Annotated in this window: 42 protein-coding genes (2 of these 42 cut by a window edge); 20 read left to right on the plus strand and 22 right to left on the minus strand. The window is 72.4% G+C overall.

Going from position 1 to position 57,671, the window contains the following annotated elements:
• The 6 genes in view from AMK18_RS29790 to AMK18_RS29815 are tightly spaced (at most 51 nt apart) and all read right to left on the minus strand, a layout consistent with a single transcriptional unit that may run on beyond the window.
• Positions 1-750, minus strand: partial view of a dipeptide ABC transporter ATP-binding protein gene (locus tag AMK18_RS29790; RefSeq protein WP_073865206.1) — the beginning only. 864 nt of this gene lie to the left of the window's left edge; the window shows 750 of its 1,614 coding nt (coding positions 1-750); its start codon is at positions 748-750; its stop codon lies off the left edge, out of view.
• Positions 747-1,619, minus strand: coding sequence for an ABC transporter permease (locus AMK18_RS29795; protein ID WP_073865208.1), 873 nt, complete (start codon positions 1,617-1,619; stop codon positions 747-749). Before AMK18_RS29795 ends, AMK18_RS29790 begins: the two co-directional genes overlap by 4 nt.
• Positions 1,616-2,581 carry an ABC transporter permease gene (locus tag AMK18_RS29800; protein WP_073865209.1) on the minus strand — a complete coding sequence of 322 codons (966 nt, stop codon included), beginning with the start codon at positions 2,579-2,581 and terminating at the stop codon, positions 1,616-1,618. The genes AMK18_RS29795 and AMK18_RS29800 overlap by 4 nt, the downstream gene beginning before the upstream one ends.
• A complete protein-coding gene (locus tag AMK18_RS29805) occupies positions 2,578-4,215 on the minus strand; it encodes an ABC transporter substrate-binding protein (RefSeq protein ID WP_073865211.1) in 1,638 nt (545 codons plus the stop codon). The genes AMK18_RS29800 and AMK18_RS29805 overlap by 4 nt, the downstream gene beginning before the upstream one ends.
• 41 nt (positions 4,216-4,256) lie before the next feature.
• Positions 4,257-5,294, minus strand: coding sequence for an LLM class flavin-dependent oxidoreductase (locus AMK18_RS29810; RefSeq protein ID WP_073865213.1), 1,038 nt, complete (start codon positions 5,292-5,294; stop codon positions 4,257-4,259).
• Between the two features lie 51 nt (positions 5,295-5,345).
• Positions 5,346-6,818, minus strand: a complete 1,473-nt coding sequence (locus tag AMK18_RS29815) for a DHA2 family efflux MFS transporter permease subunit (RefSeq protein WP_073865215.1) — start codon at positions 6,816-6,818, stop codon at positions 5,346-5,348.
• 79 nt (positions 6,819-6,897) lie between these two features.
• On the opposite strand from AMK18_RS29815, the gene AMK18_RS29820 reads away from it, so the two are divergent.
• Positions 6,898-7,608 carry a TetR/AcrR family transcriptional regulator gene (locus tag AMK18_RS29820; protein WP_018106197.1) on the plus strand — a complete coding sequence of 237 codons (711 nt, stop codon included), beginning with the start codon at positions 6,898-6,900 and terminating at the stop codon, positions 7,606-7,608.
• On the opposite strand, the gene AMK18_RS29825 is transcribed toward AMK18_RS29820, so the two are convergent.
• The 3 genes from AMK18_RS29825 to AMK18_RS29835 form a co-directional block, all read right to left on the minus strand.
• On the minus strand, positions 7,598-8,395 hold the full coding sequence (locus AMK18_RS29825; protein ID WP_073865217.1) for a thioesterase II family protein: 798 nt from the start codon (positions 8,393-8,395) through the stop codon (positions 7,598-7,600). The two genes, AMK18_RS29820 and AMK18_RS29825, sit on opposite strands and share 11 nt — an antisense overlap.
• A gap of 68 nt (positions 8,396-8,463) precedes the next feature.
• On the minus strand, positions 8,464-9,786 hold the full coding sequence (locus tag AMK18_RS29830; protein WP_073865266.1) for a geranylgeranyl reductase family protein: 1,323 nt from the start codon (positions 9,784-9,786) through the stop codon (positions 8,464-8,466).
• Positions 9,787-9,930: 144 nt separating this feature from the next.
• Positions 9,931-10,416, minus strand: coding sequence for a potassium channel family protein (locus AMK18_RS29835; protein ID WP_073865218.1), 486 nt, complete (start codon positions 10,414-10,416; stop codon positions 9,931-9,933).
• Between the two features lie 301 nt (positions 10,417-10,717).
• Between AMK18_RS29835 and AMK18_RS29840 the strand changes: the two genes are divergently transcribed.
• Complete coding sequence (locus tag AMK18_RS29840) at positions 10,718-13,360, plus strand: SpoIIE family protein phosphatase (RefSeq protein WP_073865219.1); 2,643 nt, start codon at positions 10,718-10,720, stop codon at positions 13,358-13,360.
• Positions 13,361-13,451: 91 nt separating this feature from the next.
• On the opposite strand, the gene AMK18_RS29845 is transcribed toward AMK18_RS29840, so the two are convergent.
• Entirely contained in the window at positions 13,452-15,635 is a 2,184-nt protein-coding gene (locus AMK18_RS29845) for a discoidin domain-containing protein (RefSeq protein ID WP_073865221.1), read from the minus strand.
• A gap of 474 nt (positions 15,636-16,109) precedes the next feature.
• Between AMK18_RS29845 and AMK18_RS29850 the strand changes: the two genes are divergently transcribed.
• Positions 16,110-17,543 (plus strand): helix-turn-helix domain-containing protein, encoded by a 1,434-nt coding sequence (locus AMK18_RS29850; protein WP_241836669.1) that lies wholly within the window; start codon positions 16,110-16,112, stop codon positions 17,541-17,543.
• Positions 17,544-17,608: 65 nt separating this feature from the next.
• On the opposite strand, the gene AMK18_RS29855 is transcribed toward AMK18_RS29850, so the two are convergent.
• Positions 17,609-21,091, minus strand: coding sequence for a M28 family peptidase (locus AMK18_RS29855; protein ID WP_073865225.1), 3,483 nt, complete (start codon positions 21,089-21,091; stop codon positions 17,609-17,611).
• A 332-nt stretch (positions 21,092-21,423) separates the two neighbouring features.
• On the opposite strand from AMK18_RS29855, the gene AMK18_RS29860 reads away from it, so the two are divergent.
• Positions 21,424-22,344 (plus strand): aldo/keto reductase, encoded by a 921-nt coding sequence (locus AMK18_RS29860; RefSeq protein ID WP_073865226.1) that lies wholly within the window; start codon positions 21,424-21,426, stop codon positions 22,342-22,344.
• Complete coding sequence (locus AMK18_RS29865; protein ID WP_073865227.1) at positions 22,341-23,333, plus strand: aldo/keto reductase; 993 nt, start codon at positions 22,341-22,343, stop codon at positions 23,331-23,333. Before AMK18_RS29860 ends, AMK18_RS29865 begins: the two co-directional genes overlap by 4 nt.
• Here AMK18_RS29865 and AMK18_RS29870 read toward each other — a convergent pair whose 3' ends face one another.
• From AMK18_RS29870 to AMK18_RS29885, 4 genes are all read right to left on the minus strand, one after another.
• Positions 23,334-24,416 carry a serine/threonine-protein kinase gene (locus tag AMK18_RS29870; RefSeq protein ID WP_073865228.1) on the minus strand — a complete coding sequence of 361 codons (1,083 nt, stop codon included), beginning with the start codon at positions 24,414-24,416 and terminating at the stop codon, positions 23,334-23,336.
• 203 nt (positions 24,417-24,619) lie between these two features.
• Positions 24,620-25,093, minus strand: a complete 474-nt coding sequence (locus AMK18_RS29875) for an Lrp/AsnC family transcriptional regulator (RefSeq protein ID WP_018106209.1) — start codon at positions 25,091-25,093, stop codon at positions 24,620-24,622.
• Positions 25,094-25,233: 140 nt separating this feature from the next.
• Positions 25,234-25,824 (minus strand): lytic polysaccharide monooxygenase auxiliary activity family 9 protein, encoded by a 591-nt coding sequence (locus tag AMK18_RS29880; RefSeq protein WP_018106210.1) that lies wholly within the window; start codon positions 25,822-25,824, stop codon positions 25,234-25,236.
• Between the two features lie 163 nt (positions 25,825-25,987).
• Positions 25,988-27,331, minus strand: a complete 1,344-nt coding sequence (locus AMK18_RS29885; protein ID WP_073865229.1) for a M64 family metallopeptidase — start codon at positions 27,329-27,331, stop codon at positions 25,988-25,990.
• 191 nt (positions 27,332-27,522) lie between these two features.
• Between AMK18_RS29885 and AMK18_RS29890 the strand changes: the two genes are divergently transcribed.
• The 3 genes from AMK18_RS29890 to AMK18_RS29900 all read left to right on the plus strand — a co-directional run bounded on the left by AMK18_RS29890 (position 27,523) and on the right by AMK18_RS29900 (position 31,817).
• Complete coding sequence (locus tag AMK18_RS29890) at positions 27,523-28,941, plus strand: helix-turn-helix domain-containing protein (RefSeq protein WP_079199356.1); 1,419 nt, start codon at positions 27,523-27,525, stop codon at positions 28,939-28,941.
• A gap of 219 nt (positions 28,942-29,160) precedes the next feature.
• On the plus strand, positions 29,161-30,654 hold the full coding sequence (locus AMK18_RS29895; protein ID WP_073865230.1) for an FUSC family protein: 1,494 nt from the start codon (positions 29,161-29,163) through the stop codon (positions 30,652-30,654).
• A gap of 116 nt (positions 30,655-30,770) precedes the next feature.
• The gene (locus AMK18_RS29900) at positions 30,771-31,817 is read left to right on the plus strand and encodes a lactonase family protein (protein ID WP_018106214.1); all 1,047 of its coding nucleotides are present in this window, start codon (positions 30,771-30,773) and stop codon (positions 31,815-31,817) included.
• Between the two features lie 63 nt (positions 31,818-31,880).
• Here the strand turns inward: AMK18_RS29900 and AMK18_RS29905 are convergent, their stop codons facing one another.
• Together AMK18_RS29905 and AMK18_RS29910 are read right to left on the minus strand one after the other, a co-directional pair.
• The gene (locus AMK18_RS29905; protein ID WP_198957109.1) at positions 31,881-32,804 is read right to left on the minus strand and encodes a sirohydrochlorin chelatase; all 924 of its coding nucleotides are present in this window, start codon (positions 32,802-32,804) and stop codon (positions 31,881-31,883) included.
• Positions 32,805-32,942: 138 nt separating this feature from the next.
• Positions 32,943-33,953, minus strand: a complete 1,011-nt coding sequence (locus AMK18_RS29910; protein ID WP_073865232.1) for an N-acetylglucosamine kinase — start codon at positions 33,951-33,953, stop codon at positions 32,943-32,945.
• An 85-nt stretch (positions 33,954-34,038) separates the two neighbouring features.
• On the opposite strand from AMK18_RS29910, the gene AMK18_RS29915 reads away from it, so the two are divergent.
• On the plus strand, positions 34,039-34,716 hold the full coding sequence (locus AMK18_RS29915) for a uracil-DNA glycosylase (RefSeq protein WP_073865233.1): 678 nt from the start codon (positions 34,039-34,041) through the stop codon (positions 34,714-34,716).
• A 4-nt stretch (positions 34,717-34,720) separates the two neighbouring features.
• Here AMK18_RS29915 and AMK18_RS29920 read toward each other — a convergent pair whose 3' ends face one another.
• A complete protein-coding gene (locus AMK18_RS29920; protein ID WP_073865234.1) occupies positions 34,721-35,809 on the minus strand; it encodes a WD40/YVTN/BNR-like repeat-containing protein in 1,089 nt (362 codons plus the stop codon).
• 114 nt (positions 35,810-35,923) lie between these two features.
• On the minus strand, positions 35,924-36,982 hold the full coding sequence (locus AMK18_RS29925; RefSeq protein WP_073865235.1) for a LacI family DNA-binding transcriptional regulator: 1,059 nt from the start codon (positions 36,980-36,982) through the stop codon (positions 35,924-35,926).
• A gap of 214 nt (positions 36,983-37,196) precedes the next feature.
• Between AMK18_RS29925 and AMK18_RS29930 the strand changes: the two genes are divergently transcribed.
• The 10 genes from AMK18_RS29930 (at position 37,197) to AMK18_RS29975 (ending at position 52,662) form a co-directional block, all read left to right on the plus strand.
• A complete protein-coding gene (locus AMK18_RS29930; protein ID WP_073865236.1) occupies positions 37,197-38,444 on the plus strand; it encodes an extracellular solute-binding protein in 1,248 nt (415 codons plus the stop codon).
• Between the two features lie 2 nt (positions 38,445-38,446).
• Positions 38,447-39,376 carry a carbohydrate ABC transporter permease gene (locus AMK18_RS29935; protein ID WP_018106221.1) on the plus strand — a complete coding sequence of 310 codons (930 nt, stop codon included), beginning with the start codon at positions 38,447-38,449 and terminating at the stop codon, positions 39,374-39,376.
• A 4-nt stretch (positions 39,377-39,380) separates the two neighbouring features.
• Positions 39,381-40,274, plus strand: a complete 894-nt coding sequence (locus AMK18_RS29940) for a carbohydrate ABC transporter permease (protein WP_073865237.1) — start codon at positions 39,381-39,383, stop codon at positions 40,272-40,274.
• Between the two features lie 52 nt (positions 40,275-40,326).
• Positions 40,327-42,741, plus strand: a complete 2,415-nt coding sequence (locus AMK18_RS29945) for a glycoside hydrolase family 3 N-terminal domain-containing protein (RefSeq protein WP_073865238.1) — start codon at positions 40,327-40,329, stop codon at positions 42,739-42,741.
• Between the two features lie 138 nt (positions 42,742-42,879).
• On the plus strand, positions 42,880-43,965 hold the full coding sequence (locus AMK18_RS29950; RefSeq protein ID WP_073865239.1) for an endo-1,4-beta-xylanase: 1,086 nt from the start codon (positions 42,880-42,882) through the stop codon (positions 43,963-43,965).
• A gap of 20 nt (positions 43,966-43,985) precedes the next feature.
• Positions 43,986-47,177: a glycosyl hydrolase 115 family protein gene (locus tag AMK18_RS29955; protein WP_073865240.1), complete on the plus strand. Its 3,192-nt coding sequence runs from the start codon at positions 43,986-43,988 to the stop codon at positions 47,175-47,177.
• A gap of 39 nt (positions 47,178-47,216) precedes the next feature.
• Entirely contained in the window at positions 47,217-47,597 is a 381-nt protein-coding gene (locus AMK18_RS29960; protein WP_018106226.1) for a hypothetical protein, read from the plus strand.
• Positions 47,598-47,660: 63 nt separating this feature from the next.
• Positions 47,661-47,939 carry a DUF1876 domain-containing protein gene (locus tag AMK18_RS29965; RefSeq protein ID WP_018106227.1) on the plus strand — a complete coding sequence of 93 codons (279 nt, stop codon included), beginning with the start codon at positions 47,661-47,663 and terminating at the stop codon, positions 47,937-47,939.
• Between the two features lie 118 nt (positions 47,940-48,057).
• The gene (locus AMK18_RS29970; protein WP_073865241.1) at positions 48,058-49,155 is read left to right on the plus strand and encodes an NADH:flavin oxidoreductase/NADH oxidase; all 1,098 of its coding nucleotides are present in this window, start codon (positions 48,058-48,060) and stop codon (positions 49,153-49,155) included.
• 231 nt (positions 49,156-49,386) lie between these two features.
• Positions 49,387-52,662, plus strand: coding sequence for a LamG-like jellyroll fold domain-containing protein (locus AMK18_RS29975; protein ID WP_018106229.1), 3,276 nt, complete (start codon positions 49,387-49,389; stop codon positions 52,660-52,662).
• 109 nt (positions 52,663-52,771) lie between these two features.
• Here AMK18_RS29975 and AMK18_RS29980 read toward each other — a convergent pair whose 3' ends face one another.
• Positions 52,772-53,776 (minus strand): LacI family DNA-binding transcriptional regulator, encoded by a 1,005-nt coding sequence (locus AMK18_RS29980; RefSeq protein WP_073865242.1) that lies wholly within the window; start codon positions 53,774-53,776, stop codon positions 52,772-52,774.
• Positions 53,777-53,932: 156 nt separating this feature from the next.
• Here AMK18_RS29980 and AMK18_RS29985 point away from each other — a divergent pair, with 156 nt between their 5' ends.
• Positions 53,933-54,772 carry a phytanoyl-CoA dioxygenase family protein gene (locus AMK18_RS29985; protein WP_018106231.1) on the plus strand — a complete coding sequence of 280 codons (840 nt, stop codon included), beginning with the start codon at positions 53,933-53,935 and terminating at the stop codon, positions 54,770-54,772.
• A 51-nt stretch (positions 54,773-54,823) separates the two neighbouring features.
• Here AMK18_RS29985 and AMK18_RS29990 read toward each other — a convergent pair whose 3' ends face one another.
• Both AMK18_RS29990 and AMK18_RS29995 read right to left on the minus strand, forming a co-directional pair.
• On the minus strand, positions 54,824-57,094 hold the full coding sequence (locus AMK18_RS29990) for an AbfB domain-containing protein (protein ID WP_107422371.1): 2,271 nt from the start codon (positions 57,092-57,094) through the stop codon (positions 54,824-54,826).
• Between the two features lie 147 nt (positions 57,095-57,241).
• On the minus strand, positions 57,242-57,671 hold the 3' portion of the coding sequence (locus AMK18_RS29995; protein WP_073865243.1) for a beta-L-arabinofuranosidase domain-containing protein. It continues 2,015 nt past the right edge of the window; only the last 430 of its 2,445 coding nucleotides appear in the window; the start codon falls outside the window, past its right edge — the gene reads right to left on this strand; the stop codon is at positions 57,242-57,244.

The following is a 57,671-nucleotide window of genomic DNA, read 5'->3' on the forward strand; positions in this document are numbered from 1 at the left end:
GTGTTCCGGCACCTCCAGAACCCTGTCGGCGGGCCCGGACTCCACGATCCGGCCGTCCTTCATCACGGCCACCTCGTCCGCCAGCGCCTCGACGACCGCCAGGTCGTGGCTGATGAGGAGCAGCCCGGTGCCGTCCTCCTTCAGCTCGCCCAGGAGCCCCAGGACGCGCGACTGGACCGAGGCGTCCAGGGCGGTCGTCGGCTCGTCCGCGATCAGCACACCGGGCTCGGCGGCGATGGCCGAGGCGATCAGTGCCCGCTGCCGCAGCCCGCCGGACAGCTGGTGGACGTAGGCCCGTGCCCGTTCCGCTGGGTCGGGCACCCCGACCCGCTCCAGCAGGGCGAGGACTCGCGCCCCGGCCTCCTTGCGCGGGACGACGCGGTGGGCGAGCAGCGGCTCCGCGATCTCCTTGCCGACGGGCCGCAGCGGGTCCAGCGCCACCAGCGCGTCCTGCGCGACGAGGCCGACGCGCCGGCCCCGTACCGCACGCCACTCGCGCGGCCCGAAATCCCGCGCCTCGCGGCCCGCGACGCGCAGCCGGTCCGCCGTGACCCGGGCGGTCGGGCCCGCGAGGCCGAGCAGGGCGCGGGCGAGCGTGCTCTTCCCGGAGCCCGACTCGCCGACGACCGCCAGGCACCGCCCGGCGGCCAGCGAGAAGGCGGCGTCGCGCACCGCGTGCACCTCGCCGGGTCCGGTGCCGAAGCGCACGTTCAGCCCGGCGACATCGAACAAGGGAATCGTGGTGGTCATGAGGCGGCCCGTCCTTCCGCTCGTGCCTGCGCGTGGCGGCCCACGACGGTGACCGCGAGGACCGTGGAGACCAGCAGGAGGCCCGGGAAGAGCGCGATCCACCACGCCTGGTCCAGGAACCCCTGGCCCTCCGTGAGCATCGCCCCCCACTCGGGCGTCGGCGGCTGCGCGCCCAAACCCAGATAACTCAGCGCCGCCCCCGTCGAGATGGACGCCCCGAGCGTCACCGTCGCCAGTACCAGCAACGGCCCCAGCGTGTTCGGCAGCACATGGCGGAGCACGATCAGCGGACGCGGCACCCCCAGCGCCACGGCGGACTCGACATACCCGGACCGCCGCACCACCAGTGCCTGCGCCCGCACCACCCGGGCGAACCCGGGCGCCGTCCCCACCGCCACGGCGACCGTGGTGCCCAGCACCCCCTTGCCCGCGATGAGCACCACCATCAGGGCCGGCAGCAGTCCGGGCAGCGCCAGCAGCGCGTCGGCGGCCCGCATCAGCACCGCGTCGCCGAACCGGCCGGACAGCGCGGCGGCCAGCCCCCAGATCACGGCGAGCCCGACCCCGGCACCCGTCGCCGCCGCCCCGATGGCCAGCGAGTAGCGGGTGCCGTGCACCACCCGGGCGAAGACGTCCCGCCCCAGCTGATCCGTACCGAACCAGTGCGCCGCGCCCGGCGCCTGGAGCGCGTGGACCGGGTCGGTGTCGGCCGGGCTGCCGTGGGCCAGGAGCCCCGGAGCCAGCGCGGCAAGCAGGATCAGCCCCAGCAGCACGGCGGCGGCGAGCACCCCCGGCCGCACCCCGCCAGCACGGCCCCTGCGGACCGCCGCGACCGGTGCCCCGGCCCGTACGGCCTGTTCGACGCTCATGCGGCAGTCACCCCCGTACGCCTGCGCAGCCGGGGGTCCACGACCACGTACAGCAGCTCCACCACCGCGCCGACCAGCACGAACACCACGGCCGACAGCGCGACCACGCCCTGCACCACCGGCAGGTCGCGGTCGCTCACCGCCTGGAGGGTGATCCGGCCGAGGCCCGGGCGCGCGAACACGTTCTCCACCACCACCGCGCCGCCCAGCAGCGTCCCGGTGAACCAGCCCGCGAGGGTCAGCGCAGGAAGCGCGGCGTGGCGCAGTGCGTGGCGCGAGCGCACGGTGTGCTCGGCGAGCCCCCGCGAGCGCGCGGTCAGGCTGAACGGCTGCTCCAGCGCCCCGAGCAACCCCTCCCGCATCACCTGCGTGAGCACCGCCGCGATCGGCAGCGCCAGCGTGAGCACCGGCAGGACCAGCGAGCGGGCGTCGCCGCTGTCGGAGACCGGCAGCCACTCCAACCGGAACGAGAACACCGTCAGCAGCATGATTCCGAGCCAGAACGACGGCGTGGACACCACCAGCAGCTCCACCGCCGACGACACCCGGCGGGGCCAGCGGGAACGCCCCGACGTCAGCACGGTCACCGACGCCGCCAGCACCACCGCGACCAGCGAGGACCACAGCGCGAGCTGGGTGGTCGGCCCGATCTGACCGGCCAGCAGCGAGGAGACCGGCTGCTGCACCTGGTACGAGTCGCCCAGCTCGCCGGTGGCCAGCCGTCGGAGATACGCGCCGTACTGGACGAGCGGGGACCGGTCGAGGCCGTAGTGGTGGCGGATCTCCTCGCGCTGCTCCGCGCCGACCAGGGCATGGGATCCGACGATCGCGCCGACCGGATCGCCGGGGACGAGGTGCAGCGCCAGGAAGGCGCAGGTGGCGGCCCCCCAGACGACGAGGACCGCCGCCCCGGCCCGGGCCGTGACGGCCCGGACCACGGCGGACGCGTGCGGGCGTCTCATCGGCCGGCCTCGACCCAGGCGGCGTAGAACTCCGGCCACGCCGACAGGGACAGCCGCAGCCCGTGCACCTTCTTGCTCACCCCGACGGACGCCTTCTGCACATACGCGGGGACCACCGCCGCGTGGTCGGTCGTCCACTTCTGCACCTTGGCGTAGTACGCGGCGCGCTCGTCCGGCGAGGTCGCGGCCTGTGCCTTCTTCAGCCAGGCGTCGACCTGAGGGTCGGTGACCCTGGCGAAGTTGTGCCCGCCGCCCTCGGACGACTCGGTGGAGAGGAAGAAGCTGCTCAGGATGTCGCCGTCCCCGCGCGCCCAGGACGTCTCGACCACGTCGTAACGCCCCTCGTCCAGCTGCGCGGAGACCGCCGTCGCGTCGGTGGAGGCGGCGAGCCTCAGGTCGATGCCCGCCTTCTTCAGGTCGCCCTGCACGGCCTGCGAGAACACCGACGCCTGGCCGTAGACCGGGGCGGTCACGGTCAGCCGCTCGCCGTTCTTCGTCCGGTAGCCCTCCGCGTCGCGCCCCGTCCAGCCCGCCCGGTCCAGGAGCCGGCCGGCGAGCGCCCGGTCGTAGGGCCAGCTGTTCACCAGCGCGGGGTCGTAGCTGTGCGGAGTCGCGGGGGAGAGGGTGCTCCAGGCGCGGGTGCCGGTGCCCTGGAACACCGACTCCACCAGGGCGTCCAGATCGATGGACCGCTGGAACGCCTTGCGTATCCGCTCGTCCGAGAAGAGCGGGCTCTTCGTGTTCAGGTAGAAGGTGTCGACCGCGCCCGGGACGTCCTTCGTCACGACGTCCAGCCGGGCGTCGCGGCGTACGGCCGCTATGCGGTTCGCGGGCAGCGCGGCCGCCGCGTCGACCTGACCGGACGTCAGGGCGCCCACCCGGGTGGCGTCCTCGGTGAGGAAGCGGATGGTGAACGCGTCCAGCCGGGCGGGCCCGCTGTGACCGGCGTCCTTCGGGGCCCACGCGTAGGCGGCGTTCCTGGTGTAGCCGCGCTGCTGGCCCCGGGTGTAGGCACCGGCCTCGAAGGGCCCGGAGCCGACCGAGCCGGTGCCCGCGCAGAGCTTGTCGGCGCCCGCCTTCAGCGAGGCGGGCGAGGCGATGCCCAGATAGGTGGTGCTCGCCGCCTGGAGGAAGGGCGCGTACGGACGGCTGAAGCGGACCTCGACCTCGTACTTCCCCTTCACGGCGGTGCCCTCGTACGGGCCGAGCAGCCCGGCCGCGTACTGCGACTGGGTCGCCTTGGCGGTGATGTGGTCGAAGTTGGCCTTCACCGCCGCCGCGTCGAGATGCTTCCCGTCGTGGAAGGTGACGTCGTCGCGCAGTTCGAAGGTGTACGTCCGGCCCCCCTCGGAGGTCTTCCAGGACTTCGCCAGCCACGGCTCCAGCTTCCCGTCCGGGGTCTGGTGGACGAGCGAGTCGAAGACCGGGCGCTGGACGAAGGCGGTCACGTCCTGCGCGCTGGTGTGCGGGTCCCAGCAGTCCGGTTCCTGCTGCGCCGCGTAGGTGAGGCTGCCGCCGCTGCGGGGTTGCGCGGGACCGGCGGACGAGGCACCGCCGTCCGTGCTGCACGCGGTGACGGCGGCGAGGAGCAGGACGGGCAGCAGAGCGGATCGGCGATGGCGCGGCTGGTGCATGAGGGCTCCGGGGTACGAGGGGAGAGGGGGCCGGGCGTGGGTCACGGAGCGGTCCGGAACCGGGCCGGTTCGGGCCGGACGTCCCGCGCCGCCTCCGCCAGCAGTTCGAACGAGCGCAGCCGGTCCGTCTGGTCCGGCACAACGGTCAGGGCCATCAGCTCATCGGCCCCCGTGCGCGCCACCAGGTCCGCCAGCCCGGCGCGCACGGTGTCCGGCGCCCCGATCAGCTGATGCCCCGCCAGCTCGTCCAGGAACTGTGCCTCCGCCTCGGTGTACGCGTGCCCGGCGGCGGTCCGGGCCGAGGGGAACGCGTCGAAGCGGCGCACCGTACGCATCCGTGTCTTGCCGAGCAGATAGGGCGCCGCGACCTCGCGCGCGGCCCGGTCCGTCCCGGCGACGGTGACCAGCGCGGAGATCAGGGTGCGCGGCCGGTCCAGGTACGGCGAGGGCCGGAAGGACCGCCGGTAGTGGTCCAGGGCGTCCGCGGTCGCGTGCGGGTTGATCTGGTGCGCGAAGGCGTACGGCAGGCCCAGCGACCCGGCGAGTCCGGCGCCGCGCGTGCTGGACCCGAGCAGCCAGAGCTCCGGCCTGCCGTCGGCGGCGGGCACGGCGGTGATGGGCGACGCCGGGTCGCCGGGCGCGAAGTAGCCGTTCAGCTCGGCGACCTGACGGGCGAAGCCGTCCCCGTCCTCCGGTGCGCGGCGCAGGGCGCGGGCGGTGTGCGGGTCGGTGCCGGGCGCCCGGCCGAGGCCCAGGTCGACGCGGCCCGGGTGCAGCGCCTCCAGGGTGCCGAACTGCTCGGCGACGACGAGCGGCGCGTGGTTGGGCAGCAGGACGCCGCCGGAGCCGACGCGCAGCGTGGTCGTGGCGGCGGCCAGGCGTCCGGCGAGTATGCCGGGCGCGGAGGTGGCGAGGCCGGGGGTGCTGTGGTGTTCGGCCACCCAGTAGCGCAGGTAGCCGAGTTCCTCGATGCGCGGGGCCAGGGCGACGGTGTCGCGGAGCGCCCGGGTCGCGGAGCCGCCCTCGAAGACGGGCACCACGTCGAGCACGGACAGGGGGAAGCCGCGGGGACGGCTCATGGAGACCTCCGGGAGGGGGCGGACGAGCGGGTGAGGGGCGGTGCGTACGGCTCAGGTGCGGCCGGTGACCGGCTCCGGGCCCGCGGACGTCTTCTTCGGCGCCCCGGCGGCGGCCGGTCCGGCCCCGGGCTTCCCGGGCAGCAGCAGACCCGCGGCGAAGACCACGACGGCCGCGGCGACCGGCCACCAGAAGGCGTCGGAGAAGGAGTCGGCGGTGGGGGCGGCGTGGGAGCCGCCGCCCTGGAGGATCAGCGCGACGACGGCGATGCCGAGCGAGGCGCCGATCTGGTTGAGGATGAAGACCGCGCCCGTGGCACCGGCGACCGACTCGCCCGGCACCGTCTTGTAGACCGAGCCCATGGTCGGCGCGCCGACCAGGCCCATGCCGAAACCGGCGGCGAACTGCGCGGCGGTCAGGGCGGCCTGGGACGTACCGGAGCCCGAACCGGTGAAGACCAGGGCGCCGACGCCGATCAGCAGCGCACCGGCCGGGACCAGCCGCCGGGCGCCCACCTTGTCCGCGAGGTTGCCCGCGACCGGCATGCCGATCAGGGTGCCGAGGCCCAGCGGGGCGAGCAGCAGCCCGGACTCCAGGACGGTGTGGCCGCGCACCTGCTGGTAGTACAGCGGCAGCAGGAACAGCAGCGAGAACAGACCGCCGCCGAGCAGGAACATCGTGGTCACACTCGCGCTGAACCCCCTGCTGCCGAACAGCCGGAGGTCCAGCAGCGGCGTCACCGAGGTGCGCAGCGCGTGCACGGCGTACCCGGCGAACAGGGCGACGCCCACCGCGAGTCCGACGATCACCTGCGTACCGTCGAAGCCGTCGCCGCCCGCCCGGGACAGCGCGAACACGATCGCGGCGAAACCGGGGGAGAGCAGGGCCACGCCCAGCGCGTCGAACGGCACGGGGTCGCCGCTCGGCGGCGGGTCGGCCGGGAGCACCCGGACGGCCAGCACGATCGCGGCCAGCGCGAAGGGGATGTTGACCAGGAACATCCACTGCCAGGAGAAGTTGTCCAGCAGCAGCCCGCCGACCACGGGGCCGATCACCGGGCCCAGCGTGATCGGCACGGAGACCAGGCCCATGACCCGGCCGATCCTCGCCGGTCCCGCGGCGCCCGCCACCACGGTCATCATGATCGGATCGACCATGCCGCCGCCGAACCCCTGCACGACGCGGAAGGCGATCAGGCTCTCCGCGTTCCGGGCGAAGGCGCAGAGCGTCGAGCCGATCAGGAACACCGAGAGGCCGAGCAGCCACATCCGCTTGGCGCCGAACCGCGTCACCGCCCAGCCGGCCAGCGGGATCGCCAGCGCCACCGCGAGCAGATAGCCGGTGGTGACCCACTCGATGGTGGCCAGCGTCGCGTGGAACTCGCCGCCCAGGGTGCTGATCCCGACATTGACGATCGTCGCGTCCAGATACGACATCATCCCGCCGAGCACCATGACGCCGACCAGCGTCAGCAGCGCTCCATCGAGCCGGGCGGGCCCGCTCCCCACCGGCTTCGTTACAGACACAGCAACTCCTTTGAACTGACTCAGCCAGAAAATTTAACTGGGTAGTTAAATCAGGTGGCTGGCACCGTAGCATGGGCGCATGAGCGTTGGCGAGAAGGAAGAGAAGGACGGGCGCCCGGCGGACCGCGGGCGCCTCGACAAGCGCCGGGCGATCGTGGAGGCGGCCCTGCGGGTCTTCGCGCAGGTCGGATACGCCCAGGCGAGCCTGGACGTGATCGCCGCCGAGGCCGGGGTCTCCAAGCCGACGATCTACAACCACCTGGGCTCGAAGGAGAAGCTCTTCCGGTACGTCCTGACGGAGACGGCGGCCCGGTCCAACGCCAAGACCCTGGACGTCCTCACCGACTTCCCCACCGACCCGGACCGGCTGCGCCCCGCGCTGGAGGACCTGGCCACCAAGCTGGTCGACTGCTACTGCGACGAGCAGTCCGAGGCCGTACGCAGGCTGCTGTACGCGGAGGCCGTGCGCTTCCCGGACCTCTTCGACGCGGTACGGGCCAGCGGGCCCAACCAGTTCACCGAGGCGCTCGCGGGCCGCCTCGCCCGGCTGGCCAACGCCGGGCACCTGCGGATCGGGGACCCGGTCAGGGCGGCCAACCAGTTCATCGCGCTGGTCTACGACGAGCTGCCGGGGATGAGCGCGCTGGGCACCCGCCCGCTGGACCCGGCGGAGGTCGCCGAGGTCGTCACCGCGGGCGTCGACACCTTCCTGCGCGCCTTCGGCACCCACAAGGAAGCCCCCGACGCGCCGGGGGCGGCGTCGGGGGCTTTGGGCGGGGTCAGCGGCTGAGCGGCCCCTGGGCCGGAGCGGCGGACAGGGATACGGCCAGTTCCGCGACGGCCGGCAGATGGTCGTTCAGGAAGAAGTGCCCGCCCGGCAGGATCCGCATCGCGAACGCGCCCGTGGTCGTCTCGCGCCACGGCCCCACGTCCTCCGGCGCCACCTCCGGGTCCCCGTCCCCGGTGAGGGCGACGACCGGGCACGACAGGAGACCGCCGCCCGGCACGTACCCCGCGACGGCCGCGTAGTCGGCGCGCAACGCCGGCAGGATCACGTCGAGCAGTTCCGGGTTGGCCAGCACGGCCGGGTCCGTGCCGCCGAGCTCGCGGACCCGGGCGAGCAGCGCCTCGTCCGTCTCCGGCGCCCCGGAGCCCAGGCGCGAGGGCGCCCGCCGCCCGGACACGATCAGCGCCGCCGCCCCCTGGCCCGGTACGCCGGACAGCCGCAGCGCCACCTCGTGGGCGAGCGAGGCGCCCATGCTGTGCCCGAGGAACACGCGCGGCCCGGCCGGGGCCGGGCCGGCCGCCAGGGCCTCGGCGATCAGGTCGGCGAGCCGGTGCAGATCATCGAGGGGCTCCTCGCGATAGCGGTCCTGCCGGCCCGGGTACTGCACGGCGCGCACGTCCAGCGCCTGCCGTACGGCGTCGGACAGCGGGCGCCAGAACCCTGCCGCGCCGCCCGCGTGCGGGAAGCACACCAGCTCGGCGCGGGCGTCCGTGCGGTGGTAGCGGCGCAGCCAGGTCTCCGGGCGCGCGCCCGCGCCCCGGCCGGCCTCTTCGGTCTCTTGCTTGTGCATGGATTGCCTTCGGTTCTCACATCTGGTGTACGGGGGCGTCCACCGTCGGACGGCGGACACGTTCCGGATCAGCGTCGCCGGACGCCCGGCGTGGGCACCAGGCGGACCGCCGTGTTCAGGACATGGTCGATCGCGTCGCGCGAGGGGTGCTCCGTGAGGTTGGTGAGCAGCCGGGCCAGGGTGTTGAGCAGCGCCGGCGAGCCCATCACGTACCGGTTCAGCACCGGCTGGAAGCCCGACCGGCTGAAGACGAGATCGGCCGCCGTGTTGCCGAGCCGGTAGTAGCGGCCCCAGCGCCGGTTCATCTCGGCCGGGTAGTGGCGCAGCGCCCGCTCCCGCCTCGGCCCCGGCGGCAGCGCCAGCGCGAGCGCCGTCGTCTCGGCGGCGACCTCGCCCGCCTCCATCGCCTGCCCGATGCCCTCGCCGTTCCACGGGCTCACCATGCCCCCGGAGTCCCCGACGAGCAGGAGCCCCCGGGTGTACAGCGGGTGGCGGTTGAAGCCCAGCGGCAGGGCGGCGCTGCGCACGGGCCCCTCGGCGTTCTCCTCGCGCAGCCCCCACTCCTCCGGCGTACGGGCGAGCCACCGGTCCAGCGTGGCCCGCAGGTCCGCACTGCCGTGCCGGCGGTGGGGGAGCGCGCCCAGACCGACGTTCACCCGGCCGTCGCCCATCGGGAAGATCCAGCCGTACCCCGGCAGATACGCGTCGCTCCTCGGGAAGCGGAGGTCGGCCCACAGCTCCAGGAAGTCCTCCCGCGAGCGCTCCGGGCTGCGGTAGTAGCGCCGGGCGGCCGTGGCGATCTGCCGCTTGGCGTCCCGCTCCAGGCCCATGGCCAGCGCGATCCGGGCCGAGGCGCCGTCGGCGGCGATCACGACGGGCGCCCGGTGCACCACCGTGTCCGCGCCGGACACCGCCGACACCCCGGTGATCCGCCCGGCCCGGTCGGTCACCGGCTCCTTCACCTTCACCCCGGTACGCAGCCGGGCCCCGGCCGCGACGGCGTGCCGGGCCAGGATGTCGTCGAAGTCGTGGCGGCTGCGGGTGAGCCCGAAGTCCGGGAAGCCGCCCAGCGCCGGCCAGTCGATCTCCACCTGCCGGGGACCGGCCACCCAGCGCATCCCCCGCGACCGGGTCCAGCCCGGGGCCTGGATGTCGACGCCCATGCGGATCAGCTGGTGCACCGCGCGCGGGGTCAGCCCGTCCCCGCACACCTTCTCGCGGGGGAAGCGGGACTTCTCCAGGAGCAGCACATCGATCCCGGCCCGCGCGAGGTGGTAGGCGGCGGACGAACCGGCCGGGCCCGCGCCGACCACGATGACCTGCGCCTCCTCGGCCGCGCCGGGAGCGGTCTCCTCGTCCGACGGCGACTGCTCTGCACGCGTCTCCCGCATGGGGCTCCTCTGCTCGCTCGGCACCGCCGCCGGGACGACGGCCCTGTACACCGACATCCTGCCGGTTTCCGGAGCCCCCGGGGGCGGGTGATCGAAAGAGGCGTGCCCGGCCCCGGGCCGTTCACACCCGGAGCGCCCCGCCGCTCAGCCCGGCGGCCTGCGTCCCGAGTCGGCGAGCAGCCGCTCGATGCGGTCGAAGCGCTCGTGCAGCAGCCGCTCCGTCTCGTCCCGCATCTCGCGCGCGGCGTGCCCGGCCTCGGCGGCCAACCGGTGGCGGCGCCGCTGCTCGTGCCCGACGAACCAGGTCGCGAGGGCGGCCGTCACCATCCCGTACGTCGTGATGCCGACCCCCATCACGACGGCGGCCACGACCCGCCCCCACAGCGTCACCGGGAAGAGATCCCCGTAACCGACGGTCGTCGCCGTCTCCACCGACCACCACAGCGCCCGCGGATAGGACGTGATCGTGGCGTCCGGCGCGTGCCGTTCGGCCAGGACCACCAGCCAGGACCCGGCCAGCATCGTCACGGCGAGCAGCACCGTCGCCCAGCCCGCCGCCTTCAGATGCAGCGAGCGGTTCTCCCGGCCGAGCAGCAGCTCGACCGCCTTGGTCAGGAATACAGGCACCATTTCCGGATCATCGGGCCCGGGCGCCGGTCCCGGCGCCCGGGCACGCGCCCGCCGCCCGCGCGTCACCCGATCGCGCCCGGACCGGCCCGCCGGGGAACGCGGACCGGTCCCGCACACCGATCGCCCTGCGACGATCCGTGTTAAACCTGGATATGTGGGTGGCACAGGTCGATTCCGGGCGATATTTCACCGCTCCGCCCGGCGTCCGCAGCGACACGAGGGCGGCCGCCCGGGCGGCGACGCGCCCGCGCCCTCGAAGCCGCCCCGCGGGCGGACCTCCCGGGGACGCGGACTGATCTCGATGTTCAGCGTCCGCACCGTCGCCGGACAGTTCTTCGTCCTCATGCTCGGCATCGTCATCCTGCTCGACGCCGCCGCCGTCGTCGCCCTCGTCGTACAGGGCCGCCGCGACAGCATGAGCGCGGCCCGCACCCAGTCGCTGAGCGTCGCGCAGACCTTCGCCCACGCCCCGGGCGTCGCGGCGGCTCTCGACAGCAAGAACCCCACCACCGTCCTCCAGCCCCGCGCCGAGGAGATCCGGCAGAGCACCGGCGTCGAGAACGTGGTCGTGGCCGGCACCGACGGCATCCGCTACACCCACCGCGACATCGCCCTCATCGGCAAGAGGATCAGCGGCCCCTACAAGGAAGCGGTCGCGGGGGAAGCGGTCACCCGCACGGTGACGGGGAGCCGGGGCAGAGCGGTCACCTCGCTGGTGCCCGTCGAGCGCCGGGACGGCTCCGTGGCCGGACTGGTGGCGGTCGGCATCAAGGTCGAGGCCGTCAACCGGCTCGCTTACCCGAGCATCCCGCTGACCATCGGCGCCGGGGTCGCCGCCCTCGCCCTCACCGCGGCCGGCGCCGCCCTGGTCGGCCGCCGCCTCAGCCGCCAGACGCGCGGCCTCGGCCCGGCCGAGATGACCCGGATGTACGAACACCACGACGCCGTCCTGCACGCCGTGCGCGAGGGCGTCCTCATCATCGGCGCCGACCACCGGCTGCTGCTCGCCAACGACGAGGCCCGGCGGCTGCTCGGCCTCCCGGCGGACGCCGAGGGCCGCGCGGTGACCGACCTCGGGCTCGCCTCCGGCACCGCGGAGCTGCTGTCCTCCGGGCAGGTCGCCACGGACGAGCTGCGGCCCGCCGGGGACCGGCTGCTCGCAGTCAACCTCCGCCCCACCGAGGAGCGCGGCGGCCAGCCCGGCATGGTCGCCACCCTCCGCGACACCACCGAGCTGCGGGCCCTCACCGGCCGCGCCGAGACCGTACGCGAACGGCTGACGCTCCTCTACCGGGCGGGCGCCCTGATCGGGACCACCCTCGACGTCACCACCACCGCCCAGGAGCTCGCCGACGTCGCCGTCCCCGGATTCGCCGACTGCGTCACGGTCGACCTGGCCGACGCCGTCCTGCGCGGCGGGGAGCCGAGACCGCCCACGGGCGACACCCTGGACCTCCGCCGCACCGCCGTCCGCACCTCCGCCGAGGACCACCCGCTCTTCCCGGCCGGCCGCGTCATCGGCTACCGGCCGGCCACCGCCGAGGGCCTGGGCACCGGCGTCGGGCACACCTGGATCGTCTCCGACCTGGCCACCTCCCGGCAGTGGCGGGAGACCGAGCCGGAACAGGCCGACCGCGTCCTGGAGCACGGCTACCACTCCCTGCTCTCGGTCCCGCTGCGGGCCCGCGGCGTCATCCTGGGCATCGCCAACTTCTGGCGCGCGCAGAACGAGGACCCCTTCGACCTGGACGACCTCTCCTTCGCCGAGGAACTGGTGGCCCGCGCCGCGGTCAGCGTCGACAACGCCCGCCGCTACACCCGTGAGCACGAGATGGCCGTCACCCTTCAGCGCAGCCTCCTCCCGCGCGGCCTGCCCGAGCAGAACGCCCTGGACGTCGCCTACCGCTACCTCCCGGCGCAGGCGGGCGTGGGCGGCGACTGGTTCGACGTGATCCCGCTCTCCGGCGCCCGGGTCGCCCTCGTCGTCGGCGACGTCGTCGGGCACGGACTGCACGCGGCGGCCACCATGGGCCGGCTGCGCACGACGGTCCTCAACTTCTCCACGCTCGACCTGGCGCCCGACGAACTCCTCGGCCACCTGGACGAACTGGTGGTCAGGATGGACCAGGACGAGGAGTCGGGCGGCGGCTCGATCACCGGTGCCACCTGCCTGTACGCGATCTACGACGCCGTGTCCGGACGCTGCACGGTCGCCAGGGCCGGCCATCCCGGGCCCGCGCTCGTGCTGCCCGACGGCACGGTCAGCTTCCCGGAGATCCCGGCCGGACTGCCCCTCGGGATCGGCGGCATGCCCTTCGAGATGACCGAGCTGGACGTACCCGAGGGCAGCCGCCTCGTCCTGTACACGGACGGTCTGGTGGAGCGCCGCGACCGGGACATCGACGACGGCATGGAGTTGCTGCGCCGCTCGCTCGCCGACCGCGACCGCACCCCCGAGGAGACCTGCGACGACGTGCTGGAGGCCATGCTGCCCAGCCGTGCCAGCGACGACGTGGCCCTGCTGGTCGCCCGGACCCGCACCCTGGACCCGTCCCGGCGCGTGCAGTGGGACGTGCCCCCGGACCCGGCCGCGGTCGCCGGAATCCGCAAACAGGCCATGCGCTGGCTCTCGGACCGGGGCCTGGACGAGGAGGGTTTCGTCACCGAGCTCATCCTGAGCGAACTCGTCACCAACGCCATCCGCTACGGCTCCGAGCCGATCACGGTCCGGCTGCTCTACGACCGTGCCCTGACCTGCGAGGTGTCGGACTGCAGCAGCACCTCCCCGCACCTGCGCTACGCCACCACGACGGACGAGGGCGGCCGGGGCCTCTTCCTCGTCGCCCAGTTCGCGGAGCGCTGGGGGGCCAGGTACACCGACCGGGGCAAGGTCATCTGGTCCGAGCAGACACTCGGCGGCCCGCCGCCGTCCGGTCTGCTGTAGACGGAGGACCGGGACGACGGACGCGGGGCCCGGCAGACTGCCGGGCCCCGCGCCGGTTCACCTCAGGTGCCGGATGTCCTGCGTCTCCCCGTCAGGGGTAGGACACCACCTGCGACGGCACGGTCGAGGTCCCGGAGGTCGGCGAACCCGTGTCGTTGATGACGTGGTTGTACTGGCCCTGGCCGCCGAGCGAGACGACGATCAGGTCGTGGAACTTCACGCCGGACTTGACCGGGGCCTCGAAGCCGTGGTCCTGGCGGATGCTCGGGTCGACGTTGAAGTAGCAGTAGCTCCCCAGTCCCCAGCCCTCATGGGTGTTGACCGAGTCGTCCACCTTGTAGGCGGCGTAGCCCTTGATGTTGCCGTTCTGGACGGCCGCCTGGTTGGGGGCGTCATAGGCCTTCTCGTTCTGGAAGAAGATCGTCTTGCCGTTCTCGCCGGACCAGCGGACGTCGTACTTGTTGAAGTGCTCGACGAAGAGTCCGGTGGCCAGGACGTTGTCGCCGTTGACCTGGAGGCCGTAGTCGGAGCGGTTGGTCTCCCAGCCGATGCCCTCGCCGTGGTCGGCGCGCCACAGCCAGGTGTGGTCGATGATCGTGTCGTTGCTGTTGATCACCATGCCCGTGGTCGCCTTGCCGGCACCGGCGCCGCCGACCCGGATGAACACGTCCTGGACGCTGGTCGGGTTGGCGGAGTGGTTCGCGGAGGCGCCGTCGGGGCCGACCTGCACGAGGACCTGGGAGTTCTGCGGACCGGCGTCGACCAGGAGGCCGGCCAGCTTGACGCCGTCCACGTCACCGACCTTGAGGGCGGTGACCCCGTTGTCCGGGATGATCGTCGCCAGGCCGAGGCCCAGCACGACCGTGTTCGCGCGGTCGATGTTGATCGTCTGGTTCACGTGGTAGATGCCGGGCGTGAACAGCAGGTGCAGGCCCTGCTGGACGGCCGCGTTGATGGTGGCGGCGGTGGCCCCCGGCTTGACGACGTAGAACTGGCTCAGCGGGATGGACTCGCCCTGCGGGGTCCCGTTCCAGGAGACGCCGCGCGCGTTGGTGCGCTTGGCGGGGACGAAGACCTTGTAGTCGTTGCCGTCCAGGTAGAGGAACGGCTTCTCGCGGGAGACCGGGGTGTTCTGGAGGGTGGTGTAGGGCGGCTCGGGGAAGCTCTGGGCGGGCGCGCCCTCGACGCCGGAGAACGTCATGTTCCAGACGCCGTTGCCCCAGCTGCCGATGGAGCTGTCGCGGGTGTACCACTGCTGCTGCGAGTACGGGCCGACCTGGCCGTCGATCTTGCTGTCGGCGATGTAGCCGCCGCTCGCCCAGCCGTAGCCGTTCGGGGCGAGGTTGAGGCCGCCCTTGACGTGCATCCGGCGGAACGGAGCGGCCTGCGAGACGGCCCAGCGGTCGGTGCCGTTGACCGGGTTCAGCGCCAGGTTCTCCGCCGAACGCCAGAAGTTCTGCGTGGCGTTGCCGTTGAACCAGCCCGCGTCCACGGTGACATCACCGTTGAACGTGGTGTCGTCCGGCTTGAGGCCGAGACCGGCGATCGAGGTGTAGAAGCCGATCTGCGCGTTGATGTTGTTGTACGTGCCCGGCTTGAACATCAGCGCGTAGCGTCCGTTGCCGAACTGCGCCGACTCCTGCTGGTGGAAGATCTCGTCCACCTTGGCCTGGATGTTGGGCGTCGACGGGTCGAAGACCAGGACGTTCGGGCCGAGGTCACCGCCGCCCGGGATCTGCGGGCCGCCGTCGCCGCCGGTGGTGCCGAACACCTGGAACTCCCACAGCGAGTAGCCGTAGCCGGTGGCGCGGGCGGTACCGGTCAGCCGCACGTAGCGGGCGGTGCCCGAGACGTTCAGCGTCTCGTTGCCGCCGGGGCCCGTGGTGGTCGAGTAGGCGGTGCTCCACGTGCTGTTGTCCGTGGAGAACTCGATCTTGTAGCTCTTGGCGTAGGCGGCCTCCCACCGCAGCGCGATCTGGCTGACCGAGGCGGAGGTGCCCAGGTCGACCTTGATCCACTGCGGGTCGGAGAACGCGCTCGACCAGCGGGTGCCGTTGTCGCCGTCGACGGCGGCGGTGGCGGGGGTGCCGTCGCCCTCCTGGCTGGACACGGTCACCGTCTTGCCCTGCGAGAGCAGGGAAGGGGCCGCGCTGACCGGGGTGGAGGGCACGAAGGCGAGGAGCGAGACGACGAGACCGGCGACGGCGGCCAGTACGCCGGTGCGTCTTCTTCCGGTCGAAGGTGCGGGTCTGCGGAGCGAGGGGGGTCCATACATGGGGGCTTGTCTCCTGAGTCGCGGAACGGGTGCACGACACGAAGCCGGAGAGCGCTCTCTCCGGCGATGGGGATACTTCACCCCCGGCTCACGACACGTCAATAGGTGTGCACCGACGGCTTGTTCGGGTGGCCTTGAGGACAACAGTTGACGACGGAAAGCTCACGAGTGTCCGCGTTGCGGCCATCTTGACAGCGCCCGGTTCCCGGGAACTGACGCAGCGTCGGTTCAGTTGATGACGGGGTGCGTACGAGGAGTGAATGAGGCGGCGCTGATCGTTGCCACCGCAATCACCGAGCGCGCACCGGGGGCGTCCGGGCCTCCGCACCGCGCCCGCCCGCGCCTGTTACCGGACATGTTGTTCCCGCTCCGGGGACAGCGGACCCGGCCCCTCGCTATCCTCCGGGGCATGAGCCGTGAGCGAGGCGCGAGAAGCACCGCTGACCAGGCACGACGAGGCCCGAGGTGACCGAGATGACGGGCCCCGCACCCGCGGACGCCCGGAGTGTCCAGGCCTGGCGGGCGTTCGGCGCCCGGCTGCGGCTGCGGCGCAGGCGGGCCGGTCTCACCCAGGCCCAGGTGGGCGCCCGGGTCGGCTACGACCACACCGCCATCAGCAAACTCGAACACGGCAGCCGCCGCACCCCGCTCCCGCTGGCCCGCCGCCTGGACCAGCTGCTGGAGGCCGACGGGGACCTCGTCGCCGCCTGCGAGGAGGCCGAGGAGAGGGAGCGCGCTCAGGCGGCGCCCCTCGCGCCCGGACCGCTGCCCGACCCGGTCCGGCAGGGCCCGCTGCCCGGCGAGCCCGCCGGCGGCGCGCTCCCGGCGATGCTCCCACCGGGGACCGTCCTGCCCGGGCGGCTGCCGGTGTACGGCCTGGTCTGCCCGCTGCACGGGCGCGACGGCTGCACGGTCCCCGCCCTCGCCGACGTCGTCGCCCTGCACGCGCGGTTCTGCGCCCTGGGGCCCGAGGCCGCGGGCCGCCCCGCCCTGGACACCGACACGGTGCACGCCCTGACCGCGCTCCTCGCCGTCTGCCTGCGCGCCGACGAGGAGCACGCCTGGCCCGGCGCCACCGCCGTGGTCGAGCGCACCCTGCACGCGATGCTCCGCTGGATGGCGCTCCCGGCCGCCCCGTACCAGCGCCAACTCGCCCCGCTGGCAGCCGAGTACGCGCAGTCGGCCGGCTGCCTCAGGCTCCTCTGGGGGCGCAACGGCACGGCGATGGCCTGGCTGGACCGGTCCCTGGTGTGGGCGGCCATGTCCGGCCATGTCGGCGTGCGGGTCGCGGCGCTCAGCGACATGAGCACCCTGGCGCGGCTTGAGGGCGACGGGCCCTCCGCCCTCGCGTACGGCGAGGCCATCCGCCCGGCCGCGGCGGGCCGGCACTGGGCGGGGGCGATGAGCGATCTGTACCAGGCACGCGGCCACGCGGTGCGCGGCGACGCCGACCGCAGCCTGCACCACATCGCCCGGGCCTGGGCGCAGATGGACCTGGCCGACGAGCGGGACGAGGCGGAGGCGCCCTGGCTCTCCGTCGCCTCCGTGCGCCTGCGGGTGGAGTCCGGCGCGGCGGGCGCGCTGCGCGACCTCGCCGTCGCGACGGGGGAGCGCCGCTACGCGCTGCGCGCCCTGGACGCGGTCGGCAGCGCGATCCGGCTGCTGCCGCCGGGCCTGCACTCGGCCCGCAAGCTGTTCCTGGCCCGCACGGCGGACGCGTACGTCTGCGCGGGCGAACCGGCCGCCGCGTCGGCGGTGGCGGGACCGGTCCTGGACAGCACCGAGGTGCACCCCGCGACCCTGCTCGGCCAGGAGCTGCGCGGACTCCACGGACGGCTGGCCGGCCGCGCCGACGGGAGTACGGAGACCGAGGAGTTCGTCCGCAGACTGGCCGCCGTCGTCCACTGAGGACGGGGAAAGGCGGGGGCGGGACGTGTGGACCACGCCCCGCCCCGTACACACACCCGGTGGGATCAGCTCACGTCGAGGGCCACATCGTCCACGACGAAGCTGGTCTGCAGGTAGGCGTCCTCCTTACTGGTGAAGCCCAGCGTCACCGTCTGCCCGGCGGCCGACGCGACGTCGAAGGTCTTCAGCACATAGCTGTTGGTGGCGTCGAGATTCGAGTACGTCGCCAGCGTCCGCGACCCCAGCTTCACGGTGAACGTGTCGTACGCGTTCCCGTCCGGCGTCTCGGCGGTGTCGGTCCGCAGGTAGAACGACAGCCGGTAAGTCGAGCAGCCGGCCGGAACCGTCAGCGACTGGGTGGCGGTGTCGCTGTGCGTGCTGCCCCAGCCGCCGAACCACGCCTGGTACGAGCCGCTGTGCGCGGGCTTCTCGGAGGTCCGGTTGTTGATGACGCCGCTCGTCTGCGTCCAGGGCGAAGTCCCGTTCTCGAAGCCGCCGTTGGTCACGACCTGCCGGGGCTGGCAGTTCCCGCCGCCACCGATCACCAGCGAGTACGTGGTGGTGTGCGTGGCCGTGCCGGTACCGGTCACGGTGAGCGTGTACGTACCCGCCGCGGCCTGGGCACTCGCGGAGACCGTCATCGTGGCCGACGACCCGGACTGCACGGAGGTGGGCGAGAAGGAGACGGTGACGCCGCTCGGCGCACCGGACGCCGTCAGCCGCACGCTCTGCGCGGAGCCGCTGGTGGTGGCCGTGGACACGGTCGCGGTGACCGAGGAGCCCGGCTGGACGCTGCCCGAGACCGGGTTCACCGAGACGGAGAAGTCGTCGGCGGGCGCGGTGGAGCCGACTGCCGTCTTCCACAGCGTGTACGCGACCCCGTCGGCGCTGCGGTCGAGCGCGGTGGCGTTGATGTTGGCGGTGGTGTCGCACGACTGGTGGTAGCAGGGGTCGTACGAACGGCCCGCCGTGCCGCCCCACTTGGATGCCTGGGCCGAGGTCTTCGTGTCACTGGCGCCGGTGGCGTAGCCGGAGGTGGCGATCCCGCCCTGCTGGAAGGAGTAGTCGTCGGAGCGCCCCTGGCCCTCGACGTTCTCCTCCGGGGCGAGCCCGAGGGAGGTCCAGTACTCCTTCATCGGCGCCGAGGCGGCCGAGTTGAGGTTGTTGATGAAGTAGCCGCCGTTGACCGAGGCGACCATGTCGAAGTTGTAGTACGCGGTGATGGCGCTGCGCTGGGCCGAACTCAGCTGGCTGACGTAGTACTTGGAGCCCTGGAGCCCCTGCTCCTCGCCGTTCCACCAGGCGAACCGGACGTGCTTGGTCATGGCCGGGTTCTGCTGGGCGAGGGCGAGCGCGTTCTCCAGCAGGGTTGCCGAGCCGGAGCCGTTGTCGTTGATCCCGGGCCCGGCGGAGACGCTGTCGAGGTGGGCGCCGAACATCACGGTGCTGTCGGCGGGGCCGCCCGGCCAGTCCGCGATGAGGTTCTTGCCGGTGTAGGTGCAGGTGGCGCAGGTCTGCTCGGTGACGGTGTAGCCGGCCGCCTGGAGCTTGCCCTTCACATAGTTGAGCGAGGCGGTGTATCCGTTGCTGCCGGCCCGCCGGTTGCCGCCGTTCTGCGAGGCGAGGGTGTTGAACTGGGTGAGGTGGGCCTGCACGTTGGCGACGCTGATGTCGGGCGCGGTGCCGCCGGGGTTGCCGCCGCCGTCGTTGACGGTCAGCGTGTACTGGGCGGTGTGCTCCTGGGTGCCCGCGCCCTTCACGGTGAAGGTGTACGAGCCGGGGGCCGCGGCCGACGTGGTCGACACGGTCATCGTGGACGTGGCGCCGGACTGCACCGAGGACGGGCTGAAGGAGACGCTGACCCCGCCGGGCAGGCCGCTCGCCGACAGGTTCACGGTCTGGGCGCTGCCGGACGAGATCGTCGTACGGACGGTGGACGTCACCGAGCTGCCGGGCTTCACCGAGCCGGAGGCCGGGTCCAGGGAGAGCGAGAAGTCGTTGTTGCCGCTCGGCGAGCAGGTCGGGTCACCGCTCTGGGCGGGCACACTGACCGCGTCCCACGCCGCCTTGGCGCGGTTGTACAGCGTGCAGGTGGCGTCGAGGTTCTTGGCAGCGGTGAGGGTGGCCGTGCGGTAGCGCTTGTACGTCATGCCGCTGGTCTTCAGGAGCATGCCGCCGTAGAACACCTTGCCGGCGCTCTGGATGCCCACACCGGTGACCGTCGAGTTGTTGCAGGTGGGGCTGGAGGGCTTGCCGCCGCCGGGGTTCGAGCCCTCGGCGAGCAGATAGAACCAGTGGTTGAGGGGCCCGGCCGCCGCGTGCTCCTCGGTGCTGGGTATGGAGGAGCTGTAGCAGTTCGGGTCGCCGATCTGGCCGGGGTTGTACATGATCCGGATCGGCCCGTTGCCGACGAGGTTGATCTTCTCGCCGACGGTGTAGTCCGGATCGTCGTACGGGGCCGGCTCGTTGGTGTACGCCTCGGTGAGCGCGCCCATGATGTCGCCGGTGGCCTCGCCGAGCCCGGACTCGTTGTTGGCGCCGCCGGGGGTGTACTGGTCGATGCCGTGGCCGAACTCGTGGCCCACGACGTCCATGGCGCCGATCCACTGGTTGGCCTGGTTGTGGCCGATGGAGACCGTGGAGCCGTCCCAGTACGCGTTGACGTCGTTGAGGCCGACCTTCACCGGCCAGCTGCGGCCGTTGCCGTCGTGCCCGTTGCGCCCGAGCCAGTCGCGCAGCATGTCCCACTCGTGCTGGGCCGCCCACATCACGTCGACGCAGCCGGTCTCCTTGCTGGACGCGTTGCCGGTGCCCCAGGAGTCGGTGGACTTGGTGAACACGCTCCCGGTGCTGTAGTCGGCGCAGCTGAGCCCGGGGCGGTTCGGGTCGCGCAGCGAGTAACTGCTGCCCGACGACGTGGTGTTGATGGTGAGCGGGTTGGGTCCGTTCCACTGGCTGTTGCCGGTGCCGGCCCGGACGTCGTCATAGCTGTCGATGACCGCGCCGGTGCCCGCGTCCACGAACACGTGCAGCCGGCTGGGCGCCTTCGCGGTCCGGCCCGTGAGCACGGTCTCCCAGGCCAGCCGGGAGCGCTTGTCGGTGGCCCGTACGACGAGCCGGTGGCTCTCGACCTCGTCCACCGTGCGCAGCTGCTTGCGCGAGGTGGCCTCCGCGGCCTTCGCGGAAACGGTCGCGGTGGTGGGCACGTTGATGCGCCGCGAGACCGCCGACTGCGAACCGCGCACCCGGCCCTTGGAGTCGGCCACCACGACGGCGTCCCCGCCGACCACGGGCAGGCCGCGGTAGGTGCGCTCGTACGCGACGGAGTAGAGGCCGTTGATCCACGGGGTGACCATCCGGCGCTCGTAGCGCTCCTCCGGGCCCTTGGCCAGGGTGTCGAGCCCGCTGGCCGCGGCCCTGTCGGCGGCGGTGACGGCGGTGGTGAGTGCCTTGGGGGCGGGCGGCGGTGTGGGATCCGCCGAGGCGGACGGGCCGCTGACGGCGACCAGCATTCCGGCGAGGACGGCCAGGGTCGTCCCGGCCGTCAACGGTCTGCGTTTCATCGAGGCTCCTCATGGGGTCCGTGATCGAGCGACCGAACACTCACATGTGGTCATGACCCCGTCAACGAACTGCGGGCGCCCGCAGGGGAGTTGGCAAGTCTCGTCAAGTCGGACGGGCGCGCCGAGGGAAACGCATGCGGAAATGAGGGATGGACAGGTGGGGAGGCGGACGTTATCCTGCACTCTCACCGGATCGGTGATCTACACGCAACTGTCGAGGCGAGCATATCACTGAATCGGCAGGCGCACAAGCACTTCTGGCCCTCCTTCATGCCTCACCTGTTGTCCCGCCCGAACCCACAAGGAAGGCACACGCCTTGACCTCGCACTCCCTCACCGCAGCGGCCGCCGGCACCTGGCGGCTCGGTGATCTGACCGTCAACCGGATGGGCTTCGGCGCCATGCGGCTGACCCAGAACGGCCGGGCGTTCAGCGACGAGCGCACCCCGCACGACCGGGACCGGGCCGTCGCGGTGCTGCGCCGCGCCGTCGAGCTCGGCGTGAACCACATCGACACGGCGGCCTTCTACTTCTCGCCCCTGCGCTCGGCCAACGAGCTGATCAACCGGGCGCTCGGCCCCTACCCGGACGACCTGGTCATCACCACCAAGGTGGGCCCGGGCCGCGGCCCCTCCGGCGACTGGACGGACTGGGCCCGCCCCGAGGAGCTGCGCGGCCGGGTGCAGGAGAACATCCGTCAGCTCGGCCGTGACCACCTCGACGTCGTCAACCTCCGGATGAACGGCAACCGCCCCGTCTCCGAGCTCTTCGGCGCCCTGGCCGAACTGCGCGAGGAAGGGCTCATCCGCCACCTGGGCCTCTCCAACGTCTGGCCGGAGCAGATCACCGAGGCCCTGGCCATCGCCCCCGTCGTCTGCGTGCAGAACCGCTACGGCATCGGCGAGCGGCGCGCCGACTCCCAGGAGGTGCTGCGCCTGTGCGGTGAACGGGGCATCGCCTTCGTCCCCTTCTACGCCATCGCGGGCGCCGGCCGCGAGTCCGGGGCCGTCGCGGAGCACGAGGCACTGCTCGACGTGGCCCGCGCCCACGACGCCTCGCCCGCCCAGGTCCGGCTGGCGTGGACCCTCCAGCAGGGTCCGCACGTCCTGGCCATCCCGGGCACCGGCAACCCCGAGCACCTGGAGGCCAATGTGGCGGCGGGCGCCCTGCGGCTCACCGACGAGGAGATGGCGCGGCTCACCGCGCTCGGGCAGGACACCGGGGCGGACGTAGCATGATCCTCATGGAACAGCGCGAACTGGGCAGGACCGGACGTACCGTGTCGGTCGTCGGACAGGGCACCTGGCAACTCGGCGGGGACTGGGGCGAGGTCCGCGAGGAGGACGCCTTCGGGGTGCTCGACGCGGCCGTCGAATCGGGGGTCACCTTCTTCGACACGGCGGACGTCTACGGGGACGGCCGCAGCGAACAGCTCATCGGCCGCTATCTGAAGGAGCGGCCCGACGCCGGGGTCTTCGTCGCCACGAAGATGGGCCGCCGCGTCGACCAGGTGCCGGAGAACTACACCCTGGACAACTTCCGCGCCTGGAACGACCGTTCCCGCGCCAACCTGGGCGTCGACACCCTCGATCTCGTACAGCTGCACTGCCCGCCCACCGCCGTCTACTCCTCCGACGAGGTGTACGACGCGCTGGACACGCTCGTCGCCGAGCAGCGGATCGCGGCCTACGCGGTCAGCGTCGAGACGTGCGCCGAGGCGCTGACGGCCATCGCCCGGCCGGGTGTGGCGAGCGTCCAGATCATCCTCAACCCGTTCCGCCTCAAGCCGCTGGACGAGGTCCTGCCGGCGGCGCGGGCGGCCGGGGTCGGCATCATCGCCCGGGTCCCGCTGGCCTCCGGGCTGCTGTCCGGCAAGTACACCGCGGACACCGTCTTCGCGCCCGGCGACCACCGCACGTACAACCGGCACGGTGAGGCGTTCGACCAGGGCGAGACCTTCTCCGGCGTCGACTACGCGACCGGTGTGGCGGCCGCCGCCGAGTTCGCCGCGCTCGCCCCCGAAGGCGCCACCCCGGCGCAGACGGCGCTGCGCTGGATCATCCAGCAGCCGGGTGTCACCAGCGTCATCCCCGGCGCCCGCTCGACGGAGCAGGCCCGGGGCAACGCGGCCGCCGCCGCGCTCGCCCCGCTTCCGCAGAGCACGCTGGACGCGGTGCGCGACCTCTACGACCGCCGGTTCCGCGCCTCGGTCCACGGCCGCTGGTAGTCACCGCCCGGAGAACAGGCTCATCCCCAGGAACACGGCGGCCAGAAAGGCGATCGCACCCGCGATGGCACTGGCCACCCGGGGCCGGCGCCGGATCGCCTCACCGGCGGTCCGCCGCCGGCCCTTCGTGCTCCTGGGCGCCGCACGCCGCCCGTGCCCCTGTCCGGGCGCGGGCGCCGGCGCGTGTCCCGCCGGTGCCTGCGGCAGCCGGTACGTGGTCGGCGCACCGGAGTCCGCGCCGGGCAGCGGTGCGGGAGCGGCGGGTGCGGCGGGGAAGGGCGCGAGGGCGGGCGCCGGGTGGTGCGGGGGCAGCGGTTCCGGGCGGCCGCGCCAGGCGTCGCCCTGGAACCAGTCGGCGACCTGCTGGGCGGTGGGCCGGTCCTCCGGCTGCTTGGCGAGCAGGCCGAGCAGATACGTGTCGAAGGCGGCGGGGACGTCCACGCCACGCTGACGCAGCGGCACCGGGGGCGTGTCCACGTGCTGGTACAGGGTGGCCGTCGCGGTGTCCGAACGGAACGGCGGGTCGCCGAGCAGCAGTTGGTAGACGACACAGCCCAGCGAGTACATGTCGGACGCGGCGTCGGCGGTGCGGCCGAGCGCCCGCTCCGGGGCGAGGTAGAGGCTCGTCCCGACGATGTGGCCCGTCGTCGTCAGCGCGGCGGACGGGTCGTCCACGAACTGCGCGATGCCGAAGTCCCCGATCTTGACGGTGCCTTCGCCGTCCAGCATGAGGTTCCCGGGCTTGATGTCGCGGTGGACGATGCCCTGCCGGTGCGCGGCGGCCAGTCCGGCGGCAGCCTGTCCCGCGATGCGGGCGGCCTGTTCGGGGCCCAGCCGTTCCTGGGCCAGCAGCAGATCCGCCAGGCTCCGGCCCTCGACCAGCTCCATCACGAGGAAGAGCCGGTTCTCCCAGGCGCCGAAGTCGAAGACGGCCACCAGATGAGGGTGGCTCAGGCGGGCCGCGGTCTGGGCCTCCAGGCGGAACCGGGCGGTGGCCGACTCGTCGGCGTGTTCGCCGAGGAGCAGCTTCACGGCGACGGCACGGCCGAGGACTTCGTCGGTGGCCCGCCAGACCTCACCCATTCCGCCCCGGCCGATGGCGGATATCAGCCGGTACCGACCAGCAACCAGCACCTGTGCACACCAATCTCGATGGCTCGGGCCCAGGGCCTGGCCGAGGACCGCTCCGACTGCCGCGGCGACGGCCTCGCCGGAGCGAGAGCGGGGTGGGGGAGCGCGGCAAGATCAGGATATCCGGCGCGCGGAGCCCGGATGACCGGACCTCCTCAACGGGCGGTGCCGCCCAGCGATTCGACCAGGGGGAGCAGCCGGTGCGGCACGCGCTCGCGCAGCGCGACCTCGGTCCGGGTCCGGACCACGCCGGGCAGCCGGATGAGCCGCTGGATGACGTCCTCCAGGTGCCCGTTGTCCCGGGCGACCACCCGGGTCAGCAGGTCGCCGCCGCCCGTGGTCGAGAACGCCTCGATGATCTCGGGCACGGCGGCGAGCGCGTCGCCGACCTCGTCCAGATGGCCCTGCGTGACCTCCAGGTGCACGAAGGCGAGGACGGGGTGGCCGAGCGCGGCGGGCGAGAGGAAGGGACCGCTCCCGGTGATCACACCGTCGCGCTCCAGCCGGTCGATGCGCGCCTGGAGGGTGCCCCGGGCGATGGACAGGATGCGTGCGTACTCGCGCACGCTCGTCTGCGGCTGCTCGATGAGCAGCCGCAGGATACGGGTGTCGAGCGCGTCCACCGCCATGCTTCGCCGGCCTCTTTCGGTGCGTACTCCGGGGGCCAGCGACTGTATCAACGGCCTCCGTGCGCGGCGGGCCGCGCGTCACCGTCGCGGCCGGATGTGCCCCGCGCACGGGCGGGTGGCGCGGGGCACGGGCCGGACGGTCAGAACTGCACGTCGGAGCAGGCGTAGAACGCGTTCCCGGTGTCGGAGATCGTCCACACACCGAGGATCAGGTGCTTGCCGGACTTCTGCGGCAGTACGCCGGAGTGGCTGACCGTCGAGCCGGGCAGCCGTCCGCCGAAGGGCACCGTGAGGAACGGCTGCGTCTCCAGGTCGGCCCGGGTGAGCGGCTTGGTGGGGTCGTAGCCGTCCTTGGTGATGTAGTAGCGGAAGTCGGTCGTGGCGTGCCGGGCCTCGATCCGCCAGTTGAACGTGTAGTTCTGGCCCGCGGTGACCTTGGTGGCGGGCCAGGCGCCGCCGCGCGGGTCGTCCAGTTCGGAGAAGCGGCCGATGCCGCCCGAGCAGATGTGGCCGTCGGCCGGGCCGCGGGTGGGGAAGCCCTTGGGGCCCTCGACGCTCGGCGGCTCCCACTGGATCTGCCCGCAGTGCTTGACGGTGCCGATGCCGCAGAGCTGCTGGCGGCTGATCGGCGAGTCGGTGTAGCCGTGGCTCTGGGCGGGGGCCGAGGTGGCCAGCAGGGCCGCCCCGGCGAGCCCGAGCCCGGCCAGTAACGAGGTGATCTTTTTGCGCATACGTCGCTCCTGGAGATGTGGGGTTGATGTCCGGAGAGTGCTGCGGTCTAGACCAAGGGTGAGCGTAGCGATGGCAATTTGACATGTCTAGACCAAGCGGCGCCCTCCTGGAGACACCTGCGCGGCGGCCGGCCGCCGCGCAGGCCCACGGAGCGACGCGGTTCTACCGGCGGGACGCCTTGACCCTCCAGGTCAGACGCTCGGTGGCCGCCGCGCGGATCTTGGGGTCGCGGACCGACTTCGTGCGGTCCACCGACTCGACCGTGACCGTGTGCGTCCTGCCGTCCCCGGGCACCCCCAACGAGGAGGGGGCGGCGGCGGTCAGGCCCGTGGCCCGCTTCACCCGGACCCCGTCGACGTACCAGCGCAGCTCGGGCGCGGCCAGTGCGCCGAGCGCGGCCCGCTTCACCTCGATCCGGTCGGTCCTCCGGATCGTGGCGCCCGAAGGGGTGCTGCTGCTCAGCGCGTTGGCCTCGCGGTAGAAGCCCGCGATCATGGCCTCGCGTCCGGGGAGGTTGAAGTCCCGGATGTCCAGGGCCCGCATGATCGAGTTGGCGGTCGGGCGGTAGATCCCGTACGGGTAGTAGCTGCTGCCCTCGTACGTGCCGACGGTCCCGCCCGTGGGGTCCGTCTCGCCGAGCCAGCGGTACCACTTGCTCCGGTCGGCGGCCATCCGGTCCGCGGTGTAGATGCTGGAGTTGATGTCCGGCAGCTCGCCGCCCGTCCAGGTGCCGTAGCTGTCGTAGGTGTACTCGTCGGCCAGCAGTCCCACCGAGTGGGCTATCTCGTGGGCGGCGATCATGCTCGACTGCTCGTTGTCGGACGAGAGGGTCGAGACGCCGTCGAACGGATAGCCCTCGGCCTCCAGGCCCGAGTAGCCGGCGCCGCCGTACTTGGTGGAGTGGGAGACGACGACGACCAGGTCCGCGTCCGGCGCCTTCGCCGCGTACGAGGCGACCTTGTCGATGTCGGCACAGATCAGCCGCTCGGTCTGCGAGCACCAGAAGTAGCTGCCGAGGGCCGTGTCCTTGGCGACGTCCGCGGTGGGGTCGCCGCTGATGCCGGACTCGGCGGAGACGGCGTCGACCGTCCACACGTTCATCAGGCCCTGATAGCTGGCGTAGGGCTCGATGGCGGTGATGTCCGCCCACTTGGCGGCGGCCGCGGAGTGGAAGGCCTCCTGCTCGCCGGCCGTGTAGCCGTCGCCGACGATCACCACGTCGAGCCGGTCGTCCGAGGAGCCGGTCACGGACAGCCGGCCGACCGCTCCGTCCGTCGTCGACGCGGCGGACGGAGCGGTCCGGGCCGCGGCGTGCTTCGTCTCCGTGGTGAGCGGGACCTCGGTCCGGTGCCCCGGGCCGCCCGGCTCGGGGAAGTACTCGACGCCGACGCGCGGTTTCCCGGTCGGCTCCGGGTCCGCGGCCGACGCGGGAGCGGCGAGCGCCGCCCCCAGGAGGGCCAGCAGCGCGACGCTCGTGGACGGAGCGGCCGCCTTTAGTGTGTGCATGTCAATCCTTCCCTCGCACCCGCAGGGGTTAAGTTGTGGGTTCAATGGGCTTGAGTTGGCGCTTAACCTAGGTCGTGCGAAGGGGGCGCACAAGGGGTTCTGTGGGAACATGCGAGTCCCCCACGGGTGACGAGTCCGGCCGACGCAGGCGAACGCCGGGACCACCGGCGGACGAGAAACGAGGGGCTGTCATGGCGCAGGCCGACGGGGTACCGGTCGACGGCGATGCAACGATCCGCTCCGAGGCCGGGCGGCCGGACGGGCCCGGGGGTCCCGCGGCGATCGGCCGACGTGTGAAGAGCCTGCGCAAGGAGCGCGGGCTGACCCAGCGGCAGCTCGCCGAGCCCGAGTACACCGCCGCGTACGTCTCGACCCTGGAGGCCGGCAAGGTGCGGCCCTCCGAGGCCGCCCTGCGGTACATCGCCGAACGGCTCGGGGTCGCCGGGGAGGAGCTGGCCACGGGCAGGCCCACCCATCTCGTCGCGGAACTGCGGGTCGGGCTGACCGACGCACAGCGGGTGCTGGCGGTGGGCGACGCCGCGGACGCGCGGGCCGCCTATGAGCAGATCCTCCGCAGGGCCGACGCGTACGAGCTCGTCCAGGAACGGGGTGCCGCGCTCACCGGCCTGGGGGAGTGTGCGCTGGAGACGGGCGAGCTCGCCGAGGCCGTCGGCCGGTTCGAGGCGGCGGAGGCCGCGCTGGCCCGCGAACCCCTCCCGGCCCGTGCCCGGGCCGTCCGGGGCAGGTCGATCGCGCACTACCTCGCGGGCGAACTCCGTTACGCCTGCTATCTGCTGGAGAGCGCGATCGACGAGCTGAACACCTCGGGGCTGCACGATCCGGGCGCGCTGCTCCAGCTGTACACGGCCTCCATCGCCCCGTACATGGACATGGGCGCCCACGCCCGCGCCGCGCAGGCCGCCGAACTCGCGCTCGCCCTGGTGCCCCGGGTCTCCGACCCCGCCCTCGTGGCCGGTATGCACCGCACCGTGGCCCGCACCCTGATCGCCGAAGGCAGGGCCGACGACGCCCGGACCTCACTGGCGCGCGCCACCGAGCTCTACGAGCAGCTGCAGATCCGGACCGAACTCGCGCACTGCCACTGGATGCGGGGCTACGTCTGCGCCCAGGACGGCGACCTCGTCCAGGCGGAGGCGGCGCTGCGCACCGCCCGGTCGATGCTGGTCTCCAAGCGGGCGGCCCTGTACGTCTCCCAGGTGGAGGTCGAACTCGCCGACGTCCTGCGCCGGAGCGGCAAGTCGGAGGAGGCCGCGGAGCTGCTGGGGACCCTGCTGGCCGGTCTCCAGCACGGCCGTGGCGCGCTGCACGCGGGCGGAGCCCACCGCCTGCTCGGGCTGATCGCCGAGGAGGCCGGGGACATCGAGTCCGCCGAGCTGCACTACGCGACCGCGCTCTCCCTGCTCGAACAGACCGGGGCCGCCGGGGACCTCGCCGACATCTGCCGGCTCCTCGGCGACCTGATGCGCCGCGAGGGCCGTACGGAGGAGGCGCTGAACGCGTACCGGACCGGGCTCGGACACCGCGCCGAGCCCGGGACCACCACGCTCGGCCCCGCCCCCGCCCGCCCGCCGTTCACTTCCTGGACCTGAGCCACGGGCAGGGCCGAGGCTGGTCCGTTGGCTCTGCCGTGGCCGAGGGATGCGACGGAAAGTTGGGCCATTGGCCCTATGAACGGGGTTCGATTTGAACCAATCGCCTGCCGGATGTTGAGATATAGAAGTCAATGGCGCTGCGGGTCCCTCGAGGACCCATGCGGCGCCTTTCTCATGTCCGGACATGGTCCAGGTACGAAGAAGGGGCGGGGCAACTTGCTGAAGAGGGCGTTCGTCGCACCGGATCCGGGCCGGATCCGGCTACGGTTCGCGTCCCGGGCCGTGCTCGGCATCGGACTCGCCGTCGTGGTGTGCGGGCTCGTCGGCCACTCGCTCGTGGCGGCCATCACCGGCGGCCTGGCCGCGCTGCTCGCCCTGTTCACCGTGACCGACCCCACAGTCCGGGGCCAGGCGGTCACCACCGCGCTGCTGCCCGCCGTCGGCTTCCCGGTGCTCGCGCTCGCGGCCCTGCTCCACGACCACCCGCTCGCCCGCGACACCGCGTTCCTCGCGGTCATGGGGGCGGGGGTCTACGCGCGGCGGTGGGGGCCGCGCGGGCACTCCCTCGGCGTCTTCGCCTTCATGGCCTTCTTCACCACGCAGTTCCTCCACACCCTGCCCGGACAGCTCCCCGAGCTCTACTCGGCCGTTGCCCTCTCCCTGCTCTCGGCGTCGGCGGTCCGCTTCGGCCTCTGGTGCTACGAACGCCGGCTGACCGCCCCCGCCGTGCCCGCCCCGCCCGCCGGCACCGGCCTGGCCAGGGTCACCACCCGCCAGGCCGTCCAGGCGGTGACCGGCGGAGCCGTCGCGCTCATGGCCGGGCAGCTGATGTCCGACCAGCGCTGGTACTGGGCCGTCGGCGCCACCTGGTGGGTCTTCGTGAACACCGCCTCGCGCGGCGAGACCCTGGTACGCGGCTTCCGCCGGGTCCTCGGCACCCTCATCGGCATCCCGGTCGGCCTCGCCGTCGTCGTCCCGCTGCACGGGGCGCCCGTGCCCACCGCCCTCGTCGTCGCCGCAGGGATCTTCGGGATCTTCTACACGGCCGCGGTCTCGTACACCTGGATGATGTTCTCCGTGACGGTCATGGCCGGTGCGCTCTACGGCTCGCTGGGCGTGCTCGACCCCGGGCTGCTCGCCCTGCGGCTCGGCGAGACCGCCGTCGGCGCGCTCGGCGCGATGCTGGCGGTGCTGTGCGTCCTGCCCGTCACCACGCACGCCACGACCGACGCCTGGATCCAGCGCGCCCTGCGCTGCGTGCACGCCTGCACCGAGGAGGCCGCCGCCCGCCTCTCCGGCTCCGCCACCGCCGACCCGGCCCCGCGCGTCGCCGAGCTGGAGGCGCTCCTCGGGCGCGTCCGCCTCTCGCTCGCCCCGCTGGTCCACCCGCTGAGCCCGCTCCGCGCCCGCCGGGCCCGGGCCGGACACGTGCTGGCCCTCCTTGACGAGTGCGCCCGCGAGGTGAGGGGCCTCGCCTCGGTGGCCGCCGACCCGGAGGCGTCCCACGACGCCCGGCTCGCCGCCGCCTGCTGGCGCGTCGAGAGCGCGGTCGAGGCCCTGACCGGGCGTACGGCCGTCGCGTCCGCCGTCCCGGCGCACCCGGCCGTCACCGAACCCGCCCTCGCCCACCTGCACAGCCTGGAACGCGCGCTCGCCGAACTCGCCGCACCGCTGCACAGCCCGCCGGGCGCCCCGCTGGTCACGGCCTGACCGCCAGGACCAAGACGCCACCCTTGGTCTAGACCGCACCGCCGCACTGCTACCGTCGCCGCAAAAGATCACGACGGCACGTCCGCCGCGCACAGCCGGGGCGGGGAGGAGCAGCGGTGGACAGCAGCAACGGAGCGGTACGGGCCTTCATCGGGTCGTTCACCTCGGCGGGCGGGCGGGGCGTCACCGTCGCCGCCGTGGACGCGGAGACCGGCGCGCTCACGGTCCTGGGGGCCACGGACGCGGTGCCCGACCCCTCCTACCTGGCCCTCGGCCCGGGCGGCACGGTCCTCTACGCGGTCAGCGAGACCGAGCCGGGCGGTGCGGCGGCCCTCGACGTCAGCAAGGACGAGCCCCGTCCGCTCGGCGAACTCCGGGCGGTGGACGGCGACGGCCCCACCCACCTCACGCTCGCCGCCGGCCACCTGGTCACCGCGAACTACGGCTCGGGCAGCGTCAGCGTGCTGCCCGTCGCCGGGGACGGCACCCTCGGCCCGGTCGCCGCGGTCCTCGCGCACGAGGGCGGCGGACCGGTCGCGGACCGCCAGGAGGGCCCGCACGCCCACCAGGTCCTGCCCGACCCCTCCGGGGCCTGGGTCCTCAGCGTCGATCTCGGCACCGACTCGGTCCGGGTCTGCGCGGTCGACCCGGCCACCGGCGAGCTGCGCCCGCACGGCGAGACGGTCCTGCGCCCCGGCACCGGCCCCCGCCACCTGGCGTTCCACCCCTCGGGCCGCCACGCCTACGTGCTGAACGAGCTGGAGCCCACCCTCACCGTGTGCCGCTGGGACGCCGCCACGGGCGTCCTGGAACCGGTCGGCGAGGTCCCCGTGCTGCCCGAGGGCGTGACCGTCGAGAGCTACGCCTCCGAGGTCGTCGTCGCCCGCGACGGCCGGTTCCTCTGGGCGGCCAACCGGGGCCACGACAGCATCTCCGTCCTCGCGCTCGACGCGACCGGCGAGCACCCGTCCTTGGTCACGACGGTGGGCTGCGGCGGGCACTGGCCCCGCGACCTCGCGCTGGACCCGGCCGGGCGCCGGCTGTACGCGGCCAACGAGCGCAGCGGGAACGTCGCCTGGTTCACTGTGGACCCGGAGACCGGTGTCCCGGCCCACGGGGGCACCTTGGACGCCCCGGCGGCGTCCTGCGTGGTCTTCGGCTGAAAACCGGTGAGGCCCCGGTGCCGGACTGCCGTCCGGGCCGGGGCCTCACGCATGCCGGAAGGGTCAGCGGGCCTGCGCCCCCTGGGCCACCGCGGGAGCGATCCCGAGGGCCGAGGTGTACATCGAGAGGACCAGCTTGCCGATCGCCGGGTACGCGCCCAGCGGCTCGGCGCTCGCGCAGCCGGCCTCCTTCGCCGCGGCGTCCAGCAGGCCCTCCGCCACCTCGGGGCCCACCAGATACGGCGCCACGGCCAGCTGGAGCGAGCCGGAGCCCTTCAGCTGGTCGGCGATCGCGGCCACCGAACCCTCCACGTCGAGCGCGGCGGCCATCACCGGCACCGCGAGCCGGGCCGCGAGCAGCATGCCCGTGATCCCCGCCGCCTGCACGGCCTCCTCGCCGCCCACCGTGGCGAGCACGATGCCGTCGGCGGCCGTCGCCACCGTGAAGAGCCTGGCCCGGTCCGCGCGGGCCAGCCCGGCCTCCGACAGCCGGACGTGCAGCGCCTCGGCCAGCAGCGGGTGCGGGCCGAGCACGTCGGTCAGCTCCGCCGGGGCCTCGCTGTCGGTGATCGCCCGGCGTATCCGCTGCACCAGCGCGCTGTCCGGACCCGCGAGCAGCGGGACCACCACGGCGGCCGGGCCCTCGGGCTCGGCGACCTCACGGCCCACGGCCAGCGCCTGCTCGTAGCGCGCGGTGCGCTCGGCGGCGGAATGCGCGATCACGGAGGCCAGCGCCGGGTACTCGGCGTCGTCCCCGTCCACGTAACCGATCAGGGCGTTCAGACCGGGCAGCTCGGAACGGGCGATGCTGATGACCTCTTCGGCCAGGCTGCGGCTCGTCGAGGAAGGGGTACCGGGAACGGCGAGAACGAGCGCGGCAGCGCCCTCGGGTGCGGCCACGGGCTCCGGGCGGCGGTGCCGTCCGGACTGGCGAGGTCGCGGCATTCGTACAGGCAGGCCGGAAGCGGGCCCAGTGGGGGTGCTCATGGCGCCGCATGCTACTGGTTTCGGACGGCTCCCTGCTCGGGGAGGGTCCGGTCGAGCGGCCTCTGTCCGCTTTTATCCGATCAGCGGCTTACCGGGCAACTGCCCTGATCTGTCGTCAGCGTGCGCGCGCCCGTCGCCCTACGCGCGGGGCCCGGGCGTAGGAACACAGAGCAGTGTCGGGTGATGCGGCAGCCGGAGCGCCCCGGTGTCGAGGGCCTGGGCGATGCGCAGCGCACCGATCAGGGGATCACCCGAACCGGGGACCGCCCGTGCCCGCGGCAGCAGTCGCCCCAGCTCCTCGCGCAGCGGTACGAGCAACGGCTCGCCCATCCGGAACAGCCCGCCCGTCAGCGCGACTTCGCAGGCGTCCTCGTCCGCCTTCGCCTCCGGGCACACCGCCGCGGCCGCCTCCGCGATGTGCGCGGCGGCTCCCCGCAGGATGCCCTCGGCGACCGGGTCGCGGTCCGCGCACGCGGCCACCTCCGGCGCGAACGAGGCCAGCAGCGCGGGCCGGTCGGCGCGCGGGTAGAGCAGACCGGGCAGCTCCTGCGGCGGCCCGAACACCGCCTCCAGGCGGGCCAGCAGCGCGGGCGAACCGCCGCGCCGCCCGTCGTACGCGCGCATCGCGGCATCGAGCCCGGCCCGCCCGATCCAGGCACCGCCCCCGCTGTCGCCCAGCAGGTGCCCCCAGCCGTCCGCCCGCCGCCACTCCGTCAGGTCCGTGCCGAGCGCGATCAGCCCGGTGCCGGCGGCCACCACCGCGCCGGGCCGCTGCCCGACCGCCCCGGCGTACGCGGTCACCGCGTCCGCCGCGAGCGCGATCCGGCGCACCCCCAGCGCGTCCGCCAGGGCGCCCGGCAGTTCGGCGCGCAACGCGTCGCCCAGCGTGGCCATCCCCGCCGCCCCCACCGCCGCGGCGGTGATCCGCCCGCCCGGAGCGTGCGCGTCGAGCAGGCCGCGTACGGCGGGCAGCACCTGGTCCAGGAGGTGGGCGGGGTCGATGCCGCGCGGCCCTGTGCGCACCGGCCCGCCGCACGCGACGGTCGCCAACGGCGCGTCCGCATCGGCCGCGCCGAGCGCCACCCGGAGCCCGGAGCCGCCCGAGTCAACCCCGAGGACATACGTGCCCGGTTGTCCGTGTGACGTCATGGACCGGCTCCCGGGGACGAAGGGGTGAGGGACGGGCAGCACCCTATCCCCGGGGGACCGCGTTGCGCCGGTAGGGTGATCTTTCGTGACAGCGCGACCGTTGAAAGAAGTAGTCGAGCCCGGCTGGGCCGACGCCCTGGCCCCCGTGGCGGGCCGCATCGCCGAGATGGGCGATTTCCTGCGTGCGGAGGTCGCGGCCGGCCGCACCTACCTCCCCTCCGGGGCGAACGTGCTGCGCGCGTTCCAGCAGCCCTTCGACGACGTACGGGTCCTGATCGTCGGTCAGGACCCGTATCCCACACCGGGGATGGCGATCGGGCTGAGCTTCGCGGTCTCCCCGGAGGTGCGCCGGATTCCGGAGAGCCTGGTGAACATCTACAGCGAGCTCAACGCCGACCTCGGGCTGCCCCGTCCGTCCAACGGAGACCTGACGCCGTGGACGCGCCAGGGTGTGCTGCTGCTGAACCGGGCACTCACGACCGCGCCGCGCCGCGCGGGGGCTCACCGGGGCAAGGGCTGGGAGGCAGTCACCGAACAGGCCATCCGCGCGCTGGTCGCGCGTGGGACCCCGCTTGTTTCGATCCTCTGGGGCCGTGACGCACAGAATCTGCGGCCCTTGCTCGGCGACTACCCGTCGGTCGAGTCGGCCCATCCCTCTCCGAGGTCGGCGGACCGGGGCTTCTTCGGGTCGCGTCCTTTCAGTCGGGCCAATGAACTCCTGGTCCGGCAAGGCGCCCAGCCCGTCGACTGGCGGCTTCCCTAGAAGCTCACACCTCGACCGCCGCCGCCCGCACGCACAGCACGTCCGGCAGATGCGAGGCCAGCTGCTCCCAGCTGTCCCCGTCGTCCGCGCTCGCGTACAACTCGCCGTTGCGGTTGCCGAAGTAGACCCCGGCCGGGTCCGCGTCGTCCGTGCAGAGCGCGTCGCGCAGCACCGTGCCGTAGTGCGCGCTCTCCGGCAGGCCCGCCGACAACGGCTCCCAGTGGGCGCCCGCGTCGGTCGTCCGGAAGACCCGGCAGCGGTGCTCGGCGGGCACCCGGTCGGCGTCCGCGTTGATCGGGAAGACGTACGCCGTGTCCGCGCGGTGCGGGTGGGCGGCCACGGCGAAGCCGAAGTCCGAGGGCAGGCCCGCGCCGATGTCCGTCCAGTGGCCCCCGGCGTCGTCGCTGCGGAAGACGCCCCAGTGGTTCTGGAGGTAGAGGCGGTCCGGATCGGCCGCGTCCCGGCTGACCTTGTGCACGCACTGGCCGAACTCCGGGTCCGGGTCGGGGAGGAAGACGGCCGAGACCCCCTTGTTGGCCGGGGTCCAGCTCGCGCCGCCGTCGGCGGTCCGGAACACCCCGGCGGTGGAGACCGCGACCGTCACGGCGCGCGCGTCCCGCTCGTCGGTCAGGATCGTGTGCAGCCCCTCGCCGCCTCCGCCGGGCACCCACCGCGAACGCGTCGGATGCTCCCACAGCGGGCGCACCAGCTCGAACGACTCGCCCCCGTCCCCGGACCGGAAGAGCGCGGCCGGCTCCGTGCCCGCGTAGACGACGCCCGGTGCCTCGGGTCCCGCCGGCTGCAACTGCCACACCCGCTCCAGGGAGGTCCCGGTGAACTCCGGGAACTTCACCGCGGGGGTCTTCGGCTCGACCCAGCTCGCGCCCAGGTCGTCGGAGTGGAAGACGGACGGGCCCCAGTGCGCGCTGTCCCCGCCGACCAGCAGCCGGGTCCGGCCGTCCCGGGTGTCGATGGCGACCGAGTAGATCGCCTGGGCGTTGAAATGGGGGCCCTCGAACTCCCATGAACCGTCGCGCCTGCGGCCGATGAAGAGCCCCTTGCGGGTCCCCACGGTGAGCAGTACATCGGTCATGACCGAACCTCCCGAAACGCCGTTGTGCCGGATATCGGTCAGTCTGCACCCCGGCACCGACAGCGGCCCGGACCACGGCCCGGGGTGTCCCTCCCCGGCTCCGGCGGACCCGTCTCAGCGGCAGGGCGGGGCGGTACTGCTGCGGACCACCAGATTCGTCGCCAGGTCCACCCGGGTCGTCGCGGGCTGCCGGCCCCGGCCCAGGTCCAGGACCAGCCGGGCCGCCGTCTCGGCCATCTCGATCAGGGGCTGGCGCACCGTGGTCAGCGGCGGCCCGATCCACCGGGTGAGCGGCAGGTCGTCGAAGCCCACGACGCTCAGGTCCTCCGGGATGCGCAGACCGAGCTCGCGCGCCGCCTCGTACACGCCGAGCGCCTGGAGGTCGTTGCCGGCGAAGACGGCGGTCGGCCGGTCCGCCGAGCGCAGCAGCTCCATCCCGGCCGCGTACCCCGCCTCGTGCGAGAACTCGGCCTCGCGGATCAGCGACGCGTCGATCGGGATGCCCGCCGTCTCCAGGGCGGCCCGGTAGCCGTCCACCCGGGCCCGGCTGCACATCATCCGGGTCGGTCCGCCGACCACACCGATCCTGCGGTGGCCGAGGCCGGTGAGGTGGCGGGTCGCGGCGAGACCGCCCTGCCAGTTCGTCGTGCCGACCGACGGGATGTCGTCGCCCGGGTCTCCGGCCGGGTCGACCACCGCGTACGGGATGCTGCGGCTGGTGAGCTGCGCGCGCTGGGCGGCGGTGAGGTCGGACAGCACCAGGATGACCCCGACCGGGCGGCGGGCCAGCACCCCGTCGACCCAGGTCTGCCCCGGGCTGAGGCGGCCGGCGCTCTCCGAGAGGACCAGGCTCAGCCCCTCCTCGCGGGCGACGTTCTCCACCCCGCGTACGACCTCCATGGCCCACGCGCTGTCCAGCTCGTGGAAGACCAGGTCGATGAGTTGCGACTGCGTGGTCGAGCCGCGTCTGCGGCGGTAGCCGTGCTGGAGCAGCAGCTCCTCGACCTTGGTGCGCGTACCGGGCGCGACATCGGCACGCCCGTTCAGCACCTTCGAAACTGTCGGAGCCGAGACTCCGGCCGCTCGGGCGATTTCCGCCAGCGTGGCAGTGCCGTCCGACGGCGCTGCGGCAGGCGCATTCTCCTGATGTGACTGGACGTTTGCGGGGCTCATACAGCGAATCGTAACCGCCCGGCGGCCGAACGGGCGCGGGAGCCCGGGCGAAAAATTCGCGCTCCGCGACCTCTTGACTGGCCGGAAACCCAACCGTACGGTTCCGGCAACATTCGCAAGCAACTCCGAAAGATTCGACAGAGGTGCGGTCATGCGGTCGGGAATTTTCACTCAGGGCAAGCGTGCGGCGAGATGGACCGCGGCCGGTGCGGCCATGGTCATGGCGGGAGTCCTGGCGGGCTGCGGATCGGACGGTGACAGCGGCGGTGGCGGCGCCACGCTGACCGCGTACGTCTACGGCGACGACGCCGTGAAGGTGCAGCAGGCCGCGGTCAAGGAGTTCAACAAGACCTCCGACGTGAAGGTCAAGCTCGTCTCCGTGCCCGGCACCGACTACGTGAACAAGCTCCGCAGCGCCATGGGGTCCCCGAGCGCCCCCGACATCTTCTTCAACTGGGGCGGCGGCTCCATCAAGCCGTACGTGGACGCGAACCAGCTGGTCGACCTCACCTCGACGTTCAAGGACGACGCCACCCTGAAGGACGGCTTCCTGCCGTCGATCGTCACCGCCGGCAGCCTCGACGGGAAGGTCTACGGCGTCCCGATGCGCGGGATGCAGCCCGTGATGCTCTTCTACAACAAGACCCTCTTCGCCGAGAACAACGTGGCGGTCCCCAAGACCTGGGAGGACCTTCAGCAGGCCATCAAGACCTTCAAGGGGAAGGGCATCACCCCGTTCGCCCTCGGCGGCTCCGACAAGTGGCCCGAGCTGATGTGGATGGAGTACCTGCTCGACCGGATCGGCGGCCCGGACGTCTTCCGCAAGATCCAGAACGGTGACAGCTCGGCCTGGGGCGACCCGGCCGTCCTGAAGACCGCCCAGACCGTCAAGCAGCTCGTGGACGACGGCGCCTTCGGCAAGAACTTCAACTCCGTCGACTACGGCAACGGCGGCGCGCCCACCCTGCTCAACAAGGGCAAGGCGGCCATGCACCTGATGGGCTCCTGGGAGTACTCCACCCAGCTCGGCAAGGCGCCCGACTTCGCCAAGAAGGACCTCGGCTGGACGAACTTCCCGACCGTCGCGGGCGGCGTCGGCGACCCGGCCGACGTGGTCGGCAACCCCACCAACTACTGGTCGGTCAACTCCCGCACCAAGCACAAGGACGCGGCCATAGCCTTCCTGAAGACCATGGCGTCCAAGTCGTACGCGCAGGCCCTCGTGGACAACGGCGACGTGCCCACCACGTCCAACGCCGCCTCCATGCTCAGCGGCTCGCCCAACCCGAAGTTCGCCACCGACCAGTACGAGATGGTCCAGAAGGCCCCCGACTTCACCCTGTCCTGGGACCAGGCGCTCGAATCCCAGACCGCCACCCCGCTGCTCACCGAGATCAGCAAGCTGTTCGCCGGCAAGTCCACGCCCGAGCAGTTCGTCGCCGCGATGAAGGCCGTCAAGTAACGATGTCCCACGTCTCCTCGTCACCGAAGGTGCGCGGAGGACGGAAGGCGGCCGCCGGAAACGTCGGCCGCCCGCCGGTCGCCTGGGCGCTGCCCGGCATCCTCTTCTTCGCCCTCTTCGCGATCGTCCCGCTGGCGATCGCCGTGTACCTCTCCTTCTGCCACTGGGACGGGCTGAACTCCCCGACCTCCGTCGGCACGGCCAACTGGACCCGGCTCTTCAAGGACCCGGAGTTCCGCCAGGCCGCCTGGCTCAGCCTGCTCCTGACCACCATCAGCTGGGCCTTCCAGACCCCGGTGGCCCTGCTCCTCGGCGTCTGGGCGGCCGGCCGGCAGCGCAGCCGCGCCGTGCTCTCCGCGGTCTTCTTCATCCCGCTGCTGCTGTCCACCACGGCCATCGCGATGCTGTTCCACGCGCTCCTCGACCCCAACTTCGGCGTCATCAAGGAGATCGGGCCCTGGTTCGGCATCGACCCGAACATCATGGGCTCGTCCACCGGCGCCCTGCTCACCGTGGCGTTCGTCGGCGGCTGGCAGTTCATGCCCTTCCACACCCTGATCTACCAGGGCGGCACCCGGCAGATCCCGCAGGTCCTCTACCAGGCCGCCGAGATCGACGGCGCCGGCATGTTCCGGCAGTTCTTCCACATCACCCTGCCGCAGCTCCGCAACACCATCACGACCTCCTCGGTCCTGATGATCGTCGGCTCGCTGACGTACTTCGACACCGTGCTCATCATGACCAAGGGCGGCCCCGGAACCGACACCACCGTGCTGCCGTACCTGATGTACCGCACCGGTTTCCAGACCTACGACCTCGGATACGCCGCCGCCATCGCGACCGCCCTCGTCGTCGTGGCCACCGCCCTCTCGCTGATCCTCGTCCGCTTCAGCGGCTTCGGGAACATGCGCTCCACCCGGGAAGGTATGTGACGCGATGTCGACCGACACCCGCCCCGCGACGCGCCCCGCACAGCCCCTGACCCGCACCCGCCCGGCCACCGCGCGCCGCCGCCGCAGGTGGGGCAACCCGCTGGCCGGCCTCGGCTCGCTGGTCTGGCTCGTGCTCGTGATCGTCCCGCTGTACACGCTGATCTCGTCCTCGCTGATGCACCAGGACGAGGCGCTGAACGGCGACCCGCTGGCCGTCCCGACCCACCCGACGCTCGACAACTACCGCACCGTGCTGGACAGCGGCTTCTCCACGATGCTCTCCAACACGGCGATCGTCGCCGTCGCGACCGTGGCGATCGTGCTGGTCCTCTCGGTCCCTGTCGCGTACGTCGCGGTACGCACCCGCAGCAGGCTCTCCGGACTCGCCTTCCGCACCTTCCTGCTCGGCGTCGCCATCCCCGCCCAGGCCGTGATCGTGCCGCTCTACCTGCTCATCAGCAAGATGGGCCTGTACGACAGCCTGCCGGCCGTCATCCTGCCGACCGCGGCGTTCGCGATGCCCGTGGCGGTGCTGATCCTCAGCGGCACCATGCGCGACGTCTCCGAGGAGATGTACGAGGCCATGGCGCTCGACGGCGCCTCGCCGCTGCGGATGCTGTGGCAGCTGGCGATCCCGATGTCCAAGGCGGGCATCAGCACGGTCGCGATCTACACCGCGCTCCAGGCGTGGAACGGCTTCCTGTTCCCGCTGATCCTGACCCAGTCCGAGGAGAACCGGGTGCTGACCCTCGGTCTCTTCAACTTCATGTCCCAGTTCGGGGTGAACATCCCGGCCGTGCTCGCCGCGATCGTGCTCTCCGTCGTACCGATCTTCGCCGTGTACCTCGTGGCACGGAAGGCACTGGTCAACGGACTGATGGGGGTGGGCGGCAAGTAGCGCACCCATGCCGCCGCGTACCACCGCACTCTTGAGAGGAATCCCCGCCGCCATGGCAAACCCCCCTGTTCCGCATGCCCGCAGGTCCGAAGCGGCCACCGCCGTCGACGGCCCCTGGCAGGACCCCGCGCTCGCCCCCGAGGAGCGCGTGGCCGACCTCGTCTCCCGGATGACCCTCCAGGAGAAGACCGCCCAGCTCTACGGAATCTGGGTGGGCGCCGACGCCGACGGGGACGGGGTGGCCCCGCACCAGAACGAGATGGTCGACGCCATCGACTGGGACGCGCTGATCCCGCGCGGCCTCGGCCAGCTGACCCGCCCCTTCGGCACCGCCCCCGTCGACCCCGCCGTCGGCGCGATCTCGCTCGCCCGCGCCCAGCGGGCCATCGCGGGCGCCGGCCGCTTCGGCATTCCGGCCCTCGCCCACGAGGAGTGCCTGGCGGGCTTCACCGCCTGGGGCGCGACGGCCTACCCCGTCCCGCTCTCCTGGGGCGCCGCCTGGAACCCGGACCTGGTCACCGAGATGGCCCACCGGATCGGCAGCGACATGCGGTCCGTGGGCATCCACCAGGGCCTCGCCCCGGTCCTGGACGTCGTGCGCGACCTGCGCTGGGGCCGCGTCGAGGAGACCATCGGCGAGGACCCCTACCTCGTCGCCACCATCGGCACCGCGTACGTGAAGGGCCTGGAGTCCGCCGGGATCGTCGCCACCCTCAAGCACTTCGCCGGGTACGCGGCATCGGCCGGCGCCCGCAACCTCTCGCCGGTCCGGGCCGGGGCCCGGGAGCTCGCCGACGTCATCCTGCCGCCCTTCGAGATGGCCCTCGTCGACGGCGGCGCCCGCTCCGTCATGCAGTCGTACGCGGAGATCGACGGCGTCCCGTCGGCGGCCGACCCCGCCCTGCTCACCGGGCTGCTCCGCGACACCTGGGGCTTCGAGGGCACCGTCGTCGCCGACTACTTCGCCATCGGCTTCCTGGAGACCCTGCACAAGGTCGCCGAGGGCCGCGCCGACGCCGCCCGCCTCGCCCTGGGCGCCGGGGTCGACGTGGAACTGCCCACCGTCCGCAGCTACGGCGACGAACTCGCCGCCGCCGTCCTGGACGGTACGGTCCCCGAGGCCCTGGTCGACCGCGCGCTGCACCGGGTCCTCCTCCAGAAGTGCGAACTCGGGCTGCTCGACCCCGACTGGTCCCCGGTCCCCGCGCTGCTGCGCGACACCGACCCGGAGCGGGCGCGCGAGACCGTCGACCTGGACCCGCCGCGCAACCGCGCCCTCGCCCGCGAACTCGCCGAACAGGCCGTGGTCCTGCTCGCCAACCCGCAGGGGGCGCTGCCGCTCGCCGGGACCGGGCGGATCGCGGTGATCGGCCCCCGCGCCGACGACGCCCTCGCCATGCTCGGCTGCTACTCCTTCCCGAGCCACGTCGGCGTCCTGCACCCCGAGACCGCCATGGGCATCGACATCCCCACCGTGCTCGACGCGGTGCGCGGCGAGTTCCCCGCCGCCACGGTCACCGGCGCCCCCGGCTGCGAGGTCGACGGCGCCGACACCTCGGGGTTCGCGGAAGCGGTGGACCTCGCCCGGGACGCGGACGTCTGCATCGCCGTGCTCGGCGACCGGGCCGGACTCTTCGGGCGCGGGACCTCGGGCGAGGGCTGCGACGCCGACGACCTCGCGCTGCCCGGCGTGCAGGGCGAACTGCTCGACGCGCTGCTGGACAGCGGAACCCCGGTCGTCCTGGTCCTGCTGACCGGCCGCCCGTACGCGCTCGGCCGCTGGGCGGACCGCACCGCCGCCGTGGTCCAGGCGTTCTTCCCCGGTGAGGAGGGCGGCCCGGCCCTGGCCTCCGTGCTCTCCGGCCGGGTCAGCCCCTCCGGCCGGCTGCCGGTCTCCGTGCCGCGCCACCCGGGCGGCCAGCCCTGGACCTACCTCCAGCCGCCCCTCGGGCTCGCCAACGGGGTCAGCAACCTGGACCCGACGCCGCTCTACCCCTTCGGCCACGGCCTCACGTACACCTCCTTCGCCTGGGAGCCCGGCGCCCCCGCCCCGGAGGAGATCCCCACCGACGGCTCCGCCGACATCGAGCTGACCGTCCGCAACACCGGGGACCGGGCGGGCGCGGAGGTCGTCCAGCTGTACGTGCACGACCCGGTCGCCCAGACGACCCGGCCCGACAACCGGCTCATCGGCTACGCCCGGGTCCCGCTGGACGCGGGCCAGGAGGCGCGGGTGCGCTTCCGGTTCCACGCCGACCTGGTGTCCTTCACCGGCATCGGCGGGCGGCGCGTCGTGGAGCCGGGCGCGCTGGAGCTGCGGCTCGCGGCGTCCAGCGGTGCCGAGGACATCCGGCACACGGTGCACCTGCGCCTGACCGGTCCCGAGCGCACCCTCGACCACCGGCGGCGGCTGGTGTGCGACGCGGTGGTCGAACCCGTGCCGGCGGCCGCCCCCGTGCGGGGCTGACCGGCTCCGTACCGCCGGGCGGGGGCACCGCGCCTCCGCCCGGTCCCCAGCTCCACGAAACTTTCGAAACACCCACACCCGCGCAGGCCCTCCCGGTCACCGGGAACCCGGCCGTGCGCCTCTCGAAGGGTTTCTGTCATGCGCAAGCCAATCAAGGCCGTGCTGATCGGCACCGCCGCCGCGGCCCTGCTCGCCCCCTGCACCATCAACGCCTTCGCCCACTCCGGCCACGGCGGCGGGACCGGGGACTCCCGGGCCACCACGCTCGGCGCGCTGGGCAAGCGGTCCGGCGTGCGCATCGGCACCGCCGTCGACATGGCCGCCCTGGCGGACGACGCGCCCTACCGCGCGAAGGCGGCGAGCGAGTTCAACTCGGTCACCCCGGAGAACGTCATGAAGTGGGAGTCCGTCGAGCCCACCCGTGGCACGTACGACTGGAAGCAGGCCGACCAGCTGGTCGACTTCGCCCGCGCCAACGGCCAGCTGGTGCGCGGCCACACCCTGCTCTGGCACAACCAGCTGCCCGCCTGGCTCACCACCGGCGACTTCACCGCCGACGAGCTGCGCGCCATCCTCCGCAAGCACATCACCGACGAGGCCCGCCACTTCAAGGGCCGCATCTGGCAGTGGGACGTCGTCAACGAGGCGTTCAACGACGACGGCACCCTGCGCGACTCCATCTGGCTCCAGAAGCTGGGCCCGGGCTACATCGCGGACGCCTTCCGCTGGGCCCACGCGGCGGACCCGAAGGCCAAGCTGTTCATCAACGACTACAACATCGAGGGCGTCAACGCGAAGAGCACCGCCCTCTACGACCTGGTCGTCGAGCTGCGCAAGCAGCACGTACCCATCGACGGCGTCGGCATCCAGGGCCACCTGTCCGTCCAGTACAACGCCCCCCACGACATCGCCGACAACATGAAGCGGTTCGACGCGCTCGGCCTGGAGACCGCGATCACCGAGGCCGACGTCCGCGTCCCGATGCCCTCCGACAGCACCAAGCAGGAGGCGCAGGCCGAGGGCTACGACGTACTGCTGCGCGGCTGCCTGCTCACCCGCAAGTGCACCGACTTCACGGTCTGGGGCTTCACCGACAAGTACTCCTGGGTGCCCGACACCTTCGAGGGCGAGGGCGCGGCCAACCTCTTCGACGAGCACTACAAGGCCAAGCCCGCCTACAGCGCCCTGCGCGACGACCTGCTGCTCGCCGCCGGCCGCGACTGAGCACCGAGAAGGAGAGCAGCATGGACAGCGACACCCCCGGCACCCCCGGGCAGACGAGCCGCAGAGCGGTCCTCGGCCTCGGCCTCGGACTCACCGCACTCACCGCCACCCCCCTCGGCTCCCTCGTCGGGCTGACCGGTGAGGCGTCCGCCACCGGACACGGCCCCGCGCCCCGGCCCACCGACCCCGGCGCCTACATCTCGTTCACCGCACAGCGCGGCAGCTTCCCGCTGGTCAGCCACGGGCGGGCGACCCCGGTCCTGGTCAGCGACCGCGACTGGCCGGGTGTCGTCAGGGTCGCCGGCGACCTCCGCGACGACATCGAACGCGTCACCGGCGTCCGCCCCGCCCTCTCGCACGGAGCGGTCCCGAAGGCCCGCGAGATCACGGTCATCGGGACCGTGGGCCGCAGCCCTCTCATCGACCGGCTGGTCGCCGACGGCAAGCTCGACGTCTCCTCGATCCGCGGCAGGTGGGAGACCAGCCTCCAGACCGTCATCGACCACCCGCTGCCCGGCGTCGAGCGCGCATTCGTCATCGCCGGCAGCGACCAGCGCGGCACGATCTTCGGCGCGTACGACGTCTCGCGCGGCATCGGCGTCTCGCCCTGGTACTGGTGGGACGACGTCGTCCCCGTACACCGCGACGAGATCCACGTACGGCCCGGACGCCACACCCAGGGCACCCCGGCCGTGAAGTACCGCGGCTTCTTCATCAACGACGAGAACCCGGCGCTCGGCACCTGGGCCCCCGCCTACTTCGGGCCCGGCAAGGCGCCCGGCTTCGAGGGCGGCTTCAACGCGGACTTCTACGCCCGCGTCTTCGAGGTCATGCTCCGGCTCAAGGCCAACTACCTGTGGCCGGCCGTCTGGGGCCGCGCCTTCGCCGAGGACGACCCGCTCAACCACGCCACCGCCAAGGCGTACGGCGTCGTCATGGGCACCTCGCACGAGGCACCCATGATGCGCGGCATCGAGGAGTGGAACCGGCACGCCGTCGCCGCCGTACGCGACGCCGAGGGCAACATCACCACCCCCGGCCACGACCCCTACGGCGGCACCGGCGAGTGGTCCTTCCGCCGCAACGCCGAAGCGCTCAAGGCGTACTGGGCGGACGGCATCCGCCGGATGAAGGACGAGGACTTCGAGGGCGTCGTCACCCTCGGCATGCGCGGCAACGGCGACGTCAGCCTCCCCGACGGCGACGGCATCGAGCTGATGACCGAGATCATCGCCACCCAGCGGCAGATCCTCGCCGAGGTCTCCGGCAGGGACGTCACCACGATCCCGCAGGTCTGGACCCTCTACAAGGAGGTCCAGCGCTACTGGGACCGGGGTCTGCGCGTCCCCGAGGACGTCACCGTGGTCCTCACCGACGACAACTGGGCCAACATCCGCAAGCTCCCCGACCCGGCCGAGGCGCCGAGGGAGGGCGGCTACGGGCTCTACTACCACTTCGACTACGTCGGCGTCGGCCGCAACTACAAGTGGGTGGACACCGCGTCGCTGCCCAACATGTGGGACCAGCTCCACCAGTGCGACGCCTACGGCAACCACGGACTGTGGGTCACCAACGTCGGCGACCTCAAGGGCAACGAACTGCCCACACAGTTCTTCCTGGAGTACGCCTGGAACCCGGAGCGCTGGACCCTGGACCGGCTGCCGGAGTGGGAGGAGACGTACGCCCGGCAGAACTTCGGCGAGAAGCAGGCGACCGAGATCGCCGCCGTCCTGCGCGAGTACGCCCGGCTCCAGGCCCGCCGCAAGCCCGAGCTGCTCAACCGCCGGATCACCCTCGACCCGGCGAAGGACCCCGCCACCGACAGCTCGGCCGTGGTCTACGACGACCAGGCGTCCCCCTTCGGCCTTGTCCACTACCGCGAGCTGGAACGCGTCACCGAGGAGTGGCGGCTGCTCGGCGAGCGCGCCGGGCGGATCGGGCACCGGCTTCCCGCCTCCGCCCAGGACGCCTGGTACGAACTCGTCGGCTACGAGGTCGCGGCCACCGTCAACCTGTACGCGCTGCGCGAGGCGGAGTTCACCAACATCCACTACGCGGCCCAGGGCCGGGCCCTCACCAACGAGCTGGCGGCCACCGCGGAGGCGCGGCTCGCCGACGACTTCGCCCTGGCCGACCGCTTCAACACGAAGATCGCGGGCGGCAAGTGGCAGGGCTTCCAGACCCAGCCGCACATCGACTACGGCGACGTCGAGCGCTACGGACCCAACGCCCCCTGGCAGCAGCCCGAGATCGACAACGTGGCCATCAAGGACGTGCTCTTCCCGGCCGTCCGGCGCATCGACCTGCCCGCACGGGCCGCGATGGGCGTCGCCGTGGACGGTTCCACGGCGTGGTGGCCGCACGAGACCGCGCCCGCCGTGCTGCCGGTGTTCAGCCCGTACCAGACCCGGCCCGCGCAGTACATCGAGGTGTTCAACCGGGGCCGCGCCCCCTTCGACTACCGGGTGCGGACCGGTGCGTCCTGGCTGACCGCCGACCGGGTGCGCGGCCGCGTCACCACGCAGGACCGCATCACCCTGCGCGTCGACTGGGACCGGGCGCCGAAGGGCGTCACCCGCGTCCCCGTCACCGTCACGGGGCCCGACGGCGCGGAGGTGACCGTCACGGCGGTGGCCGACCGCCCCGCGCTCTCCCGGTCCCGGCTCGGCGGCTTCGTGGAGGCCGGGGGATACGTGTCCATCGAGGCGGACCACTACCACCGGGCCGTCGGCGGCCGGGGCGTCACCTGGCAGCGCATCCCGGACATCGGACGCACCGGGGCCGGTATGGAGCCCTTCCCGGTCACCGCCGCCCGGCAGACTCCCGGCGGCCGGAGCCCGCGCCTGGAGTACCGGGTCAGCCTGTTCACCACCGGGCCGGTCACCGTGTACGCGTACCTCTCGCCCCGTAACAACGCGCTGCCGACCGACGGTCTGACCTACGCGGTCTCCTTCGACGGCGCCGATCCGCAGCGGGTGAACGTCACGAAGGTGACCGGGGCCGACGACGGGACCATGAACGCCCAGTGGGCCCGGCACACCTCCGACAACGTCACCGTCACCGGCACGGTCCACCGTGTCACCGGACCCGGGGTGCATGTGCTGAAATTCTGGATGGTCGACCCGACGGTGGTCCTCCAGAACCTGGTGATCGACACCGGCGGCCTCGAACCCAGCTACCTGGGCCCGCCGGAAAGCCTCCGGCTGGACTGAGCCCGGCGGCACGGAACGTACACGGGAAGGTGTGCAGCGATGACGGACGAGCACGGGAACAGCGGAATCCTGGAGATCGCCCCCGCCGGGGCGGAGGTCGGGATCACCGTCGCCACCCCGTCCGGCGAGCACACCCTCCTGTGCACCCCGGCCCGGGCCCGGGAACTGGCGGCCGCTCTCGGCTTCGCGGCGGACGAGGCCGAGAGCGGACCGGCCCACCACGTCACCGTCCGGGCGGACGAACTGCACCGGGGCGATGTGCGCGACGGCGACCGCGCCATGACCGTGGACGCCGTCCGTGTGGAAGGCGGCACCGCCCACGTCACCTGGACGTCCGGCGCCGGACGCAGCTGGAACCAGCTGTACGACGCCGACGCCTCCATCCCGCTCCGGCGCCGGGGCCGGCTGCCGGGGGCGTGAGCGTTCGCGCGCGGCCCGGCGGCGGGCGCACCCTGGAAGGGAGACCTTCCGGAGGTGAACGCCATGACCCGAACCGCTGTCGGATGGCACATCGAGCTCGAATTCGAGGAGGACACCCACCGCACTCGCGCGGCCGCCCTGGTGCGGCTCTCCGACGGACAGGAGGTGCGCGCCCACGGCTATGCCAGCCGCCACCCCTCCGACGCCGAGCAGCCCCGGGTGGGGGAGGAGATCGCCGGAGCCCGCGCGCTCAACGAACTGGCGATGAAGCTCCTGACCAAGGCGCACGACGAGATCGACGACGCGGCCGGCCGCAGCTCGTACCCACTGAAACCCCGCTGACCCGGACCCCGCGAAGCCGCAGGTCGCTTGTACGAGAGTGGTCGTAATTTGACGGGCGTCGTACTACGGGATGTATCGTACTAGCGATCCTTCCGTACCCGGCGAAACGGAGTCCGTCGTGAGTGCCCTCTTCGAGCCCTACACCCTCAGGTCGCTTGTCGTGCCCAACCGGGTGTGGATGGCGCCCATGTGCCAGTACAGCGCCGCGGTGGAGGGGCCGGAGACCGGTGTGCCGGGCGACTGGCACTTCGCCCACCTCGCGGCCCGCGCCACCGGCGGCACCGGCCTGATCCTCACCGAGGCCACGGCCGTCAGCCCCGAGGGCCGCATCAGCCCGGCCGACCTCGGCATCTGGAACGACACCCAGGTCGAGGCGTTCCGCCGGATCACCGAGTTCGTCAAGGCGCACGGCTCCGTGATCGGCATCCAGCTCGCCCACGCCGGGCGCAAGGCGTCGACCGCCGCGCCCTGGACCGGCGGCCGCCCCGTCGGCCCCGAGGCGCACGGCTGGACCCCGGTCGCCCCCAGCCCGCTGCCCTTCGACGAGGGCTACCCGGTCCCGCACGAGCTGACCACCGACGAGATCGCGGGCGTCGTGGACGACTTCCGCCGGGCCGCCCGGCGCTCCGTCGAGGCGGGCTTCCAGGTCGCCGAGGTGCACGGTGCGCACGGCTACCTCATCGGCCAGTTCCTCTCCCCGCACAGCAACCACCGCACCGACGAGTACGGCGGCAGCTTCGAGAACCGCGTCCGCCTGGCCCTTGAGGTGGTCGACGCGGTGCGCGAGGTGTGGCCCGAGGAACTGCCGGTCTTCTTCCGCGTCTCCGCGACGGACTGGCTCACGGAGAACCCCGAGGACGAGCGGGAGGGCTGGACGGCCGACGAGACCGTGCGCCTCGCGGCGCTCCTGCGGGACCACGGGGTGGATCTGCTCGACGTCTCCACCGGCGGCAACGCGCCCCGCGCCCGTATCGCCACCGGCCCGGGCTACCAGGTGCCCTTCGCCGAGCGCGTGAAGCGGGAGACCTCGCTGCCCGTGGCGGCCGTCGGCCTCATCACGGACCCGCAGCACGCCGAGAAGATCCTCGCCGAGGGCCGCGCGGACGCCGTCCTCCTCGGGCGCGAACTGCTCCGCAGCCCCTCCTGGGCCCGGGACGCCGCCCGCGCGCTGAACGGCACGGTGCACGCCCCGGTCCCGTACGGCTACGCCATCTGATTCACCCTCAGGGCGTTCCCTTTCGCCCCCGGCCGCCCCCTTCGCACCCAAGGTGTGCGAAGGGGGCGGTCTGCGTGGACCCGCCGCCCGGCTCGTACAGCCGTGCTTTCTATCGTTGAAAAATCCTCGCGCACGACTGTTGTTTTACGTTTGATGCTGTGGCTCAATGTTCGATTGTGTGCTGTGCCTCACAGGTTCGAGGCACTTCAGCTCTCTCGACAGGACGACGCCTTGAGACCACAAACGCCCCACCCCCGCGCTCTGTTCAGGACAGCGGCCTGCGCCGCCGCGCTGCTCATCCCCCTCGGTGCCACGCTCGTCCCGGCCGCCGCGGCCGCCCCCGCGAGCGCCGCTTCGACCACCTTCAAGGCCGGTGACCCGGCCACCACCGTCCACGGGCTGAAGGGCGAGTACTTCAGCATGTCCGCGCCCGGCGCGCGGGACTTCGACAAGCTCGGCGGGGTCGCCCTCGAACCGAACATCAACTTCCCCGGTCTCGCGGGCACGTTCGAGTCGACCACCGGCCAGTCCGAGAACACCACCGCCCGCTGGACCGGTTTCCTCACCGCTCCCGAGGACGGCGACTACACCTTCGCCGCCAGTGGCGACAACGGCTTCCGGCTGTTCATCGACGGCAAGGCCGTCATCGACCACTGGGAGCCCGACTGGGACAACGAGCAGACCAGCGCGCCGATATCGCTCAAGGCCGGCGAGCCGCACGAGTTCAAGCTGGAGATGTTCCAGGACACCGGCGGCGCCAACATGTTCCTGCGCTGGTCCAGCGCGAACCTGGACCGGCAGTTCGTCCCGGAGTCCGCCTTCACCCCGCCCGCCGACTTCGAGGTCTACCCGGTCGGGCTGAGCGTCGCGGACAACGGCACCGAACTGCACGCGGTCTTCGACGACAAGGTCAGCGACTACGCGGACCTGAAGAACCACCTCACCATCGAGGCCGACACCACCCCGATGCCGGTCAAGTCCGTCACCCGGGCCCGCGGCGGCAAGGAACTCGTCGTCAAGCTGGACGCCGCCGTCCTCAAGGACCAGCGCGTCAAGATCGCGTACGACGGCAAGGGCGGCCTGAAGGCGGGCGGCGAGACCGTCCCCGACATCAACCGCACGGCCACCAACAACTCCACGCACCGTCTCACCACCAAGTGGGGCGACAAGGTCGACCGCAACCACCCGCTGCCCGAGTACCCCCGGCCGCAGCAGGTGCGCGACAAGTGGAAGAACCTCAACGGCCAGTGGGAGTTCGCCGGGGCCAAGGCGGGCGAGAAGCCCGTCTTCGGCAAGAAGCTCGGTGAGCGCATCACCGTGCCTTACCCGGTCGAGTCGCAGCTCTCCGGCCTGGAGCGCCACGAAGACCACATGTTCTACCGCAAGCTCGTCACCGTCCCGCAGAACTGGGCCGTCAAGACGGACAAGCACGGCAAGAGCAACCGGCTGAAGCTCAACTTCGGTGCCGTCGACTACCAGGCGACCGTCTGGGTCAACGGCAAGAAGGTCGCCGAGCACACCGGCGGCTACACCGCCTTCACCGCCGACATCACCGACGCGATCAAGGGCAGCGGCCCGCAGGAGATCGTCGTCGGGGTCACCGACACCACCGGCGCCGACCAGCCCACCGGCAAGCAGTCGGCCAACCCGGGCGGCATCTTCTACACCGCCTCCTCCGGCATCTGGCAGACCGTCTGGATGGAGCCCGTCGCCCCGGCGGCCGTCGACTCCCTGACGACCACCCCGGACATCGACAAGGGCAACCTCGCCCTGACGGTCAACTCCGCGAAGGCCTCGAAGTCCGCGACGGTCACCGCCGTCGCCCGCGACAAGAAGGGCAAGGTCGTCGGCAGGATCAGCGGCCCGGCCAACCGCGAGCTGAGCCTCCCGGTCGCCAAGCAGCACCTGTGGTCCCCGGACGACCCGTACCTGTACGACCTGGAGGTCACCCTCAAGGACGGCGGCTCCAAGGACACCGTCGACAGCTACTTCGGGATGCGCTCCGTCGGCATCGCCAACGTCGGCGGCTACCAGAAGATCGTCCTCAACGGGAAGCCGTTCTTCTCGCTCGCCCAGCTCGACCAGGGCTTCTACCCGGACGGCCTGAACACCGCGCCCAGTGACGACGCGCTGGTCTTCGACCTGAAGGCGCAGAAGGACCTCGGCTTCAACTCCGTGCGCAAGCACATCAAGGTCGAGCCCGCCCGCTGGTACTACCACGCCGACCAGCTCGGTCTGTTCGTGTGGCAGGACTTCGTCTCCGGCAACCTCACCAACGAGAAGGGCCACCAGGCCTTCATCGACCAGGGTGCCGAGGAGATGGAGCAGCTCCACAACTACCCCTCGATCGGTTCCTGGATCGTCTTCAACGAAGGCTGGGGCGAGTGGGACCGCACCGAGACCGGCAAGATCACCGAGCAGGTCCAGGCCGCCGACCCCTCCCGCATCGTCAACGCCCACAGCGGTGTCAACTGCTGCAACTCCAAGGGTGACTCGGGCAAGGGCGACATCATCGACCACCACGACTACAACAACACCGACCCGGCCTTCCCGGACGCCACCCGCGCCGCGATGGACGGCGAGCACGGCGGCTTCACCCTGCGGATGCCCGGCCACATGTGGCCCGGCGCCCCGACCGTGATCTACAGCGGTGTCGCCGACAAGGCCGCGCTGACCGCCAAGTACGTCGAGAACACCCGCAAGTACTACCTGGAGGCGGCCGGCGCCGAACTCTCCGGCTCCATCTACACCCAGGTGACCGACCTGGAGAACGAGCTCAACGGCCTCTGGACGTACGACCGCCGCGAGATCAAGGTCGACGCCGCCCAGGTCCGCAAGATCAACCGCGAGGTCATCGCCGCCGGCGCCGCGGCCGGCACCCGCACCCCCGTCAAGGGCGGCGGCTCCTGGTCGCTGGACGAGAACAAGGGCACCAAGGCCGCCGACAGCGGCCCGAACCACAAGGACCTCACCCTCTCCGAGGGCACGTCCTGGACCACCGGCGTGCACGGCTCGGCGCTGAAGTTCAACGGTGAGGGCCAGTACGCGGAGACCAACGGCCCCGTGGTCGACACCACCGGTGACTACACCGTCTCGGCCTGGGCCTCCCTGGACGCCCTCCCGGGCAACTACGGCACCGTCGTCAGCCAGGACGGCCGGCGCCAGGAGAACCCGTTCTACCTGCAGTACGGACAGGGCGCGTTCGCCTTCTCCACCCCCGGTGCCCACCGCGCCCGGGCGGAGATGACCCCGGAGCTCGGTCACTGGTACCACCTGGTCGGCGTCCGCAGCGGTGACCAGATCAAGCTGTACGTGGACGGCAAGCTCGCCTCCACCGCCCCGGCCGGATCGGCCGACGTCAGCAGCGGCGCCCTCTCCGTGGGCCGCGCCAAGTGGTCGGGCAACAACACCGACTTCTGGAACGGCTCCGTGGACCAGGTCCAGGTGTACGACAAGGCGCTCACCGACCAGGAGGTGACCGCGCTGTACGACGGCGGGAAGGCGTAAGCACCCCGGGTGCAGCCTCCCGCTCCTCAGGACCGCTCCCGGCGGTGCGCGGCACGAGCCCGCACCGCCGGGAGCTTCCGGCTGCCCGGAGATGGCCCCCCGGGAATGCTCAGGCCCCGCTGCTCTCCCGCACCACCAGCCGGTGCGGCACCACGATCCGGCGCGCCGCCAGCCCCGAGAGCCGCCCCAGCACGCGCTCGCTCAGGCACTGCACCGCCCGCTCCGCGATCTGCGCCAGGTCGGGCGACACCGTGGTCAGCGAAGGCGTGGCGAACCGCCCGTCCTCGATGTCGTCGAAGCCCGCCAGCGCCAGGTCCTCCGGCACCCGAACCCCCCGCTCACCGGCCGCCCGCAGCGCCCCCAGGGCCAGTTCGTCGCTGAAGCAGAACACCGCGTCCGGGCGCTCCGGCAGGTCCAGCAGCTCACACAGCGCCCGCGCCCCCTCCGCCCGGTGCAGGTCCGCCACCTCCACCTCGGCGACCGGGCTCAGCCCCGCCTCCGCGAGCCCCTGCCGGAAGCCCTCGGCCCGCAACTCGGCCGTGCCGTGCCCCAGCGCGGACTGGAGGCCGATCGCGGCGACCCTCCGGCGGCCCGTCGCCACCAGATGCCGGGCGGCGTCCCGGGCCGCCGCCACGTTGTCCAGCGCCACATGGTCGATGGACCCGTGCGGATCGAGCTCGCCGAGGACGACGAGCGGCAGGCCGCCCGCGAGCGTGGCCAGTTCGGCGGGGGGCGTCGACCAGGGGCTGATGATCATCCCGTCCACCTGGTGCCCCTCGGAGCCGTCCAGCAGCCGCCGCTCCAGGTCCGCCCGGCCCCCCGTGCGCTCCACGAGCACCGTCCAGCCGCGCTCCTGGGCGGCGTCGATGAGGAGGCCCGTGAGCGCGCCGAAGTAGGGGGAGTGGATCTCCGGGACCGCCACGCCGACGATCCCCGTGCGGCCCTGGCGGAGGTTGCGGGCGGCGAGGTTGGGCCGGTAGCCCAGCTCCTCCACCGCGGCGAGCACCCGGGCCCGGGTGTCGGGGGCGACGGCGGCCGCGTTGCTCACCACGTTGGAGACGGTCCTGACGGACACCCCGGCGAGCGCGGCCACGTCCTTGAGTCTCGCTGCCACGTTCGGTGCTCCTGCTCTCTGCCGGCGGGCGAAGGCGCCCGCGCCCCGTGCGCAGTGACCGTAACAGGTGCTGCGAGACAGTCCCGTGCAGACTCTTGCCACGTTGGTTGCAACGTTGCAATATGAGGGTGCTCCGGACGAAGGAAGGACCACACCATGACCGAGGCCGCGACCACCACCGCCCCGTTCCCGCCCGCCGAGGACGCGGTGCGCGACCTGTACGGCGCCGGGATCACCGCCTGCCGCGGGGCGTTCAGCCCGCAGTGGGCCGACCGGATGCGCGAGGACATCGACGCGGCGTTCGCCGAGGCGCGCGGCCGGGAGGGCGGCGCGGTCGGCCGCGGCCCGCACCGCTACTACGTGGAGATCCACCCCGAGCAGTTGCGGGGCTTCGTGGACCTGGTCGACCACCCCTGGGTGCGCGCGGTGAGCGAGGCGGTCCTCGGCCCCGGTTACCGGATCGTGGAGCTGGGCTTCGACGTGCCGCTGGCCGGGGCGGTGAACCAGCCCTGGCACCGCGACTTCCCGATGCCGGAGGAGACCCGCCGCGACCGCAGGCTCACCTCGCTGGCGTTCAACCTCACGGCCGTGGACACCCGGGAGGACATGGGTCCGTTCGAGATCGCGCCCGGCACCCAGTGGGACGACGACGCCCGCTTCGGGCACGCGATGTTCCCGCGCCGCGAGGACTACCCGCGCTACGAGGCCCTGGCCGAGCGCAAGTACCCGCAGCGGGGCGACGTCTCGGCGCGGTCGGCCCTGACCATCCACCGGGGTACGGCCAACCAGTCGCAGGACCCGCGCCCGGTCCTGGTCCTCGGCGTGGACGCCCCGGGCGCGGGGAACGACGGCCACCACGACATGGCGGTCACCCGGGGGTTCTGGGAGTCGCTGCCCGAGCGGGTCCGGGCGCACCTGGGCTGCCCGGTGGTCGATGAGCTCGCGCCCATCGTGCAGAAGCACACCATCGAGGGCCTGGTCATGGGCGACGCATGACGGAACCGGGGTCCGGCGGGCGGGCCGCCGGACCCCGGTACTCAGCTCATCTCAGGGCGCCCAGGGCGCCTCCACCGCCCAGGTGGTGTCCTCGGTGAACGTGGCCGGGTTGTCCCAGTCGTGTCCGCCGCCCGGGGTGGCGAGCCACACCTCCGACTTGATGTGCCGCAGATAGCTGCCCGGCAGGTTCGCGCTGGTCAGCCGCACACCGCCGGAGCCGGCGACCGCGCACCAGGTGGCGTCGGCCTTGTACAGCGCGGAGCCGTCGTTCGCCTCGCGGCGGACCCGGAATTCCCGGTGGCGCAGATACTCGCCCGGGTAGTTGCGCGACTCGAACGAGTAGCAGTTGCCGTTCGCCAGGCCCGGCACGATCTTCCAGGTGGCGTCGTTCTTCAGCAGCGCGCTGCTGTTGCCGTCGACCACCTCCGTGAAGGCCAGCGAGTCCTGGTGGCGCAGATACTTGTTGGTGTAGCCGGGCGTGGTGACCCGCAGGGACTTGTAGCCCCCGGTGGGCAGGGTCACCGGGGGGGCCGGGTTCTTGGAGGCGTTGATCAGGGCCTGGTTCGCCGCCCGCACTCGTGCCGTGTCCACCTTGACGACCTGGCGGTCGTAGGTGAGCAGCCCGTTGGCCTCGTTCTCCACATCGGTGATCTCGGTGTAGACCGAGGCGGAGAGTCCCGCCGGGAGCTGGCCGATCCGGATGCCGTCGATGAGCCCGGTGAACCGGTCGTTCAGCGCGGCGATGCTCGGCTGGTCCTCGTAGCTGAAGCCGCCGCCGGGGAACCACTCGTGCCCGGGGACCTTGTAGCCGAGGCCGCCGAACTCGCCGAGGACGGCCGCCCGGGTCGCGGTGGGCGCGGTGTTGCCGGGGCCGACGTATATGTGGTTGTCGACCACGTCACCGTTGCCGCCGTCCACCGAGCCGCAGCAGTTGACCCCGCTCATGTTGTCGACCAGCCGGGTCGGGTCGTACGCCTTGACCTCGTTGGCGATCCTGGCCTGGTCGTACTGCCCCCAGCCCTCGTTCTGGTCGACCCACATGACCAGCGACGGCGAGCTGCGGTGCTGGTCGATGATCGCGTGGAACTCGGCCTCCCACTGGGTGCGGGCCGCCGCACTCGGGGACTTGCCGGTGTCCATGGCCGGCATGTCCTGCCAGACCAGGAGCCCCAGCTTGTCCGCCCAGTAGAACCAGCGCTGCGGTTCGACCTTGATGTGCTTGCGGACCATGTTGAACCCGAGGTCCTTGTGGGCCTGGAGGTCCGACTTGAGCGCGGCGTCGGTCGGCGCGGTGTAGATGCCGTCCGGCCAGTAGCCCTGGTCCAGGGTGCCCGTCTGGAAGACGAACTTGCCGTTCAGGACCGGCCGCAGGACGTTGTCGACCTTCGCGATCGCGATCGAGCGCATCCCGGTGTAGCTGCCGACCGAGTCCGTCACCGCCGAACCGTCGAGCAGCTCTGCCTTGACGTCGTAGAGGAACGGGTCGTCCGGGGTCCACAGATGCGTGTTCGGCACCGGCACGGAGACCGTGGAGCCGACCGTACCGGTGGCCGAGCCGACCACGGTGCCGCCGCTGGACACGGTGACCCGGGCCGTACGCCCGGACGCCGAGTCGGCCTGCACCTTCACCCGCAGGGTGCTGTCGCCCAGGTTCGGCGTCATGTCCAGCCGGGTGATGTGCGCGGCGGCGACCGGTTCCAGCCAGACCGTCTGCCAGATGCCGGAGGCGGCGGTGTAGAAGATCCCGCCCCCGCTGTGCGGCTGCACATCATTGATGCGCTGCTTGCCGACCGCCTGGCCGCCGGTCTGCGTGGGGTCGTAGACGGACACCACGATCGTGTTCGTACCGCCGTTGAGCTGCGGCGTGATGTCGTACGAGAACGAGTCGTAGCCGCCCTTGTGCGCGCCCACCTGGGTGCCGTTCACCCAGACCGTGGTCTGCCAGTCGGACGCGCCGAAGTTGAGCACGGTCCGGCGGCCGTTCCAGTCGGACGGGACGGTGAAGGTGCGCTTGTACCAGAGCTTGTCGTTCTCGGTGATCTTGCGCTGGATGCCCGAGAGCGCGGACTCGGCGACGAAGGGCACCCGGATCTGGTCCGGCCACGACGACGGCTGCCCGGCGTCCCGGCCGGTCACCGCGAAGTCCCAGATGCCGTTGAGGTTGGCCCAGTCGGACCGGGTCAGCTGCGGGCGCGGGTACTCCGGCAGCGGCTTGTCCACCGGGACCTGGTTGGTCCAGGGCGTCGTCATCGGCGGTGTCTTGGGCGACCAGGACGCGGCGCCGGCCGGCGAGGCGCCGACCCCCACGAGGGCGGAGGACACCAGCGCCAGCAGGCCGGTCGTCGCGATCGCCCGTCTCCACCACGGCCTTCGGCCGGGTACGCGTAAACGGCTCACAGGTTCGTCTCCTTGATTCGGTGCGGCCCCCGGGGACGGGAGCGGTATGGGGGAGGCGCGGGGCGCCGGGAATCAGACGAGCTGCCAGAGGTGGTCGTCCGTGCCGTTGTCGTCGTACTGCACGACATGGGCGCTGTCGGCCGTGGACATGTTGTCGACGCCGAGGACCTTGCCGGAGTGGCGGTTGCGGATGCGGTACCAGCCGCCGCCGTCCGGGACGAGCTGCCAGAGGTGGTCGTCGGTGCCGTTGTCGTCGAACTGGACGACGTGCGCGCTGTTGTCCATCGACATGTTGTCGACACCGAGCACCTTGCCGGAGTGATGGTTACGGATGCGGTACCAGCCGTCGCCCTCCGCGACCAGTCGCCAGTCGTGGTCGTCGGTGCCCGTGTCCCCGAACTGCACGACGTGCGCGCTGTTGGCGGTGGACATGACGTCGACGCCCAGGACCTTGCCGGAGTTGCGGTTGCGGATGCGGTACCAGCGGTCCGCGAGCCACGGC

Origin of the sequence: Streptomyces sp. CB01249, assembly GCF_001905735.1 — a bacterium.
Classification (GTDB): Bacteria; Actinomycetota; Actinomycetes; order Streptomycetales; family Streptomycetaceae; genus Streptomyces.

Excerpts from the sequence above, each read along its gene's own strand:
- AMK18_RS29795 (WP_073865208.1), bottom strand. The coding sequence starts at position 1,619 with ATGAGCGTCGAACAGGCCGTACGGGCCGGGGCACCGGTCGCGGCGGTC.
- AMK18_RS29800 (WP_073865209.1), bottom strand. The coding sequence starts at position 2,581 with ATGAGACGCCCGCACGCGTCCGCCGTGGTCCGGGCCGTCACGGCCCGG.
- AMK18_RS29805 (WP_073865211.1), bottom strand. The coding sequence starts at position 4,215 with ATGCACCAGCCGCGCCATCGCCGATCCGCTCTGCTGCCCGTCCTGCTC.
- AMK18_RS29810 (WP_073865213.1), bottom strand. The coding sequence starts at position 5,294 with ATGAGCCGTCCCCGCGGCTTCCCCCTGTCCGTGCTCGACGTGGTGCCC.
- AMK18_RS29820 (WP_018106197.1), top strand. The coding sequence starts at position 6,898 with ATGAGCGTTGGCGAGAAGGAAGAGAAGGACGGGCGCCCGGCGGACCGC.
- AMK18_RS29825 (WP_073865217.1), bottom strand. The coding sequence starts at position 8,395 with ATGCACAAGCAAGAGACCGAAGAGGCCGGCCGGGGCGCGGGCGCGCGC.
- AMK18_RS29830 (WP_073865266.1), bottom strand. The coding sequence starts at position 9,786 with ATGCGGGAGACGCGTGCAGAGCAGTCGCCGTCGGACGAGGAGACCGCT.
- AMK18_RS29835 (WP_073865218.1), bottom strand. The coding sequence starts at position 10,416 with ATGGTGCCTGTATTCCTGACCAAGGCGGTCGAGCTGCTGCTCGGCCGG.
- AMK18_RS29840 (WP_073865219.1), top strand. The coding sequence starts at position 10,718 with ATGTTCAGCGTCCGCACCGTCGCCGGACAGTTCTTCGTCCTCATGCTC.
- AMK18_RS29845 (WP_073865221.1), bottom strand. The coding sequence starts at position 15,635 with ATGTATGGACCCCCCTCGCTCCGCAGACCCGCACCTTCGACCGGAAGA.
- AMK18_RS29850 (WP_241836669.1), top strand. The coding sequence starts at position 16,110 with ATGACGGGCCCCGCACCCGCGGACGCCCGGAGTGTCCAGGCCTGGCGG.
- AMK18_RS29865 (WP_073865227.1), top strand. The coding sequence starts at position 22,341 with ATGATCCTCATGGAACAGCGCGAACTGGGCAGGACCGGACGTACCGTG.
- AMK18_RS29870 (WP_073865228.1), bottom strand. The coding sequence starts at position 24,416 with ATGGGTGAGGTCTGGCGGGCCACCGACGAAGTCCTCGGCCGTGCCGTC.
- AMK18_RS29875 (WP_018106209.1), bottom strand. The coding sequence starts at position 25,093 with ATGGCGGTGGACGCGCTCGACACCCGTATCCTGCGGCTGCTCATCGAG.
- AMK18_RS29880 (WP_018106210.1), bottom strand. The coding sequence starts at position 25,824 with ATGCGCAAAAAGATCACCTCGTTACTGGCCGGGCTCGGGCTCGCCGGG.
- AMK18_RS29885 (WP_073865229.1), bottom strand. The coding sequence starts at position 27,331 with ATGCACACACTAAAGGCGGCCGCTCCGTCCACGAGCGTCGCGCTGCTG.
- AMK18_RS29890 (WP_079199356.1), top strand. The coding sequence starts at position 27,523 with ATGGCGCAGGCCGACGGGGTACCGGTCGACGGCGATGCAACGATCCGC.
- AMK18_RS29905 (WP_198957109.1), bottom strand. The coding sequence starts at position 32,804 with ATGAGCACCCCCACTGGGCCCGCTTCCGGCCTGCCTGTACGAATGCCG.
- AMK18_RS29910 (WP_073865232.1), bottom strand. The coding sequence starts at position 33,953 with ATGACGTCACACGGACAACCGGGCACGTATGTCCTCGGGGTTGACTCG.
- AMK18_RS29920 (WP_073865234.1), bottom strand. The coding sequence starts at position 35,809 with ATGACCGATGTACTGCTCACCGTGGGGACCCGCAAGGGGCTCTTCATC.
- AMK18_RS29925 (WP_073865235.1), bottom strand. The coding sequence starts at position 36,982 with ATGAGCCCCGCAAACGTCCAGTCACATCAGGAGAATGCGCCTGCCGCA.
- AMK18_RS29930 (WP_073865236.1), top strand. The coding sequence starts at position 37,197 with ATGGTCATGGCGGGAGTCCTGGCGGGCTGCGGATCGGACGGTGACAGC.
- AMK18_RS29935 (WP_018106221.1), top strand. The coding sequence starts at position 38,447 with ATGTCCCACGTCTCCTCGTCACCGAAGGTGCGCGGAGGACGGAAGGCG.
- AMK18_RS29940 (WP_073865237.1), top strand. The coding sequence starts at position 39,381 with ATGTCGACCGACACCCGCCCCGCGACGCGCCCCGCACAGCCCCTGACC.
- AMK18_RS29945 (WP_073865238.1), top strand. The coding sequence starts at position 40,327 with ATGGCAAACCCCCCTGTTCCGCATGCCCGCAGGTCCGAAGCGGCCACC.
- AMK18_RS29950 (WP_073865239.1), top strand. The coding sequence starts at position 42,880 with ATGCGCAAGCCAATCAAGGCCGTGCTGATCGGCACCGCCGCCGCGGCC.
- AMK18_RS29955 (WP_073865240.1), top strand. The coding sequence starts at position 43,986 with ATGGACAGCGACACCCCCGGCACCCCCGGGCAGACGAGCCGCAGAGCG.
- AMK18_RS29960 (WP_018106226.1), top strand. The coding sequence starts at position 47,217 with ATGACGGACGAGCACGGGAACAGCGGAATCCTGGAGATCGCCCCCGCC.
- AMK18_RS29965 (WP_018106227.1), top strand. The coding sequence starts at position 47,661 with ATGACCCGAACCGCTGTCGGATGGCACATCGAGCTCGAATTCGAGGAG.
- AMK18_RS29985 (WP_018106231.1), top strand. The coding sequence starts at position 53,933 with ATGACCGAGGCCGCGACCACCACCGCCCCGTTCCCGCCCGCCGAGGAC.